Genomic DNA, 56911 nt, shown 5'->3' on the forward strand with positions numbered 1-56911 from the left:
GGGCGCCGGCGCTAGCGTGGACGACCTGCATCTGGCGGACGCAAAAGACGGTCTTGTCGGCGCTGGCGTGCAGCAGCCCGAGCTCGCGCCCGAGGGCTTAGAAGCCGGCGCCGGCGTTCGGCATCGCCTTCTGTTACACCAGCACGGACAGTAGCGCCCCGCGAGTGGGGTAATTCTCGCGCACCATCGGCTCGAGCAGGTGGCCGATGGCGGCGCGGTCGGTCGGGTTGTCGAACAGGAAGCCGCGCTCCCCTGTCCGCTCGACCAGTTCGTGGTTCAGGTCTGTGTACGTGGTGTCCAGGCCTGCGGCGGCCCGCTCGAGGAAGGTAATGGTCCGGCCGCGACGAGACGATCCCACTCGAGGTCGTCACGTCCGTACTTCACCGGTCGACCGTAGCGCGGTGGATCAGCCGACGGGGACGTTGTCGAGGCCCAGGCGGATGCGGACCTGCTGGGCGGCGCCGGAGCCGACAGGGACGGCGGTGATGGCCTGGATCGTCTCGTCGTCGGTGGCCGTGGCGGCGACGACCGACCACAGGCGTTGATTTGCGCGGCGATCTCACCGATGAGCGCGTCGATGGCCAGCTGCGCGTCGGCGGGCCAGTCGGTGGCCGTCCTGCCGCACCCGACCGGCACCGACCGGCGGCACGAGTGTCCGGAACAAGCCCACGACTTGCCGGCTTATACCCCCCGGGGTACCACTCCGGTCCGCCCGGCGTCCTGACGTGGAGTCGACCGGTACGCCAGCCAGCACCGTTCCTGCCGAGTAGGAGTCACGTGTCCACCGTCGACCTCACCGAGTCCGCCTTCGCCGACACCATCCGGAACCACGACATCGTCCTGGTCGACTTCTGGGCCGCCTGGTGCGGGCCGTGCCGACGCTTCGCGCCCATTTATCAGGCGGTGGCGGAGCAGTACCCCGACATCGTGTTCGGCAAGGTCGACACCGAAGCCGAGCAGGCGCTCTCGGCACAGGCGGGAATCACCTCCATCCCCACGTTGATGGCCTTCCGCGAGGGCGTGCTCGTGTTCGCGCAGCCTGGCGCCCTCCGAGCCAAGGGCCTGGAGCAGCTCATTGGCGCGGTGCGCGAGCTGGACATGGACGACGTGCGGGCGCAGCTCGCCGTCCGAGCTGGCCAGGTCGACCGCTGACCGCCCACCGCGCCTCAGGCTCTGACACCGACCACGAAGCACAGCGCTCGGGAATCAACGCCGTGACTGATGGCATGCGCACCACCGTTGACCAGCCATTCGAGGCGGCTCTTGCGTCCGTGCGCACCGCGCTCGGTCTTCAGGGCTTCGACATCCTGACGGAGAACGACCTGGCCGGCGGCCTGAAGAAGAAGCTCCGAGTGGACGTGGCCTCGCTGGTGATCCTGTGCGCGTGCAGCTCTGCACCGGCTGGCCGCGGCCAGCGGGCCGAGGAGGCCACCGGGGCGCTGCTGCCGTGCAGCGTGGTGGTTCGCGCGGCAGGTCAGGGCCGGACGGTGGTGGAGGCCCTCGACCCGCTGACCGGGCTGGAGGGGAACGACGACACCGCGCTGCAGGTGGTAGCTGGCGCCGCCGCAGGTCGGCTGCGATCAGTGCTGGTGTCCCTGCACGCAGCGGCCGCCGGGACGACTCCCGGCACCGAGGTACCCACGGGGGTATCGTCGGCTCGTCAAGAAGCAGAGGAAGGCGGAGGTCATGGAGCTCGACCGTGACGAGATGGGCCCGGTGATCAATCGGATCAAGCGCGCCCAGGGGCAGCTTACGGCTGTGGTCCGGATGCTGGAGGAGGGCCATGACTGCGAGGAGATCGTCACGCAGCTCGCCGCGGCCTCGAAGGCGCTGGATCGAGCAGGCTTCGTGATCATCTCCTCTGGGCTCAAGCAGTGCCTGACGGCGTCGGAGGGCAAGGACACCCTCGACGTGGAGAAGATGCAGAAGCTGTTCCTGTCCCTGGCCTGAGCCGCTGCCCGTCCACCACCAATGCCCGGTCTCGGCACCCCACTGCAGAGGCTGGGCGTTCGTGCGTCACGAGCAGACCAGCCCCGATGTTGCGCCGTGCCAGCGGACCCACTGAGGGGGACTTGGTGAGCTGAGACAGGCCCAAGTAGGCCCGGCTTCTCCATGGACGTTGACGAGCGATCGGGTAACCGATCGCCGGGAACACCGGCACGGCTGCCGGGCCGCGGTCGGTGCCGGTGAGGTCGCGGACATACCGGGGAGCGGCACACTCAAGCAAGACGCTTGCTCCATCGACTCACGTCAGCACCGCGTTGGCACACTGGCGGAGGCTGACGACCGTTCGGTGACACGGCCGACATTCAATCTGGTGGACCGCGACCGAGGGACCGGTCGGACGTCGATGCTGCCCATCCAGCGACCAAGTCGGCGGTCGTAGTGATCCTGGACCGCTCAGCGGGCGGAGGCCGCGCGGGCCGACGACCCTGAGGTCCTGTTCACCGCCGCACCAACGGACGGCTGCTCGTGGAGCGAGGGCCGGCCGGGTGCGGCTCGGCCATCCGCTCCGCGACGATCGCTCCGGATGCGGCCGTTAGGGCGGCGACCGTCCAGACCGCGGCGTGCACACCTAGGGCGTCTGCTACGAGGCCGGCGAGCAGGGCGCCGACGGCGAACCCGGTGTCGCGCCACAGTCGGTAGACCCCGACGGCCCGTGCCCGCCAGGACGGGTGTGCGACGTCGCCGACGGTGGCCAGGAGGGTGGGGTACACCATCGCGGTGCCCGCCCCGAGGAGCACCGCTGCCACCGCCCAGGCGGCGAAGGTGTCGCCGAGCGCGACCAGGCCGAGGGCCGCGGCCTGGGTGAGCATGCCGGCGACGATGAAGGGCTTGCGGCCCCAGCGGTCGGACAGCGTCCCGGCGACCAGCTGTCCCAGGCCCCATACCGCGGGGTAGAGCGCGACGAGCACTCCGATCCGGCCCGCGGTCAGGCCGGCGGTGGTGAACAGGACCGGGAACAGGCCCCAGGCGAGCCCGTCGTTGAGGTTGTTGACGAGCCCTGCCTGGCTGGCGGCGGACAACGTCGGGTCCCGCAGGCTGGTCCGCGCGAACACCTCCCGATCGGTCGGGATCCCGGGCGGAGCGGTCCCGGCAGCCCCGTGCTCGGCGTGCTGCTCCTCGGCCTCGAGCAGGGCGTGGCCGCGGGTCTCGCGGACGACCGCCGTCGAGAGCCCCAGTCCGACGGCGGCGAACGCCAGCCCGAGCAGGAACGGCGCTGGCCGCAGGCCCTGGGCCTGTGCGAGGTGTCCGGTGACCAGGGCGGTCACTGCGACGGCCAGGTATCCGGCGGCCTCGTTCAGCCCCATGGCGGTGCCGCGCCGGGCGGGTCCGGCGAGGTCGATCTTCATGATGACCGTGGTGGACCAGGTCAGCCCCTGGCTGACGCCGAGCAGGACGTTGGCCGCGACGACCCACCCCCAGCTCGGCGCGCCGATGATCAGGAGGGGGACGGGGACCGCCAGGAGCCAGCCGGCGACGAGTACCGGCTTGCGCCCATGCCGGTCGGACAGGCTCCCGGCCGCGAGGTTCGTCAGCGCCTTGGCGGCCCCGAATGCGACGATCGAGGTCAGGGCTGCGGTGTGGCTGGCCAGGCCGAACTCGCGTTCGGCCAGCAGCGGCAGGACCGTGCGCTCCTGCCCGAGCATCCCGCCCACGAGGGCGTTGACGACGACCAGCAGGGTGAACTGGGCGATGTTGGCCCGCAGGCCCAGGACGGGGCGCGCAGTGGTCACGAGGCCGCCGCCGGGTTGCCGGCCGGGCGGCGTGCGTGCCACCACGCGGCCACGGCCCACGCCCCGAGCAGCACCGCGACCAGGTACATGCCGCTGTCGGCGAGCGGCACGTGGGCGGTCCACCCGGTGAGGGTGCCCGTCAGGCCGAGGGTGTCGCCCAGCACCGAGGTCAGCTGCACGGTGCCGACGCCGAGGGCGACGACCACGGACACGCCGGTGACGACCGCGTTGTAGGTCAGCTTGCGCAGGGGCCGGGCGAACGCCCAGTCGTAGGCGACGTTCATGACCGCGCCGTCGAGGGTGTCGAACAGGCTCATGCCGGCTGCGAAGAGGACCGGCAGGACCAGGACGGCGTACCAGGGCAGGGTGACGGCGGCGGTGCCCGCCAGGACCAGCAGGGCGATCTCGGTGGCGGTGTCCAGGCCCAGACCCATGAGCAGGCCGACGGGGTACGCCTGGGCCGGGTGCTTGATGGATCGGGTCAACCCGCCGAGCACGCGCGCCAGGCCCGCGGGCCCGTGGTGCAGGGCGTGCTCGAGGTCGTGGTCGGGAAGCGTCCCGGCGACCAGGCGACGCCGCGCGCGCAGCACGCCGGCGAAGGCCACCAGGTTGACCAGTCCCACGACCCACAGGAACGCGCCGGCAGCGCCGGTGCCGAAGGTGGACAGCGCGTCGTGCAGTCCGGAGCCGTCCTGCACCAGGGACGTCGCGAAGCGGGCCCCGGTGGCCAGCAGCAGCGCCAGGACGAAGACGACGGTGGAGTGGCCCAGGGAGAACCAGAACCCCACCGACAGCGGCCGTCTGCCGTCGGCCGTGAGCTTGCGGGTGGCACCGTCGATGACGGCGATGTGGTCGACGTCGAAGGCGTGGCGGACCCCGAAGGCGTACGCGGTGACGCCGAGCCCCAGTCCCAGCACACCGCCGGCCACGCTGCTCCCGGGTGCGGCGAGCAGGAGCAGCGCACCCCATCCCACGACGTGCAGGGCGGCCACGACGGCGAGCAGGCGCGCGAGGCTGCGGGTGTCGGTGCGGGTCCACACCCGTCCGGGCCGGCCGGTGACGGGCGCCGCGGAGGTGAGGTGCGACATGCGGGCTCCAGGGACGAGAAGTGGATGATGAGAGAGCGTGAGTGAGGGGTGTCCGCGACGACCGGGACGGTGCCGCCCGAACCCCGGGGCGGACCCGCGGACGAACCGCAGCGTCCGCCCCGGGGCTTCAGCGGTTACTCCGAGGGCTGATGCCCGGCGGCGGCCGACGACCGGCGCCGCCGGGTCAGGGCGATCCCGCCCACGCCCAGGACGGCGACGACGAGCACCGCTGCTGCGGCGCCCAGCCACTCGCGCGGCAGCTCCTGGCCGACGATGACCGTCCCCATGACCAGGACGAACCAGCCGAACGCCTGGCGCAGGTGGTCCGGGGCGATGCGCCCGGCCAGACGCCCGCCGAGCAGCGCCCCGGCCACGGCGGCCGCGGTCACCGCCAGGGCCAGGCCCCAGTCGATGGACACGGTGGCCAGGTAGCCGGCCAGGCCGCCGAGGGACTTGATCGCGATGACGACCAGGGACGTGCCCACCGCCACCGGCATGGACAGCCCGCCGAGCAGGGCCAGCGCCGGGACGACGAGGAACCCGCCACCGGCGCCGATCAAGCCCGTGACCAGGCCGACCACGACACCGTCGAGCAGCACCCGGGCGACTGGGAGCTGGTCGTGGACCTTCGCCGCGTCGACCTCGCGTCGACCCCGCAGCATCGCCACGGAGGTGGCGATCATCATCGCGGCGAACGCGAGCAGCAGGACCTGGCCGGGGATGTAGTGAGCCAGTCGCCCGCCGGCGTAGGCGCCGACGATCCCCGCAGCGCCGAAGACCAGGCCGGTGCGCCATTGGACCCGTCCGGCGCGGGCGTGGGACACCGCGCCGACGGCGCTGGTGACGCCCACGACCAGCAGGGACGTGGCGATGGCGGCCTTCGCGTCCAGCCCGGCGACGTAGACCAGGAGCGGGACGGTCAGGATGGAGCCGCCGCCGCCGAGCATGCCCAGGGCGAGGCCGACCAGGACGGCCAGGGCGATCGCCAGGACGGTCATGAGCCGACCCCCACTACGCGGCGAACCGCTGCGCGGGCAGCTCGCCGAGCACCTCGTGGACCGTCCGGTCGGCCGGGCCCTTGTTGTAGGGCAGCAGGCCCAGGACCTTGCTCATCGCGCACGAGTCGGTCAGGGCGGCGAACGTCAGCCCGGCCCCGATGCCGCCGGCGGCGAAGCGGGCAGCGGGCACCTTCAGGCTCGCCAAGATGCTCGCCAGGACCAGGGAGCCCGCGGTGAGGCGGACCTGGCGGTCCATGGCCCACCGGGAGCGGCCGCGGATGACCTCGCCGCCGGCGGCCGCGTACGCGGGCACACCGCCCTCGAGGATGTGCAGATTCTGCGCGCCGACGCCGGCCAGGCGCTGGCGGGCCTGGGACGCCCGGGCGCCGGACTGGCAGACCAGGACGACCTTGCGGTCCAGGCGGGCCGCGAACTGGTCGGCGTGCTCACCGAGCAGGGTGACCGGGACGTTGTAGGAGCCCGGGATGTGCACGGTCTCGAACTCGGCCGGGGTGCGCACGTCGATGATCGTCACGTCGTCGGGGCGGCGGGCCCAGTCGATCACCGTGGTGGCGTCGACGGTCTCCGGTGCAGTGGACGTGGTGGTGCTCGTGGCGGTCGTCATGATTCCTCTGCTATCTGTCGTGAACGTGGGGGCGGCGCGCACGGGCGCGCCGAAGGAGGCCGGTGGCGGCGAAAGGGGGCCGCCGCCACCGGCCGACTTGGGGTTAGGGCGTCGCGCCGGCTCAGGCGCCGGCGCCCTCGGTGGGCTCCTCGTCCTGCAGGCCGGCCTCCTGCGCGCTGCCGTAGGAGTCGTTGACCAGGACGACGTCGCGGCCGGGGCGGTCCAGGACGGACGCGGCGATCGAGGCGCGGTAGCCCGAGCCGCAGTAGACCCAGACCTCTCCCTGGGGGACCTCCTCGAGCCGGTCGGCCAGCTGGTGCAGGGGGATGTGCGTGGCGCCGTGGACGTGGCCGCCGGCCCACTCGTCGTCGCGGCGGGCGTCGAGGACTTGCACCGGCCCGGCCGCCAGGGCCGCCTTCAGGCCGGCAAAGTCGCTGACCCGGTAGGAGCGCAACGGGGCGCCGTCGGCGAGGGTCTCGATGTCGCCGACGGCCATGCCGGCCAGGTCGTCGATGCCGATGCGGACCAGCTCGCGGCGGGCGTCGGCGACCTGCTCCTCGCTGTCCCCGATCAGGGTCAGCGGGGTGCCGTACTTGTACAGCCATCCCAGGTAGGTGATGAAGTTGTTCGACAGCTCGAAGCCGTAGGAGCCGGTCAGGTGCCCGGCGGCGAACGCGGTGCGCTCGCGCAGGTCCACCACCCACTCGCCGTCCTCGATCCGCCGGCGCAGCTCGGCGGGGTCGACGAGCTCGGGCAGGGTGAGGTCCACCGCGCCCGGGCCCTGGCGGTTCATCGGGCCCATGTGGGCGTAGTACGCCGGGTAGGCGCCCAGCCCGGCCAGGAGGGTCTCGACGTAGACCTGCTCGTCCTGGGTGAGGGCGGGGTTGACCTGCTGCTGCTCACCCACGGTGGACGCGGTGCCGCTGGTGGGGGTGGCCGAGCAGAAGCTGCCGAACCCGTGGGTCGGGAACACCTCGGCGTCGGCCGGCAGCTCGCGTGCCAGGCGGCGCACGGAGTGGAATTGCGCGTGCGTGAGCTCCTCGGTGTCGTCCGGGCTGACCAGGTCGGTGCGGCCGGTGGAGCCATAGAGCATCGAGCCGCCGGTGAACACCGCACGGACCTCACCGGTCACCGTCTGGAGCACGTAGGAGACGTGGTGGTGGGTGTGCCCGGGGGTGTGCAGGACGCGGATGCGCATGTCCCCGGCCTCGAACACCGCACCGTCGCCGGCCGAGACGTGGTCGTACTCCACGCCGCTGTCGGCCGGGACCAGGTAGTCCGCGCCGGCGCGCCGGGCGAGCTCGAGCCCGCCGGTGACGTAGTCGTTGTGCACGTGGGTCTCGACCACGTGCGTGACCTGCACGCCCAGGCGCGAGGTCAGGTCCAGGACGCGGTCGATGTCGCGCTGGGGGTCCACGACGACCGCCGTGGTGCCGTCGTGCGCCAGGTAGCTGCGGTCGCCGAGGCTGGTCGTCTCGATGGTGTGGATCTCGATCACGGTGGTCCTCACAAGGGGTGGTGGATGGTGCTCGGGGCGGGCAGGACGAGCGGACGCGGAGGGCTCAGAGGACCCGGCCGGGCCGGCCGTCGTCCGTGGTGACCGGGCGGCCCGCGGCGGCCCAGGCGCTCATGCCGCCCTCGACGTTGTGCGCAGTCAGACCTGCAGCCGTCAGAGCCGCGACGGCGCGGCTGCTGCGGTTCCCGCTGCGGCAGACCACGGCCAGCGCCTGGCGCGGGTCCAGCTCGCCCATACGAGCGCCTAGCTGGGTCAGGGGGATGTGCAGCGCACCGGGGGCGTGCCCGGCAGCCCACTCCTCGTCCTCACGCACGTCCAACAGCTGCAGGTCGCCCTGCGTCGTGACAGCGGCGATGTCCATGGGAACCTCCAAGACTGAGATCTCGGCATATACCCCCGGGGGTATCTGATGTAGAGGCTACAACACACCTCGGCGCCGAACATTCCCCGGCCTCGCTGCGCCGCGTCCCTGGAGCTGCTCGCGCTCGGGCTCGTGGTGCCGCTGATGGCGTGGTGGGACTGGGGGCGCGCCGAGCGTGCGACGCGCACAGGGGTCGCCGTTGACGGGCTCGCGGCTCACGCTGGCGCTGGGCGTGGCCGTGATGGCCGCGCTCGTGCTCGCGGGCCTCGGTCCAGGCGAATGACCATGGACGAGTCGCCTGGGCGCCGCGACCCCGGACTCGCCGCCGAGCGGAATCGGCTGGCATGGCAGCGCACCGCGCTGTCGCTCGTCGCGGTCGGCCTATTAGCCCTGCGGGTGCTGCCGCCCGTGCTCGGCGGCGCGGGCCTCGTGCTCGCCGCCGGTGGGACGACGGCGGCACTGCTCGCCGCGGCCTGGGCGTCGCGCCGATCTCGCGCCATGGCTCGCGCGGTCGCCGCCGGGATCACCGTGGAGTCCCATTTGCCTGGTTGCCTAGTCTTGGTGTGCCAAAAAATGCGAGCAGCGGGCTGTCATGGTTGCAGCCGGTCGAGAGATGCGGCGAGCGCCCGGTCTCGCTCCGTCGTCGCGTGCTGGTACAGGAGTGCGGCGCCCGGGGTGGCGTGTCCGGCACGCGCCTGCAGTTCTGCCACCGTCGCGCCGGCCTGTGCCGCCAAGGTGAGTCCAGTGTGCCGCAGCCAGTGGAAGCGGAAGGTACTGGGCAGCCCAGCGCGCCGCACCGCCGCCTTGACGTAGTAGTCGAAGGCTGTGTGACCCAGGTGCTCGGTGGCGCCGGGCGCCCGCGGAAAGAGCAGTGCGTCGTGGTCCCCGCCCACCCAGAACTTGAGGTGCTCCTCGAGCAGGGCCTGGGTGCGGAGGGGCAGGGCTATGGCGCGCACGCCCGCGTCCGTCTTTGGCGGGCCGATGACGGCGACGCCTCGGACGAACGTGACGCCGCGGGTGATCGACACCGCACCCATGGGGCCGAGATAGTCGCCGCGGCGCAGTTCGAGCACCTCGCCGCTGCGCAGTTGTCCCCATGCGCCGAGATGGATCGCCACCGCCAGCCGAGCAGGCATCGCGGCCGCCAGTGCGTACACCTGCTCGGGGCTGATGAGCTGCTTACGCGTCGCGGGCCGCGTCGCTCCAGCGCCGCGGATCCGGCAGGGGTTCACGGCAATGATGTCGTCGTCGACAGCCGAGTTCAGCACCGTGCGGACGAACGCATAGGTCCGCGCTCGCAGCGTCGGGCGCCCCACCGCGAGCGTGCGATACCAGGCGTTGACCATGTCGCGGGTGAGATCGGGCAGGACGATCCGCCCTATGGAGTCGGAGACATGGTTGTCCAGGTAGTACTCGTAGGTCCGACGCGTGGTGGGCCGCAACGGCTCGCCGAACTTCGAGCGGCGGTCCTCCAACCACTGCCGTGCGTAGGCCTCAAGCGTGATCTGCTGCGCCAGCGCCTGAGGCCGCACCACGCCGTCCACCAGCCGCATCCGCTGCCGCGTCAACCAGTCCTGTGCGTCCCGCTTACGCTCGAACGTCAGGGGGCCGTAGACGTACGCGCGCGGTACCGCGCCAGGCGCCGAGTACCGCGCCTGGAACCGGCCGGACCGGAGTTCGATCACCTGCCCGAAGGCCGCTCTGCGAGTCGCCACACCGTAGTGTGGGCGCCCCGGGCGTATCGCAGTCCACTCGCAACGACGCTCAGGGCGCCGCTCACCACGGTTCCGCTCGACGACACCTAGGCACCGCAGAGGCACAGGTCAGAGTCGCTTTCCGCCGGCTTCCGTTCCCCCCGGCGACACACCCTTCCGCTGCCGGCAACCGCTTCGAATCCCACTCGGGGCACTTCCGCACTGAGCTGATCAGCGCTTTCGCTCCCAGCGATGTCAGCGAGCCGACTCACTCCGCCCTCGAGTCGACGTTTAGTCGACGTTTTCGTCGCCACGATGGTCCGGCTCCGCGGGTAGTCCTCTGTCCTCCTGCCCGACGAAGCCGAGCCGCGCGCTCTCGGCCATCGCTCAGTAAACGTCGACCAGTAAGGCGCCCCGGTACGCGCTGCCTCCAGCGCTCCTCCACGGGCGCCCTTGAGCGGTGAGTATTCGTCGACCACGCGCGGTGCAACCAACTCGCCACCGGACGTAAACGTCGACTGGTCCGAGACGGCTCACGGGCGGTTCGCGACGACCGAGGCCCGCAGCCGGGGTTGCCGGTGCGGGCCTCTGATGCACTGCTCAGTCGAGTTGTGGTCGCGGAACCTTGCTCTCCAGCAGCGCGGCGTGGTCCGGTGCCACGGTGTTGCGCTGGATGTAGTGAGTGCGGGTCACAGCAGGTGAGCTGTGGCCGAGCTGGGCAGCGGCAGCGGCGGCGCCCACCTCCCGCTCGATCATCGTCGCGACCGTCTTGCGGAAGTGGTGCGGCGTCACTCACTCTAGGCCGGCATCCGCCCTGACTGCCCTCCACTGTCGGCGCACGTTGTGCGCCGACACCCAGGTGCCGTTCCGGGTGGCGAAGACGGCGTCGACCTCGTTCGCGGGCTCCTGCACCTGGCGACGGAGCAAGATGTTCACGGCGAAGGTCGGCAGGGCGAGGGTGCGAATCCCGGCTTGCGTCTTGGTTCGATCCTCTCGGACCAGACCCTTTCCTGTGACCTGCACGAGCGTGCCTCGGATCGTGATGGTGGCGGGGGTGGCGTTCAGGTCGACGTCTGACCAGCGGAGCGCGAGCAGGGAACTGCTGCAGGTTCGGTTGACACCCGGGGTGAGTGGTTCTCAGGCCGCTGAGGCGGACGCCTGGCATCGCCACAGCACGGGCGGCGGTTCCCGACGGCCAGGCCGATCCCGTGGACGGCGCGACCGCGGGCGGCGACGACGACTCATCCGCCGCGCTCGTCCAGCAGCTGGAAGACGCCGTCCCGACAGGCTTCAGCCTGGCCTCGACGCAACCGACGGCCGTGCCGGCAGCCGACGCCGGCCACGACGCGCCGGCGACGCTGCTGGCGTTCGAGGGCACGGCTCCACCCCCAGCGGTGGTGCGCTGCACGCGGACGTCGCGACGGTCGTGACGACCAGGCCCCTGCCGGACGACGGGCCACCCGCCGAGAAGATCTACCGCGTCGCACAAATCCCATCGCTGTTCGACGACGCGCCGCGCTGGACGCTGCCAGCCTGACGGGGCACCAGCGGGCGGACCGGACCGGCCACCCGGTGCCGCTCGGCGCGCCCGTCGCCGCGGCGTCCAGGCGCAGACGGACTCCGGTCAGCAGGGCGTCGAGGCCCTCGTCGTCGGAGAGCTGGACGAACCGGCCGTGCTCGTCCCCGCGCGCGCCGGCCCCGGCCCGGATCGTGTCCTGGTTCTCAACGTGCCAGCTCCACCGCGTCCGAGGAGCCTCGGTCGAGCCGACCGCGGCACCCCGGCACCGTCGACCTCGCGGCGTCCGGCCCGGCGTCAGTGCTCGCTCACGCCAGGTCCTGCCCTGCGGCGCGACCCCTGCAGGATCACCCCTGCGGTCGCGGTCGCCGCCACGACGAGCACGACGACCGCCGCGGCCCCCACCGCGCCGGCGGGCCTCACCACGCTCTGGCCGGACAGCGCCTGCCAGGTCAGGACCCCCGTCAGGGCGCCCCACGTGAGCGCCCCGACCAGGACGAGGCGGGTCCGCACCCGGACGTCGCGCAGGGCGGGCACCCGGTCCATCGACAGCTCGAGCGCCAGGAGCCCGAGCGGCACGGCCTGGAGCCCGTGCATCCCGACGAAGTGCGGGACGCGCAGGTCACCTGCCACGGTGCTCCAGCCGAGGAACGGCAGGCCCGGCCCGCCGTCCGGGACACCGACCGCGTGTGCGCCCACGATCCCCGCGACGTCCGCCTGCTGCTGCAGGGTCGGCATCGTCATCAGCACGGCGACCGCCATCCCCACGAGCCCCAGCACCACCGCGGCCAGCAGCGCGGTCCGGCGCGCGCGGTCCGTGCTCGGCGCCCGCAGCAGGGCCACCCCGACGACGGCCGTCATCATCCACACCACCGCGATGGAGGCCCCCATGGTCGACCACAGCGCGGTGGACAACGGTGTGGAGACGTTGAAGTGGCTCGTCGTCCCCGCGGCCGCCGCTCCGACGATGACGAGCATCTCGACGACGAGACCGACCACGGCGACCGTCGCCGCCCGGTCCGTCCAGCGCCGGGTCCGGGAGCCGAGAGGCACCTGGCCGACCAGCCAGGCGAGCGTCAGGGCGTAGAGGGCGATCGACAGGGCGAACTTCGTCGGCTTCGCCCATGCGGCCAGCCCGGTGATCTCGCGCGGGTCGGCGACCGTGAGCACCGCGGTGACGACCCCGAGCAGGGCCATCCCCCCGGCGAGCACCAGCGAGGGTCGGTGCCACCCCGCCGGTCGCAGGTCCCTCCCGACGGGGACACGGGCGGTGAAGGCCGTCCCAGCACCCTGCGCGCTCATCGGGCCGCCCCCGCTGCTGCCGACCGGGTGGAGGGCGCCGGGACGTGGTCGTCCGGCGGCCCTCCGCCGTACCGGCGCACGGACGCGTCCTCCTGGGCCATCCGTCGCAGGCCCGCCATGAGGGTGTCGCCGAGCACCGTCCCGACCACCACGGTCTCCGCCGCCCGGGACCGGTCGCCGTCCGACTGCACGATCGCCTCGACGGCGTCGAGGTCGGCCTCGGCGACCACGGCGGCGGCCTGGGCGTAACGCTCGAGGCCGGCGGCCAGGTCTCCCCGGCCCACGCGGGCCCAGCCGTCCAGGACGGCCGCCGCCGCCTCCAGCCCGGGGTTGTCGTCGTGGACGTGCCAGCCCCGGCCGGTCGTCACCGCGCGCACGCGGTCGAGGGACTCGGGCGTCGCCGGTGCCGCCGGGCGCGGCAGCGCGCCCTGCGCGACGCCGAGGACCTCGGCGAGGGGCAGGTCCGCGTCGTCGATCGCGTCGAGCACGCGCCGGGCGGCCGCGAGCGAGAGCCCCCCGACGTCGACGAGCGAGCGGATCAGCACCAGACGGGCGACGTGCTGCTCGTCGTACTCGGTGCGGTTGTGCCCGGTCCGCTCCGCAGCCGGCAGCAGCCCCTCCCTCACGTAGAACTTGATGAGCGGCGCACTGACGCCGGTCCTGCTCGACAGCTCAGAGATCCGCATACCGACAGCGTCGCTATCGATAGTGGCTCTGTCAATACTCGTCGCTCTTCTCGGGCCCCCTGCTCCGGTGGCGCTCGGCTCCGACGCCTCCGGCCGCCGTCGTGCCCGTGCTGCTCCTCGGACGAGGGCCGGTCGTCGTCGTGGACGCGGACGCTGCACCTCAACGGCGCCGGGAGGCACGGCCGGCCCTCGCCCCCGGCGCCCCACCCCTACGGCACCGACGTGATCGAGCTCGATGCCTGCTCCTGGCCGTCCAGGAAGGAGGTGATCGCGCCGGCCATGCGCTCGGGGGCCTCGAGGGCCACGTGGTGGCCGACGCCGTCGAGCACGACCGATCGGACAGGTCCCTGGACGACCTGGGCAAGGGTGTCGAAGGTGAAGGTCCCGCCGGAGCCGCCGATCGCCAGCGCAGGGACCGCGAGCGGGGTCGATGCCCGGTCGAGGAACTCCTCCCCCTCCGCCAGCATCGACCGGTAGAGACCGACGGCGCCGTTCCACCCGCCGTCCCGGGCGTAGGTCCGGGCGAACTCCTCGACGTCGGCGTCGGTCACCGATCCCGGCACAGCAGTCATCGCCGGGAACGCCCAGCTGCCCAGCAGCTCGCGCTCCCGACCGCTCAGCAGCATGGTGGCGATCCCCGGTGCGGCGAGCACCCCGATGTGCCAGGAGCCGCCACGGGTGATGTCGGCGAAGCCCTCCAGCCCGAACCCGGCCAGCCCCATCTCGGTGGCGATGATGCTGCGCACGTCCTCCGGGTGCTCGGCGGCGAGGCGGTACAGGGTGCCGCCGGCGATGTCCTGCCCGGCGACGTGCACCGGCCCGGCCCCGAGCCCCGCGACCAGGGCGTGCAGGTCGTCCGCGGCCACGGCGCTGGTGAAGGCGTCGTCGGCGGCGGCGGAGTCACCGAACCCGCGGAGGTCCACGGCGAACACGCGGTGCTGTGCGGCGAGCAGCGGGATGAGGCGGTGGAACGCCCACCAGGACTCGGGGAACCCGTGCACGAGCAGGATCGGCGAGCCGCTCGTCCCGGACGACACGTAGTGCAGCGTGGTGCCGTTGACGTCCGCGGTGTGGTGCTCGAGGCCGGGGACCGTGGCCCCGGCCGGTGCGACGGTGGTGCGCATGGGATGCCTCCGATAGATTGACAACCTGGTTGCCAACCTTTGAGGAAGGCAACCGGGTTGTCAACCCTCCGGAGGGCAGTAGCGTCGAGCCGTGGAACCTCTGGACGGCGCACAGTTCGCCCGCCTGCTGCTCGGCGCCTTCGATGCGATGGTCGACGAGGTGCGGACCGAGCTCGAGGCGGCGGGGCACCCGGGGCTCACGGTGGCCAACGAGATGGCCGTCCAGGCGATCGGCGACGGCGTGGACAACGCCGCCGCGCTGGCCCGCGCGGTCGGGGTCTCCCGCCAGGCCGCCGCCAAGACCATCACTCACCTCGAGGCGCTGGGGTACGTCGAGCGCCGAGCCGACTCAGCCGACGGTCGCCGCAAGAGGCTGACGGTCACCCGGCAGGGGATCGACGCGACCGCCGTCGGCGCCGCGGCCTTCCAGACCATCTACCGACGCTGGCAGGCCGACGTCGGAGCCGACCACGCCGCCTCGGTCGTGCGCGCACTCCACCGCCTGGCCGGCAAGAACCGGGCGGGCGGGTCGTCGGACCCGGGCTAGCGGTCCGCGACGGCCGTGCTCGCGGGCGAGACCGGCGGCGGCACCGACCCGCGGTGCACGGGGCGACGCATGACGGCGGCTGGACGGACGCGCGCAGCTGCCCTCCGCCAGCAACCGTCGCAGGTCGGCAGCGCGTCCCTCGTGGGAGGTCGCCCCCGCGCGCACCCGTCCGCATCCCGCGCGGGGCACGGTCCTCGTCGCTGCGATGCCTCGTCGACGCCCGTGGCCCCCGCTAGACCGGGACCCCGTCGTCGTCGCCGCCGCGCAGCCGCACCCAGGCCTCGACGACGACGAGCGCCGCTGCCGTGATCCCGACGGCCAGCACGACGGTCCCGGCCGTCATCCCGGCCCGTGTCGCGAGCGTGAGCACCCCGACCACGGCGACCACCACGGGCACCGCGAACCGCCGCGCCGCGCGCTGGTCGCGCCGTACGTACATGCCCCACAGGCCGAGCAGGAACAGGCCGTAGGGGGCGGTGACGGCGGCCGCGGCGGTGGTGGCGCTGACCTCGCCGTGGTGGGCGGACTCCTCGATGACGAGCGCCAGCCCGGCGCCCACGGCGGCGACGGAGGCGAACATGACCAGGTGGAGGTAGGACCAGGCGTACGGCCACCACCGCGAGGAGCCCAGGTGGTCGCCGGGCCTCTCGAAGTAGACCCACCAGATCGAGAAGAGGACCAGCAGGCCGCCGACGAACACGGGGGCGAGCGCGCCCGCAGCGCCCTCGTCGATCGCCGTCTGGACCGCGCGCGCCGTGGCGAGCACGGACTCTCCCAGGACGATGATCATGAAGAGCCCGTAGCGCTCGGCGATGTGGTCGGCGTGCCAGGGGATCGCCGTGGTGCGCTCGGCCCACAGCGGCAGGAGCACCTCGACGGCGGCCAGCGGCACGCACGCGACGAGCCACGCCTGCGTCGGAAGCGCGAGCAGCGTGAGCACCCAGGCGGTCTGCACGGCGGCCAGGCCGCCGGCGTAGCGCAGGGCCGTCGCCCGCCGGACGGCGTCGCCTCGCGCCACGCGCAGCCAGGTCAGGATCTGCGCGACGCGCATGAGCGTGTAGCCCGCGACGACCACCGAGAAGTCGCCGTCGACCATCACGCGCGGCACGCCGGCGGCGAAGACGAGCGCGCCGGTCATGGTGAGGAACGTCAGGGCGCGGAAGAGGACGTCGTCGGTGTCGTACGCCGAGGAGAGCCACGTGAAGTTGACCCACGCCCAGTAGATGGCGCAGAAGATCATCGCGAAGCGGACGAGCCCCTCGGTCGCGTGCGCCTCGGCGATGCTGTGGTGCAGGCCCTCGGCGGCGAGGGCGACGGCGACCACGAAGACCAGGTCGAAGAACAGCTCGAGGGGCGTCGCGCCGCGGTCGCGCTGGTCCGGGTCCCGGCCCGCGAGCGGCGCCGCCAGGCGCATGCGGCGGTGCCCGAGGAGAAGCTGCTGGCTCATGGCCGCCGACCCTAGGGCGAGACGGCACGCCGCAGAAAGGGAGGTGGCGGGGGCTGCGTCCGAAGGCGGGCCGGTACCACCAGGCCGGTCGCACCTCCTGGCTAAGAATGTTACCTTCGGGCTAATCGGAGTACCCGACCTCGGGTGCGGCCCGTCCGTCGACTCCCACAACTGGTTCCGACACATGAGGCTCTCGAAGGACGTGCACCCTGCCACAGGCGGGTGCGGGACGCGGGCTCGCCATGCCTAGAGCGGGCCTCGACGCAGGCACCATCACGCGCGCGGCAGCCGAGGTCGTCGACGAGGTCGGCTACGCCGGCCTCACGATGGGGCTGGTCGCGGACAGGCTCGGGGTGCGGGCGCCGTCCCTCTACAAGCACGTCACGGGGCAGGCGGACCTGGGTCGCCGTATCGCGGTGCTGGCGGTCACCGAGATCGGCGACGCCCTGCGCGACGCGTTGCAAGGGAGGTCGGGGCGTCAGGCGCTCGAGGCCGCCGCCTCCACCACTCGCCGGTACGCGCGGGACTTCCCGGGTCGCTTCGCGGCCACCCTGTACGTCACGGCGGCCGATCCGCAGGATCCCCTCCATCTCGCCTGGCTCCGCGTCGTCGAGTCCCACTCCGCGATCCTGAGGGGGTACGGGATCGACGAGGAGGACACGAGGCACGCCCTCCTCCTGCTCCGCGCCTTCCTGGACGGGTTCTCCCTGGTGGAGCCGGCGGGAGACATGCACACCGAGGACGAGATCGACCTGGGCCTGCGATGGTCGATCACCTTCATCGACCGCGGCCTGCGCGAGCTGTCCGACGTCCCGAGCAGCCCTTAGCCCGCGTGCACCGGTGCCGCGGGCGCTCGCCCGTCACCTGCGTGCGCAGAGGTCTCGTCGACGACGCCGCGCGGGCAGGCAGGACCCCGCGCGCCGCCTCCGGGCGAAGGCTTGACGCGTTCTGGCTACACCTCGTAGCCTGCGGTTACGGCTACTAGCCGAAGCCGTACTGCTCTCGCCCCAGCCTCCGCCACCGCGCCACGGTGCCTCAGCGCAGAATCGACGGACTCCCCATGAGCAAGCCGTACACCGACGCCGGCGACATCCCGGTCGACGAGCCGCAGCCGGTCCTCACCTACCACCCCCTCACGGTCGACGCCCCGGGCCGCCCCAGCCCCCTCGAGGTCAAGGTCTCCGTGCCGGCGTCGGGCACCGACCTCCCGGTCATCCTGCTGTCCCACGGTCACGGTGCGTCCAACCACCTGGCCTCCATGAAGGGCTATGCACCGGTGGCCGAGTTCTGGGCCGCCCACGGCTTCGCCGTCATCCAGCCCACGCACCTCGACGCGAACGAGCTCGGCCTGCGGGACACCGACCTCCCGGACGCGCCCCTCTTCTGGCGCGACCGGGCGACCGACATGCACCACGTCCTCGACCACCTCGAGGACATCCAGAACGGGGTCCCCGGCCTCGCCGCCCGCGGGCTCGACGCCGGACGGGTCGCCGCCGTCGGCCACTCCCTCGGCGGCATGACCGTCGCGTCCCTGCTCGGCATGCAGGTCCTGGACCCCGCCGACCACCGCGCGCCGGACCTCTCGGACCCCCGGATCACGGCCGGCGTCGTGATCGGTGCTCCCGGCTCGGGCCACGACCTCGCGGAGTGGGCACGCGAGAACTACCCCGTCCTGCAGCACCTCGACTTCAGCACCATGACCGGCACGGCCCTCGTCATCGCCGGCGACGAGGACCTCAACCCGTACTTCTCGGAGCGGCTCAGCTACCGGTCCGACGCGTACACCCTCAGCCCGGGGTCCAACAAGACGCTCCTGACCTTCCGCGGAGCAGAGCACATCTACGGGGGCGTCTCCGGCTGGGACGCGAAGGAGACGTCGGACGAGAACCCCGAGAGGGTCGCCACCCTCCGGGCCCTCGTGTGGGCCTACCTCCGCAGCCAGCTGTTCACCGACGACCCCGCCTGGCAGACCGCCGTCGACGCCCTCGCCGACGCCGAGCAGCCCCTGGCCGAGGTCGGCACGAAGGAGCACGCGCACCGGCCTGGCCTCACCCAGCCCTGACGGTAGCCCGACCGTGGACCCGTGGACCTCCCTCGTCGGTGCCCGGTGCCCGGAGGACTGCCGGAGGACCGGGCTCCGGCTCACGCGCTCGACGAGCGTGCCGGACGGCCCAGCGCCCGGATCGCGGCCAGCGCGGGGCTGTGCCACGTGGGCGGGCCGTACGCCATCGAGCACACGACGTCCGGGTCCTGCCGGGGGCACACCTCGCGGGCGCGGCGCGTGGCGTCCACGAGGCCCGGCACCCCGCAGCCGGAGGCGTGCTGCAGGGCCCGCGCCAGCTCGTCCGGCTCCGGGTAGAACGGCGACAGGCTGTGCCAGCGTGCCGGCGAGGCCCCCGCCCACGCCAGGCCCGCCGCGAGCGCGGCCAGGGACTCCTCGACCCCCGGGATGCGCTGCAGCCCGCAGGAGAACAGCAGCGCCAGGACGTTCGTGACGGCGGTGAGGTCCACCATGTCGGCCCCTCCCGTGCGGTGCCAGGTGGCGAAGACGCCCCGGCGCACCCACGGGGGACCCGGGTCGGGCGGGCAGCGCAGCCGGTGCGCACCCACGGTGCGGCAGGCCACCCGACGGGCCTCGTCGCGTGCCACGCGCCCGGCCAGGGCGAGCTCCAGGAGCATGACGGCGGTGTCGTCGCTGTCGGCGGGGAGGTCCGGGGCCCAGGCCGGCACCGCGGCACGGGGCCAGAAGCCGTAGGAGCCCTCGGGACGGCGGCAGCCCTCCAGCACGTCGAGCCACCCCCCCGGCACGGTGCGGCCGGCGAGGCGCTGCTCCCGCACCGCGAGGGCCGTGACGAAGCCGTTCTCGTCCGCCCGGCAGCGCCCGTCCGCCCACCGCACGACGCTGGCGACACCACCACGGCGGGGACCGGGGCCGACGACGGCACCTGCGCGCCCCGCACCGGCCGCACCCGTCCGCCGCGCCCCGCCCGCCGACGTCATGGGCCCGTCAGGTCGGGCGGAGCCCGGCCTGGAGCCAGCGGCCGCCGGCCAGGTCGACCCCGACGCCCACCATGCCGTGCCGCCAGCGGCCGTCGTCCGGCCCGGTCGACAGCGCCCGGTAGAGGTCGCAGGACGCCGCGGGGGCGTCGACCGAGCCGAGGGACCGCAGCACCGCCGCGCTCACCGCGGCGTCGTCCGGCCACACCCACTTGGCGATCGTGAACCAGGTGAGCGCGGCAGGGGCGCCGGACGGCGAGAGCACGAGGCTGAGGCCGGAGGGGCCGCTCAGGCCGAGCCGCGGGCGGCCAGGACCGTGGACGAGCCTCCCCACGAGGTCCTGCAGGGCCCCCCCGTCACCGACCAGACGCGCCGCGGCGCCGAGCCCGTCCCACGAGAGGTCGGCGACGCGGGCGTAGAGCTCGACGGACCCGTCGTCGTTCACGCCCGTCATGCGCCAGGTGACGTCCCCGACGTCGTGGGCCAGGTCGCCGCTCGCCCCGAGCCAGGGGCCGGGGGCGAGCCGGCCGGCGGGCAGCTCGAGGTAGACCTTGGACCGTCGGACGCCACCGGACCGACGCTCCCCGAGCCAGGCCCCGTACCGAAGGTGCCGCCCCCGCTGCACCTCCTCCCACGGCGCCACGTCGACGCCCGCGGCCCGGGCGGCGAGGGCGAGGCGGTCGGCCTCGGGGGTCTCGGGCCCGGCCACCTCGCACGTCCACCGGATCGCGGCGTCACGGGAGGCCCACGCGAGCTCGACGGGGTACCCGGTCGCCGTCAGGCGGCCCGACGTCCACGCGACCTCGGGCCAGCTCGAGCCCATGACGGGCCGCAGCACCTCGACCAGGGCGCCCAGAGCCGTCTCGGCGTCCTCGGCCGCCCCGGCCGCCCCGGTGGAGCGGATCCGCCCCAGGGCACGTGCCAGGGGCGCCAGCGGCTCGAGCACGGGCGTCACGCTCACCGGATCGGGATCACCGTCTCGGTCGTCCTCACGAACGCCCGCTGGTCGAACAGGCCGGGGCCGGTGAAGGTGAACCGCACGCTGAACTCCCGCTGCGCCGGGTCCCGCAGGGCGATGTGCAGGCGCAGGGGCTCCGTCGCGGCACCGGGCATCTCGTGGCGCAGCACCCGGTCGTACCGCACCGGCTGCTCGCTGTGGTACTCCAGGTCGACGATCACGAGGTCGACCCCGGCCGACGGGAACGACGGCACGAGCACGAGGTCCAGGGCGTCGCCGAAGAGGTCGTCGACCCGGAGGAGCGAGAGCTCCACCGGGACCGGGTCGGTCCGCTCCACCGTGCCGTCGGTCAAGGTCTGGCGGTAGCTCACCGACACCCCGCGTCCTGCCGGCGCCGGGAGGGCGCCGCGGAGCCGCCAGACCTCCGGCGGCGTGTCCTTCCGCAGCGTCACCAGGTGCCGCAGCTCGCGGTCCCCGTACCCGTGGGCGCCGAGCTGGACGTCGATGGAGTCGACCACGTCCCAGTCGACGTTCCCCCGCTCGATCGTGTACGTGCGCAGGTCCAGGTGCTCGTGCGGGTTGAGGACGACGTCGCGGTCGGTGGAGCCCGGCAGCGGGACGGAGTACCGCAACGCGTCACCGTCCCAGCCGGCGGTGGCGTCGAAGGTGAGGTCGAGGCGCGCGTCGTAGCTCATGGTCAACGCGTCGTCGAGGAACGTCGTGAACGTCTGCGGCTCCGTCCGCTGGGGGGTGAAGACGAGGTCGCCGTGGCGGACGTCCCCGGCCGGTCCGTAGTCGATCGACAGGTGGGCCTCGGTCAGTCCGAGCCCCGTGACGTCGCCCGGCATCCGGGCGGTGACCTGCAGCTCGCGGAAGAACCTGTGGTTGAGGTCGATGAGGGTCACGACCCTCTCGGCGGCGGAGAGGTCCCGCGCGAGGAGGCCGACGAAGCCCTGGGGCGCCAGCGTCTGACGGACGGCCTCGCTCCGCTTGTAGTGCAGGGTCAGCTCGCGGCGCTCCTCCTTCCGGACGAACCGCAGCTTCAGCGCGGCGAGCGTGGGGAGCTCGCCGGGCCTGGCTCCTCCCGGACCGGGGCCGGGTGCGGGTGCGGGACCCGGTGCCGGACCGGGTGCCGGACCCGGTGCCGGACCGGGTGCCGGACCCGGGGCCGGACCAGGACCCGGGGCCGGGCCAGGACCGGGTGCGGGACCAGGACCCGGGGCCGGACCAGGACCGGGGGCCGGACCAGGACCGGGGGCCGGACCAGGTCCGGGACCGGGACCCGGTGCCGGACCCGGATCGGCCGCGCGCTGGAGCACCCCGCTCCAGGAGGACCCGGTCCCCCCGCCACCGGGCAGCCTCACCTGGGCCACGCGGTTGTCCGGGTCCCCGCCGAACGGCCCGTGGCTGCCGGGACGGGCGGCGGCCGCGGTGTCGCCGAGCGCCTCCACCACCACCGGGTCTCCCCCGGCACGACGCACGAGCGCGACGGCGACGTCCAGCCGGCGCCGGGACAGCCGCAGGTTGTACGCGGCGCGGACGGGGTCGGGCTGGGGTGCCGCGTGCTCGTGGCTCGCGTAGCCGCGCACCTCGACCCGCTTCGGCGCCGGCAGCCCGGCGATCCAGCGGGCGAGGCGCTCGGCACCGATCTCGGGGCCGGTCCAGGCGCCGTCACCCTGCACCTGCTGGAGCCCGGTGGCGGACCGGAAGCGCGGATCTGCCGTGGTGTTCTCGACGTAGGCACGGAACTGCGCGCTGGGGGGCTGGGTCGACCAGCCGTTCTCCGCGGGCTTGTCCATGTCGAAGAACAGGCAGAAGACCTCGCCGCCCCCGGGCGCGGGCCAGGTGACGTCCACCGCGACCGACTCCCCCGGGGGGACGGCGCGGGTCACGCAGCCGTCCGCGGCGACGGGCACGTCCTGGCCGGCGAGCCGGACCCGTGCACCCGCACCGGTGATGCGGAGGGTCTCCGTCGTGCCCTGCGTCGCGGGCGTGTGGGTCACGGACTGCCCGGCCGGCAGGGGGGTCGGCGAGGTGGACAGCTGCTGGAGCACGGCCGCGGCGGGTGCCGCGGGCGGGATCGGCACGGTGACGCCACCCGTCGGGGCCGCGGCCGGGACCGTGCCGCGGACGCCGGGCGGAGGTGCGGCAGCGGGGCTCGGCGCGGGTCCGCCCGGCCCCGGCGGAGGAGCGGGCGCAGACCCACCCGGGCCCGGCGCAGGAGCCGGCGCAGGCCCACCCGGGCCCGGCGCAGGAGCCGGCGCAGACCCACCCGGGCCCGGCGCAGGAGCCGGCGCAGGCCCACCCGGTGTCGGGGCGGGCCCGCCCGGTGCCGGCGCAGGAGCCGGCGCAGGCCCACCCGGCCCCGGCGCAGGAGCCGGCGCAGGTCCACCCGGTGTCGGGGCGGGCCCGCCCGGTGCCGGCGCAGGCCCCCCCGGTGTCGGCGTCGCCCCCCCGGAGCCGGCGAGCGTGCCCGGCGCCAGGGTGGGCGTGAACCAGTCGTCGAGCAGGTGGTCGGTGAAGAGCTTGAGGGCCCAGGCCTCCTGGTCCTTCTCGTCCTGCTCGTCGGTGAAGTTGTGGACGGTGATGGTGATGGCACCCGTGGCCTTCAGCCACTCCAGGGCGGCCTCCAGCCCGACCTTGACGTACATGTACTGGCCCTCGAGTCCGACGGTGAGGGCGGTGTAGACCTGCTCGAGCCGCGCGGTGATGGTCACGTCCAGCGCGGGGCGCATCGCCAGGAACTGCAGGGAGTACACGACCCCGACCGGGGTCAGCCCCTCCCGCAGCGCCTGCTCCATGATGATCGCGCCCTCCTGGCTGAGGACGAGGTTGAACGCCGCGCGGTTCGCCGCGTCCATCGTCGGCACGGTGGCCCCGAGGATCCGCTCCGTGGCCCGGAACGCCCCCTCCTGCGCCGGCGTCGACGACGTCCCGCCCGAGCCCTGCAGGTCGAGCGCGATGCACTGCACGGCACCGTGCTCGAACGGCGGCGGGGCGACGGTGACGGGCAGCTCCGCCCCCGGCTCGGAGCTGACGCGCGACTCGATCCTGCGCAGCGTCGAGGCCGGCAGCTCGAGCGTGGCCTCGAACATCATGAAGCCGCCGCCCCGCTGCACGCCGCCGGCCTCCGCCGGCCGGTAGGTCAGGAGCGAGAGCGCGGGCGCGCCGTCCGTGCGGTGCGCCAGCGCCACCCGCCCGGGCAGGTACCAGAAGCGGCTCTTGTCGGCGTGGTCGCGGTAGACGGTGATGCCGTCGACGACCAGCGGCCTCTCGAGACTCAGCATGTCGGACCCCTCCGCTCAGGGAAGTCGCGGGACCAGGACCGGCGCGGCCGACGCGGTCCACCTGGTCTCGTGCTTCAGGCCGTTCCTGAACCGCACGGTGGAGCTCCACTCGTACGTGCTGCGGGTGACGTCCGCGTAGTCGAACTCGAACCGGGCCCGGCCGTCCGGGTCCTCGAGGTCGAACCGGGCGGCGTAGTTGAGGTTCTCGACGAAGTCCTCGAACCGCAGCAGCACCGTGACCTTCTCGACGGCGCGCTGCCGCCACTGGGCCGGTGGCCGCACCTCGACGACGCGGTGGCCCCGCTTCGCCGGGTCGACGACGATCCGCGGCTCGTAGGTGATGGACGGCGGGATCTGCTTCACACGGCCGTCCAGGTAGCTGAACGTCACCGTGTACTCGACGGCCGTCTGCGCCGGGTCGCGCAGGTCGACGACGAACGGCGGCGGCGTGCTCGTGGGCGTCAGGTGCAGCGTGTCCTCGACGAGGACGTCGTTGGGCTCGTCCACGTAGCGCACGTCCACGAAGACCTCGCGCATCTCGTCCCACGAGACGTGGGGCAGCACGGCGAGGGTGCGCGGCCGGAAGGGGTTGCGGACCTGGATGTGCTCCTCGTCGCTGATCGACCAGCCGCTGTCGACGTCGTTCCCGTCGGCGGCGCGCATGACGGTCCGGAGGTCGTACGACGTGTTCCCCCGGTCGACGACGAACATCGGCCAGGTGGCGTCGGGCTTCTTCTCCACCAGACGGAACAGCTCGCGCTGGTCGATCCTGTTGTCCTCGTCGCGGTAGCGGACGTGCACCTCGACGGAGTCGAACCGCGTCCACGGGATCCGCTCCGCCAGGACGGTCACGGGCCTGACGGTGAAGACGTCCTGCTCGGGCAGCAGCGACACCACGTCGGCGGTGGCCGTCTCCGTCGGGCTGCTCAGCTCCGCGGGCCGCTCGGAGGTGTCGGCGCCGATGAAGCGCACGTCGTAGGAGACGTCCACCTCCTGCTGCATGACGCCGCCGCGCACGTCGCTGAGCCACTCGAAGCCCGTGGACCACGACGGGGCCGTCAGCAGGGCGTTGCGCGCGACGCCGCCGTACTCGGCGCGCACGTCGATGCTGTCGATGTAGGGCGCGCCGGCGTTCGGCCGGTACAGCGCCTGCAGCTTCCGCTTCGTGAAGAAGTCACCGGCCTGGACCTCGCGGATCAGCCGGTCCTTCAGGTCCGGCGAGGCCGCGATGGCGGAGAACAGCGAGGCCAGGTGCCCCTGGGGGTAGATCGAGCGACGCACGGTGGTGCGCTCGGAGAAGTGGACGTCGAGGTGCTTGCGGTCGATGCGCGTGTAGTCGGTCTTCTTGTAGGAGAAGCTCACCGGCGGGTTCATCGCCGCCGGCCCCCCGGCGGCCATCGCGGCCTGCTGCGTCGCGAACGCGCCGACGGCCTGGAGGTCCTGCACCCAGCCGGAGGGGTCGTCGGGCGTCCACGGCGGCAGGCTGGGCTCGAAGAACGCCGCCGTGATCATGGCCTTCACCTGGGCGAGGGCGGCGTCGCGGCGGTCGATCACCCCCTCGGTGTCCTCGGGCACGAAGGTGTCCGCGCGCAGGTCGATCGCCTTGGACTCGTCGAGCTCGTCGACGACCTCCGAGATGTCCGACGAGAAGATCCACGCCTTCGTGCCGAAGGTCTCGTCGAGGTGCTTCTGCACGCGGTCCCAGTCGATGGACAGCGTCACCTGGTACGCCGGCCGCAGCGCCAGGTAGTCGAGCGAGTAGACCACGGCGATGGGGAGGATCGCGGCGTCCAGCGTCCCCTGCACGATCGCGTACGCGTCCTCGTCGAGCAGGACGGAGAACGAGGCGGCGTTGTCGTTGTACAACGACGGCTTCGCGTTGTGCACCGCCCGCACGACGAAGGGCGCGCCCTCCGTCGGCGAGCCGCTGTCCGTCCCCATGATGACCAGGCGGACGGAGCCGTCGACCGGCGGCACCGCCGCGAGCCGGGGCGTGCCGTCGAGGTCGTACCGGCGCTCGATCTCCCCCTCGAGCGCGTCGATCTGCGGCTGCTCGAGCCCGATGTTGCAGTCGAACGAGAGCAGCCCTCCGGTCCGGCTCCCGCGGAAGCCGACGAGCTGGAACATCGGCGTGCCGTCGACGACGGTCAGGTGCGGACGTGCCGGCGCGTAGTACCACTGCAGCGGGTCCGCGTGGTCGGGGAACACCGAGACGCCGTCGAGCACGGCGCAGCGGGAGTCGAGCAGGAGCATGGGAACACCTCGGTCCGTGGTCGGGACGGCGCTCAGGCCGGGATCTCGAGGAACAGCGACTCCGCCGTGACCTTCTCCTTGACGTCGGACTTCCGCGTCCCGTCGGTCAGGAAGTAGGTGATCGTGTGCTTGTACTCGGCCGGCTCGTCCTTCGGCAGGAAGACGGTCCAGGACTGGGACTCGCCGTCGCCGGGCCGGAACCGGAAGTCGTCCGTCTTCTTCGGCACGCTGTGGCTGTACTCCAGCGACACGTTGACCAGCTTGAGGGCGGTCCAGTCGAGCAGGTCGGGCACGATCGACACGTCCAGCCGGTCGGCGAACTCGCGGCCCAGCCGGAAGCGCGTGCCCTTGGCGTCGGCCACCTCGATCTCCTTGCTGGTGCCGTCGCGGTGGGTGATGGTGGCCGTGTACGACAGCCTGCCCTTGGTCTCGTCGACGGTCGGGAAGGTCCAGACGTCGAACGTCTTGCCCTCCCCGCTGAGCGTGACCGTGAAGTCCTGGCGGTAGCTGTTGCCGGACTCCTCGTAGGTGGCCTGCACGCTGATGTCGTCCACGTCGTTCTCCAGGTCGCCGACGGCCTGGAAGGTGACCGTGCGCAGGGACCGGAACGGGTCGTCGACGGAGATCACATCGGCGTCCGTGCTCTGCTCCGGACCCGTGATCTCGCGGCCGTCGCCCTTCATCGTGTAGACGGTCTGGTAGAACACGTCGCCCGTGCGCGGCGTCCCGATCACCTCGAGCAGCTTGTGCTTGTCGTCGTCCGCGGTGAGGTTGAAGAAGCGCTCGACCGGCTCGTCGCCGCCGGTGTACCGCACCCGGACCCGTGCGCGGCTCACCTGCTCGAAGTTGATGTCCCCGTTGACGACGTCGAGCTTCAGCACCGGCAGGTTGCTCACCTTGACGTTGAGGTCCGTGCCGTCGTCCTCGACCTCCTTCGAGGTCCACGGCGGGACGTCGCCCTTGAAGTGCACGGTGTAGGACCAGAAGAACTTCCGGATCTTGTCCGCGACGATGAACTCGGCCTTCTGCGGCTTCCCGGCGTCGTCCTTCGTGAAGGTGGCCTCCACGGTCTTCGCGTTCTCCCCGTGGGGGTAGCGGACCTTGACCTCGACGAGCGTGATGCCGTACTCCTCGAAGTCGGCGTCCACCCGGATCGCGAGCAGCAGCGACCGCAGGAACTCGTCGACGCTGATCTTGGAGTAGTAGTCCTCCCACTTCAGCGCCGCGCCGTCGACGTTCTTCAGGCTCGTCACCGTGGGGATCATGCCCCCGGGGTGGATCGTCCGGACGACGGCCACGGCCTCGGTCCAGCCCACCTGCACGTCGGAGATCTGGGTGTTGGAGACCTCGCGACGGACGTCCTCGATGTCCTGGCCCTCGGTCCAGTCCTTGACGTTCGGGTCCACCGCCTGGACGGCCTCGAGCAGGTTGCGCTTCACGCCCTCCTCGAGCTGGGTCATGATCGCCTGGCGCATCGCGGCGTCCAGCTTGGCCTGCTCCTCGGGCGGGAGGTTGGGGTTCGCGACGAAGCGGAAGTCGGTCGTGGTGACCTCGTTCTTGTACCGCTCGGTGCGGGTGATCTCGGTGTAGCTGTCCTCGCTCCAGAAGTTGTCCTCCGTGTCGACGTCCTGGAAGAACGAGTAGAACGAGTCCGCGCGCCAGTGCCCCTTGGCCTCGGCCTTGGGCAGGCGGACGTAGTGGTCGAGGTCGTACACCACCTGGATCGCCGAGCCGGTGCCCTTGCTCAGGGTCTCCTTGAACACGGCCGTGCCCAGGACGGTGAGCTCGAGGAAGAAGCAGGCGGTGTTGTCGCCGGTCAGCGACGGCACGGTGGAGCCGCTGATCCGCTCCACCATCTTGCCGTCCTGCTGCAGGACGAGGCGCACCGCTCCGCGCAGCCACGGCACGGTCTGGACCTGCGGCTTGGGGCCGTTGGCGCCGAAACGCTGGGTGAGCTCGGCCTCGAGGCCGGCCCGGATCGCCTGCAGGGTCTCCGGCAGGATGCTGAGGTCGGTGTCGAAGGCGACGAAGCCGCCGAACTGGCTGTCCCCCACCCGACGGATGGCGTCGTACTCCACGAAGCGGAGCGCCAGGCCGCCGTTCTCCAGCCGGGCGATCCGGGAGAAGCGTGGCATGACGTAGAAGACGTCGGGCCGGTTGTCGTCGTCGTCCCCGTGGACGTCGTGCCCGGCGAGCACCCGCAGGTTCTCGAACTTGATCATGGAGGTCTCCTTGTGCTGGATCGGTCTCAGGCGCGCCAGGTGGCGGCGTCGGTGACGACGGCGACGGGGCCGGGTCCCCCGGAGGGGGACTCGGCGAGCGGTCCGGTCGCGGCGACCCGCAGCAGGTACCGGACGGTGAGGAGGCCGGGCTCGCCGGCCAGCGCGCGGTGGACGACGGACAGGTCGTCCGCGGTCAGGGTGACGCTGAAGGAGGCGTCCTGGCTGACGGTCCCCGAGGGTGCCGACGCGGCCAGCGACCGCTCCTGGCCGTCCCGCACGAGCAGTAGCTCGGCGGAGCCCTCGACCTCGAAAGGAGCGGGTTGCAGCCGGACGTCGTCGGCGGCCCCCGCGGCGACCGCCGCCTCGCGGACCGCAGTCTGCGCCGCGTCCGAGACCTCGAGCGCGGTGGTGACCATGAGCATGGCGAGGCCGCCCGCCTCGATCAGGTTGAGCTGCGGGGCGCCCGACTCGGTCCGCACGGGGCCGGCCTGGAGCGGCAGGAAGCGCCACTCGGACCCGCCCTTCGGGCCGACCGCCCGCAGCCCCCCGGCCTCGACGACGAGCACGTCTTCCTCCTCCTCTGCCGCCCACGGCGGGTCGGTGAACGAGAACGGGTCGAGCCAGACCGCGGCGTCCGGCAGCGGCTGCGCGACCGTGCGCGGGTGGGCGCCGCGGGTCGTCGCGACGGCCTGCACCGTCACCTCGGCGGCGTCACGCGGGACGGCGAGCCAGGCGTCGCCGTCGCCCGACACGCCGAGGGCGGCGACGCTGACGAAGACCGCCGGGTCGCGGACCCAGCGCGAGGCCCGGGCGGTGACGGTGACGTCCGCCCGGTCGAGCAGACCGCGGGTGGCGTGGACGGCGACGAGCCGCAGACCGAGGTCCGCCGGGACGACGACGGGCGTCGGGTCGCCGACGACGTGCCGCGCGGGCCCGCGGATCGTGCGGGGGCCCCGGTCGGTGTCCATGACGGCGGCCCCCGTGAGGTCGTAGACGAGCGGCTCCCCGGGGGCCAGGCGCAAGGTCGCCCCCGCGGGCGCCGGGGGCCGGAGCTGGGCGACGACCTCGGCCCGGAACGGCCGGGCGGGCGGGGCCGGCGGGGCCGTCAGCGTCGCGGTCGCGACGAGGACCCCGGCCGGGAGCACCGGCATCGTGGCGTGGACGACGAGGGGCTCGCGGCCGTCGGTGAGCGGGGGGACGCCGTGCTCCCGGACGACCGCGTCCGGGCCGGACCCGCCGCGCACCGGGTCGCACGCCAGCCGCACCAGCCGCACCGCCGCCACCGGTTCGGCGAGGTCCCACGTGAGCGTCGTGCGCGGTTCGGGGGTGAAGAGCCACCCGCCCTGGGTGCCGTCGACGTGACCCGTCGGACCCTCGCCCGCGCGGGGCGTCGTCGTGGCGTCGTCGAGGAAGGCAGGAACGGCCAGGCGCGTGACGAGGCGGTCGACCACCGCAGCAGCGCTCCCCCGCGCGTCCGCGGGTCCTCCGGTCACGCTCACGCCCGGCAGGCCGTCGGCGACGCGGTCGAGCAGGTCGTCGGGGCGCACCGGCGCCGTCCCGACGTCCTGGAGCAGGGCGTCGACGTCGACCGTCAGCGTGCCGGGGCACCGCGGCGCCACCCCCCGGACGGTCACCAGCACCACCGCGCCCAGCGTCTGCAACCCGCCCCGCAGCGCCCCGACCAGCAGGTCCCCCGCCACCCCGTCGAGCCGGACGAGCGTCGGCAGGACCGCACCCGTCGCCGCGTCGAACGGCTGCGGCGCCAGCAGGTCGGGCGGCAGCCCGACCGCGGCGGGCGCCACGAGCCGCACCCGGCCGGACCGGAGCGGCGCCGGACGGACCCGCGGCGGCCGGCCCGCGTCGTCCTCGATCGTGAACGCCGCGCTGAGGACCGTGAACCGTGCGACCTCGCCGTCGCGCTCCTGGAGGTACTGGTCGACCTCCAGCGGCTCGGCGCGCAGCGAGGTCGGGACGGCGCACACCTCACCGGGGCGCTCGTGCACCGCGAAGCCCGCCGTGGCGCCGACGACCTCGGGCCGGCCGAGGTCGGGAAGTCCCATGAGCACGGGGGTCTCCTAGGGGTGTGGGAGGGCGAGCAGGTTGCTGTCCGTGGAGCGCCACTCCGTGTCGGTCCGGCTCGTGCCCGAGACGTGCACGAGGGTCTGACGGAAGCGGAACTCGCCCTGGCCGCGCTCGAGCAGCCAGTCGCGCAGCGGCACCGGCACGGCCACGTCGACCTCGAGCGTCGTCCGGGTCAGGACCACGGGGCTGGCGACCCCCTCGAACTGGACCCCGATGGCCGTCAGGTCCTGCTCCGGGTCGCCGGACTGGCCCAGCCCGCCCGGGGTGGTGAGCAGCTTGACCACGCGCGGCAGGCGCTCGACCCGGCGGTCCAGGGTCTGCTCGACCGCCTGGGCGGGCACGACGACCGCGCGCACGCCGGAGACGTCGAGCGTGACGTCCAGCGGCGCGGGGGCGCCGGGGGCGCCGGGCACGTCCTGACGGGGCGCCACCGACAGCTCGAGCGTCGCCCCCGGCGCCAGCCGCGCGGGCAGCGCGCCGGTCACCGTCGCCTCCACCGGGGGGCCGCCGGCGTCCAGCCAGGCGGGCAACGGGGGCACGGCGAGGTCGACCTCACCCTCGTTCCGCAGGGTGACGAGGCAGGTGCCGTCGGGGCCGGGCCTCTCGGTCCAGCTCAGCGGCGGGCGCGCGAGCCGGTCGAGGCGGAGCTCCACGGGCACCTGGGCGGTGTGGTCGCCCACCTGGACGTCCACCCGCCCCCGGAGCAGCGCACTCGCGGCGCCGCTGGTGAGCACCGCGTAGACGTCGCGGAGGGCGTCGAACGCGAAGCTCTCCGACACCCACCAGCCGCGCACGAGGTCCGGCGGGGCGGAGGTGGTGACCGCCCCTGCGGGCAGCTCCAGCCGGCACGTCGCGGGGTGGACGGCCGGGCGCAGCTCCACGGCACCCCCGCCCGCGGGCACGTGCACGGCCAGCGCCTCCCGCGCCGCGTGCAGCCGGGCGAGCGAGGTCTGCGGGACCAGGTGGACGCTCACCAGGGCCAGCGCCTCCTCCCCGCCGCCGGCGTCGGTGGTCCGGCCGACGGTGAAGGACAGCTCCGGGCCGTAGGGCGCCTCGTCCCGCAGGCCGACGAGGAAGGCGTCGGGGAGGCAGTAGAAGACGTTGCCGGCGTCCCGGTCCTGGAAGTAGACGTGGTCGCGCGACGCCGGGCCCTCGGCGGGGAACGGCACGGCGTGCGTGGCGAACCCCCGCGACGCGGGCGGCTCGCCGGACGGGAACAGGTAGGGGTGGAGGGCGGCCTCGAAGTGCAGCGGGACGGTCGCGTCCTGGCCCGACCGCGTCACGACGTACCGGGGCTCGTCGTCGCCGGCGACGACCGGGTCCGGGTCCGGCGACGGCTCCGGCAGCGGCTCCGGCAGGGGAAGGGGAAGGGGCAGGGGCAGGGGCAGGTCGATGTGCGGCCGCGGCCGCCGGTGGTCGCGCACGACGGGTCCGTCGCCGACCGGTCCGTCGTCGTCGACCGGCCGCCGCATGAGGTGGTCGCGCACGACGGAGCCGGACGCCCGGAGCCCGGTCGCCCGGAGCTCGGTCGCCGCCAGGCGCCGGAGCAGGGGCGGCGCCTCCACCGCCGGCGGGACGACCAGCGCCGCGAAGACCGCGTCGACCCCCAGCTGCGGCCGGACGTCGAGCGGCACGCCCTGCTCCGGCTGCGTCAGGACCTGCCCCGCGTCCGCACGGAGCGCGAAGCGGACGTCGTCCGGCACCGGCAGCGGCTCGACGAACCGGATGGGCTCCGGCACCGGGGTCGGGCCGCGGCGGAGGACGAGGTCCGGGAGGATGACGTGCGTGTCGAGCAGGTCGGGTCGCAGCATGACGACGACGTCCGGACGCGGTCCCGGCGCGTGGCTCGGCACGGCCACCGAGATGTCGCGGTGCACCGTGAGGAGCGCCCGCTCCTCCTCGCGGAGGAAGGCCCGCAGGAGGGCGTCCCGCTCCGGGAGGGTCAGCAGCAGGACGACCTCGGGCCGGTTCCCGGTCTCGCCGCGGCCCTCGTCGAGCTCGGCGACGGCGTAGTCGCGCGCGAGCTCTCCCGCCGACGACACGCTGACCGAGAGCCCGTGCGGCAGGATCGCGGCGTCCGTCCGCCCGATCTCCGGTGCCGGATGGCTCTCCAGCCCGAAGGTCATGCGCCAGAGGCCGTCCACGAGCGTCGTGGTGATCTCGTACCTGCCGGTCGCGGGCGTGACCCGCAGCCGGTACCGGGGCAGGTAGTACACCCTCGCCGGGTCGGCGGGGTCCTGGAAGAGCACGGTGTCGTCGACGCGACCGTCCGGGCTGATCGGCACGGTGACCTCGTGGCGCGGGACGCCCGGCTGCGACGGTCCCATGCGGCGCAGGGCCTCGAGGTCGATCCCCAGGTCCGCCGTCCTCAGCCGGTGCGAGAACAGCTCAGCCCCAGGCATCGCCGGAGCCCCGTTCCCGCTCGTGCGCCGGGTTCGGCTCGGGCGGACCGTCGGTGACCGCCCTCTTGCCGGCGAGCCGGTACGGGGCGCCGCCCTTGCGCCGTGGCACGTAGCCGGGCGGGCACAGCCCCTCCCGGGGCTCCCCGGGGTCGGGGGCGGCAGCCGCCCCCGGGTCGACGCGCACGCACTCGTAGTCGTCGTCCGGCGCCGACGGCAGGACCTCGGGCAGCTCCTCCCCCGACGGCATCAGATCGACCCCGGTCCGCCCCAGTAGAAGTACGAGCCCCACCCGCCGCCGCCGCTGAAGTCGGCCGCGATGTCGTACTGCGAGGCGTCGGTGACCTGCGGCGTGCCCTGGAGGTCGGCCATCGTGCCCGCCTCGTCGCTCTGGTACCGCAGGTTGCGCATGTACGCGGCGTGCGACCACCCGGCACCCGAGAAGGCACCGCTGCCCATGTCCGTCTGGGAGGACTCGGGGTGGTGGGTGGTGTCGTCGACGATCTCGCCGCCCCAGTCGGCACGGTCCGCCATGGAGCGCAGCCCGCCGTCGTTGTACAGGCTCGCGGGGTAGTACCCCATCCACTCGGCGCCGATCCGCACCCACCAGTTGCCCTGGTAGAGCTGGACCTTGACGTAGAGGTCGTACTGGTCGCCGCCGGCGACGCTCTCGGCCACGCGCATGCCCGGGAAGGACGACGTGCCGACCTGCACCCAGCCCCGGACGTCGGTGTTGTAGCCGCCCAGGTGGTCGCCGCTGCTGGTGTAGCCGTTGGTCGTGTAGTAGATGAACAGGTGCGGCGACCAGTCCCCGTAGATGTCCTTGTACGTCTGCGCCCCGACCTCGAGGGTCTGCAGGCCGGTGCCGCTCCCCCGGACGGTCCAGTGCTGCCCGAGCGAGAACTCGTTCGACCACTGCACGTAGGGCTTCCAGGTGTTGATGTAGCCGTCGGTGCCGTAGTTCGTGACGAACTGCCAGGCGTGGGCGTACTCGTGGGCGGCGCCGGTCGCGGGGGGCGTCGGGTTGTCCGGCGGCGTGACCACGCGCGGGTGCAGCCCCTTGGCCAGGTAGTCCTGGAGCGTGCCGACGGGCCGCATCCGGTCGACGTCCTTGTGGAGCACCGGCACGGTACCGGCCGGCCCCTGCTCGGCGGAGGGCTCCAGCAGCGTGCGGGCGGCGGCCCGGGTGGGGTGGTCGGCGCCCGCGGCGGTGCCGTCGAGGTCGGGCGGCTCGGGGAGCGCGCCGTCGGTCTGCGTCTCGACGGGCACCCAGTCGACGCGGTCGCCGGCAGGCGTCGTGGTCCGCAGGACCACGTCCCGCTTCGCGTACAGGTCGACGTGGTGCTGCCGGATCTCCTCCAGCCGCTCGGCCGCGACCTTCACCCGGACGTCCACGTCCGTGCCGGGCAGCTGCGGCATCGCGAAGGCCGCCTTCGCCGCCACCGCCCGAGGGTTGCGCTCGATGATGCCGACGTCCATGGCCGCCTCCGGGTGCTCGGGGAGTCTCACCCCACTGAGAGGCGTCGGCGTCGCGAGAAATACGCCGGGGGCCGATGTCACCGGGCACCCGGCCGGCGGGGGCCCGCGGGGTGCCCCGCCCGGGTCGGGCGGGGCACGCCCACCGGTCAGCCCTCGTCGAGGACGAGCGCTCCGCCGCCGACCGTGCGGCCCGCGAGGGGCTGCACCGGGCGGGCGTTGTCGCCGTGCGCCTCCGACAGGGCCGCGACCTGGGCCGGCGACATCTCGACCGCGTCGGCCAGCACGACCCACTGCACGGTCTCGCTGCACGGCGGCGTGGTGAGGCTGCCCTCGTACAGGTACGCCCGGCCCGTGCTCGGCAGCAGGTCGGCGACGTCCAGCGTCAGCGCGTCGCCGCCCTCCGCCGCGGCGAGGAACTCCACCCACACCGCGTTCTCGGCCCCGGCCCGCACGGGCACGCCGAGCACGAGCAGGCCCTCGTCGTCGGCGTGGACGAGGTGGACCTCCGCGTCCACGCGCTCGCCGGCGATGCTGTGCTCGGCCGGCGTGTGCGCGTGGAACTGCACGAGGGACAGGTCGCGGTCGCCGAGGAGGACGTGCTCGTCGCCGCTGTCCGTCGTGTCGAACTGCAGCACGTGGCCCGTGTCGGAGACCCGGCCCTCGACCGTCCCGTCGTCGAGCACCACGTCGACGGTGGGCTCGGGCAGCTCGGACGGCAGGTCGACCGGCGACTGCCGGGCCCCCGTGCCGCAGGCGCTGTAGTCCTCGGACAGCTCGGCCCAGCGGTCGGCCCCCTCCTCGCCGGTGTAGGCCCAGTGCGCGACGGTCGTGGTGCCCCCGTGCTCGGACGGGCTCGCGGACGGGTCGTCGGTGGACGTCGGCGTGGCGGCCGGGCCCGCGCAGGCGGCGACGAGCAGCAGGGTGGCGGCGGTCGGCAGGAGCAGGGCGGTGGGCCGGGGCCGGCGCATGGCCGGGGTCGTGCGGGACATCAGGATCTCTCCCCCTCGGAGACGGACGGTGTGCGGCGACGCCTCCGGCCACCCCGGGCGGACCGGGGCGGCCGCGCACGTCGCCGTCACCCACCGTGCCCGCGGGCACCCCGCCCCGACGTCAGGGAGGACCCCCTACGCCCACCCCGACGTCGGGCCCGCCCCCGCGCCCGGACCGGCGGGACGGGGGCGGCCCGGTGGTGCGAGGTCGTCGCGCACCGGGCCGCTGCGCCGGTCCCCCTCAGTCCTCGCCGTTGGCCTCGAGGATCGCCTGGATCTCGTCCGCCGTCCCGGCGGTGAGGACCTTGTCCACCTCGGCCGGGTCGGTGAAGACGGACGCGATGGACGAGAGGATCTCGAGGTGCTCGTCCTCGGCGCCGGCGATGCCGACGACGATGCGGACGGGCCCCCGGCCCCAGTCGATCGCCTCGGCGTACCGCACGAGGCACACCGCGGACCTCCGGATGTCCTTCTTCGCCTCGTTGGTCCCGTGCGGGATCGCGAGGAGGCTGCCCATGTAGGTGGAGATGGACCGCTCCCGCTCCGCCATGGCCTCCACGTAGGCCGGGCCGACGGCGCCCGCGTCGAGCAGCAGCTGCCCCGCCTCGCGGATGGCCTCGTCCTTCGTCGTCGCCCGCCCGTCCAGCCGGACGAGCTCGCGCGTCAGCGTGACGCTCACAGCCCCGCCCCCTCCTGCGCCGACGCCGTCCGCACCATCTGCACGACGTCGTCGTAGACGGGGCTGTTCATGAAGTTGTCGACGGACAGGTGCACCGCGTGCGGCGCCTGGTGCCGTGCGCGGTCGGTGAGCTCGCGCTGGCTGATGACGAGCTCCGCCTCGCCGTCGGTGAGTGTCGCGACGGCCCTGTTGACCACCGTGACGCCCTCGACGCCCGCGGTGCGGAGCTTCTTGCGCAGGACGCTCGCGCCCATCGCGCTCGAGCCCATGCCGGCGTCGCACGCGAAGATGATCTGCTGGACGGGGCGGTCGAGGCCGGCCGTCGTCGTGGTCCCGGCGGGCTCGGCCGGGGCGGCGCCCGCCCGGGCCGCCATGGCGCCCAGCGCCGAGCTGCTCCTGCCCTTGTTCGCCTCGGTCCGCGCGATGGCGCCGGCGAGGTCACCGCCCCCGCCGGCGGCGAGGTCGCGCCGCCGCGAGGCGCGCAGGATGACGGCGGAGACGAGGAACGACACCGTCGCGGACAGCAGGACCGCGAGCGCGACGCCGACGAAGCTGTCCCGCGCGGTCTGCGCGAAGATCGCGAAGATGCTGCCGGGGGCCGCGGGCCCGACGAGGCCGCTGCCGAAGACCGCGTTGGTCGCGATCCCGGTCGCACCGCCGGCGATGGCCGCGACGATGAGCGCCGGCTTCATGAGGACGAACGGGAAGTAGACCTCGTGGATACCCCCGAAGAAGTGGATGATCAGCGCGCCCGGGGCCGAGGCCTTCGCGGCGCCCAGGCCGAAGACCGTGTAGGCCAGGAGGATCCCGAGGCCGGGCCCGGGGTTGGACTCCACCATGAGGAGCAGGGACTTGCCCTGCTCCGTGACCTGCTGGGCGCCGAGCGGGACCAGGACGCCGTTGCCGATCGCGTTGTTGAGGAACAGCACCTTGGCCGGCTCGACGATGAGGCTCATGAGCGGGAGCAGGCTGTTGTCGGCGAGCCAGGCGACCGCGTCGCCGAGCACGCGGCTCAGGGCGGTCACCACGGGGGCGATCCCGAAGAACGCCGCGATGGCCAGCAGCATCCCGACGATGCCCGCCGAGTACATGTTGACGAGCATCTCGAAGCCGGGGCGGATCTTCCCGTCCCAGAGCGCGTCGACCTTCTTCATGACCCACCCGCCGAGCGGGCCGACGATCATGGCGCCGAGGAACATCGGCACCGTCGAGCCGACGATCATGCCGACGACCGCGATCGTGCCGACGACGCCGCCGCGCTCGCCGTGCACGAGCCGCCCGCCCGAGTTGGCGATGAGGATGGGCAGCAGGTAGGTGATCATCGGGCCCACGAGGCCCAGGTACTGGCGGAAGGTCGTGCCGTCGTCCGCCTGGACGAGCTGGGTCGCCGCGCCGCTCCACGACGAGTTGTCGGCGTTGGCGAAGCCGCCCAGGATGCCGTTGGGGGCCCAGCCCACCGAGATGAACAGGGACGTGATGAGCCCCCAGGCCACGAAGGCCGGGAGGTTGGGCATGATCATGCCGGTCAGGAACGCGCCGAAGCGCTGCACGCGCACCTGCGCGGCCTTCCCCGCCCGGTTGCCCGGGGCGGCGACTGCTGTGGTCATCGTCGACTCTCTTCCGCTAGATCTTCGTCGATCCGGAGGTGGTGGGGTGGTGCGGGACCGCTAGGGCTCGACGGTGACCTTGATGCCGGAGCCCTCGGAGACGATGGCGATCCCGTCGAGCACGCGCTCGAGCGGGATCCGGTGCGTGATCAGGTCGGCGACGGGCACCCGGCCGTCGGCGATCATGGCCAGCGCCTCCCGGTTGTGCGCCGGGCTCGACCCGTTGGCGCCCTTGATCGTGAGCTCCTTGTAGTGGACGACGTTCGAGTCGAGCGTGATCGTGGGGCGGTCCTTGGGCAGCCCCCCGAAGAAGCTGATCCGTCCGCGCGGCGCCACCATCTGCAGCGCCTGCTCCTGGGCGACGCCCGAGGCGGCCGCGGTGATGACGACGTCGGCGCCGCGCCCCCCCGTCGCCTCGAGCACCGCCGCGACCGGGTCGACCTCGCCGGCGCAGATCGCGGCGTCCGGCGCGACCACGCCGGCCGCGAGGTCCAGCCGCTCGCGGCTGAGCTCGACGAGGAGGACCCGGGACGCCCCGCGGGCCCGGGCCAGCCGGACGTGCAGGCAGCCGATGGGCCCGGAGCCGATGACGACGACGACGTCGCCGTCGTGCACGTCGATGAACTCCTGGGCGTTGATCGCGCAGGCGAAGGGCTCGGCGACGGAGGCCTCCGCGAACGACACGCCGTCGGGGATGCGGTTGAGCCCGTCCACCGCGAGCACCTGCGACGGCACGACGACGTACTCCGCGAACCCGCCGTCGAAGTCGTAGCCCATCGACAGCTGGTTCGGGCAGATCGTCTCGAGGTCCGCGCGGCAGAAGTCGCACGTGCCGCAGGGGATGGCCGCGATGACCTGGACGCGGTCGCCCGCCGCCCACCCCGTCACGCCGTCGCCCACCTCGACGACCTCGCCGGCGATCTCGTGGCCCATGACGCGCGGGGGCCGGATGCGCTGGTGGCCGGCCTTGGTGATCTTCACGTCCGTGCCGCAGGTGGAGCAGGCCCGCACGCGCAGCTTGACCTCGCCGGCGCCGGCGGAGGGCTCGGGCGCGTCCTCGACCCGCACGTCGCCGGGGGCGTAGAACCGAAGGACCTTCATGACTCTCCTCTGCTGGCGGCTCTCGCCGCGGGGCGGGGACGGCGGTCGCCGCCCCGTGGACCGGCGCCGGCTGCGCCCGCGAGGGGCGCGACCGGGTCGGACGGGCAGGGTCCCGACGAGGGGCGTCCGGGCGGCGGGCGACGGCGGCACGCGCTCATGCGCGTCTCACCGCCGGTCCCGCCGCCTCCACGTCCGCGGCGAGGTCGTCCGCGAGGCCGGAGTCGCTGATGACGAGGTCGACGTCCGCGAGGTCGCACACGTGCACCGCGTCGCGCCGGCCGAACTTCGTGCGGTCCGCGAGCACGACCGTGCGGCGGGACCTCTCGAGCAGGGCGCGCTTCACCGTCGCCTCCGCGGGGTCCGTGGTCGTCAGCCCGTACCGGCGCGCGAGGCCGTTCGCCCCGAGGAACGCGACGTCGGCGTAGACCCCCCGCAGCGCCTCGAGGGCCCGCTCCCCCACGGCCGCCAGCGTGCGGGGCCGGACGACCCCGCCGAGCACGTGGAGGGTGATGTTCGGGCGGGTGGCCAGCAGGGCGGCGACGGGCAGCGCGTGCGTCACGACGGTGAGCTCGCGGTCCGGGGGCAGCAGCATCGCCAGTCGGACCGTCGTGGTGCCGGCGTCGAGGAGGACGGACCCCCCGTGCGGCAGCTCCTGCACCGCGAGCGTCGCGATGCGCTCCTTCTCGTCGGACATCCGGGTCTCGCGCTCCGCGACCTCGGGCTCGCCGTCCGGCCCCGGGGTCGGGATCGCGCCGCCGTGGACGCGGCGCAGCAGCCCCGCCTGCGCGAGCACGAGGAGGTCCCGCCGGACGGTCTCCTGCGCGACGTCGAAGCTCTCCGCCAGGCCCCGGACGCCCACGCGCCCTGCGGCACGGGCGCGCGAGACGATCTCCCGCTGCCGCTCCGGTGCGTACACGCCTCGCTCCTGCCACCTCGCCGTTGTGGTGCTTTCTTTGTCTACGCCCGTTTGCCTGTGCCGTCAAGCACCCGGGCGCGGTCTTCGGAAGCAAACGGGCGGCGCGCCGTGTGCTCTTCCCAGAGGACGGCCCGGGCGACGCCGGAGGCCGGCCGCCGCCGCCGCGTCCCGCGGCAGCGCCGCCGGTCGAGGGCGGTGGCAGGGCGTGCCGTCGGCGGCGGAAGACCGCGCACACGTCCGCGGTTGCAGGAGGCGACGCGCCGACGCCACCGGGAGGACCTCGTGAGCACGGATGGAACCCTGACCGACGCCGACCTCGAGCTCCTGCGGCGGCCGCTGCACGGGTTCCTCACCGTCGCCGCCGGCCCCCTGCCGCCGCAGCCGCGACCCGTGTGGTTCGAGGCCGCGGACGACGGCACCGTCCAGCTCTTCACCGGCCCGGGCACCCTCAAGGTGCGCCGGCTGCGCGAGGACCCGCGGGCCTCGCTGGTCGTCGCGTCCCCGGTCGGCGAACGGGAGCACTGGGTGTCCGTCTCCGGCCCCGTCACCGTGCACGAGGACGGTGCCCACGCGCTGGCGGCGCGCCTCGCCGCCCGCTACTGGGACCTGCGCGACCCGGTGCGCGCCCGCGAGCTCGGGGCGATCCTCGCCGACGAGCAGGTGCGGCTCGTCCTCCGGCCCGAGCAGGTCCGCCGCTACGCCTCCTGACGCGGTGGGTACGCTCGTCCGTCGTGCCCGCCTCCCCTCCTGCGTCCGCTCCTGGGTCCGCTCCCGGGTCCGCTCCCGGGTCCGCTCCCGCGTCGACGCACCGGCCCCCGTTCTCGCCCGGGGCCGCGCGTCGCCGGGCGGCCATCCTCACCGTGATGCTCGTCGTCGGGGTCGGGATGGCGTCGTGGATCGTGCGGACGCCGGCGGTGCGCGACCTGCTGCAGGCCTCCACCGCGCAGATGGGCCTGGTCCTCCTCGGGCTCTCCGTCGGCTCGATGACCGGCGTGCTCTCCTCGGCGGGCGTCGTCCGGCGCCACGGGGCCCGCAGGACCGTCGCCCTCGGGAGCACGGCCTTCGTGCTCGGCGTCGCCGGCGTCGGGGTCAGCGCCGAGCTGTCGGCACCGGTGGGCGCGGCCGCCGGGCTCGCGCTCGTCGGGCTCGGCATCGGGCTGAGCGAGATCGCGCTGAACGTCGAGGGCGCGGCGCTGGAGCAGGAGTCCGGGCGCGTCGTGCTGCCCGCGCTGCACGGGTGCTACAGCCTCGGGACCGTGCTCGGCGCGCTCGGCGGCATCGGGCTGACGGCGGTGGCCTTCCCCGTGGTGTGGCACCTCCTCGGGGTCGCCGTCGCGGCGGCGGCCGCGATGGCGTGGGCCGTCCCCGCGATCCCTGCCGCCACCGGGCGGGTCGCCGAGGGGGGCGCCCGCGGCGGCGCCGGCGCCGACCCCGGGTGGCGCGCCCAGCTCGTGCAGTTCCGCGACCGCCGGATCGCCGCCCTGGGGGCCGTGGTCCTCGCGCTCGCGCTGGCGGAGGGGTCGGCGAGCGACTGGCTGCCGCTCCTCATGGTCGACGGGCACGGCGTCTCCGCGACGGCGGGCTCCGTGGTGTTCACGGGCTTCGCGGCGGCCATGACGGTCGGCCGCTTCGCGGGCGAGCCGCTGCTCGCGCGCTTCGGCAACGCCGCGGTCCTCCGCGTGAGCGCGCTGGTGTCGGCCACCGGCATCGCCGTGGTCGTCCTGTCCGACAGCGTCGTCCTGGCCGGCTGCGCCGTGGTGCTCTGGGGGCTGGGGGCGGCGCTCGGGTTCCCCGTCACCCTCTCGGCCGCGGGCGACAGCGACGACCCCACCACCTCCGTCGCGGCGGTCGCCGTCGCCGGCTACGTCGCGTTCCTCGTCGGACCTCCCCTCCTGGGCCTCGTCGGCGAGCAGGTGGGGCTGCGCGGGGCGATGGTCCTCGTGCTGGTCGTCGTCGCGCTCGCGAGCACCCTCACGTCGGCCGCGCGGCCCCGCACGCCCGCCCCGGGGCGCGCAGAGGGCTAGTGCGGGTGGGCCGGTGAGCCCCCGAGGTGTCACCCCTGCCCACCCGGGTCTGCGAGCATCGGCACGCCGCGCGCCCGTGCGGCGTGCCGCGCCGCGACCCAGGATGGGCGCGCACCTCCGCCGGGGGCCGGCCCGGGGGGGAGCAGCCGCAGAGGGAGGTGGCCGGATGAGCGGGACGTCGACCGGGACGCCGGCGCAGGAGGGAGCGGCCCGACGCCGGGTCGCGCCGGAGCAGCTGCCCCTGCCCGACTTCCGCACGGTGTTCGACGAGGCGCCGGCGCCGATGCTGCTGCTGACGACCGACTTCGTCGTCGTGCACGCCAACCGCGCGCGCCTGGAGGCGACCGCCACGACGCTGGAGGGCACGGTCGGGCTCGACCTGTTCGAGGCGTTCCCGAGCAACCCCGACGACCCCGCGGCCGACGGCGCCCGGAAGATGCGGTCGTCCCTGGAGCAGGTGCGGGACGCCCGACGCCCCCACACGATGGCGATCCAGAAGCACGACATCCGGCTCCCCGACGGCCGCTACGAGGAGCGGTACTGGAGCCCCCGGAACGTGCCGATCCTCGACGAGCGCGGCGAGGTCGTGCTCCTGCTGCACCGCTCGGACGACATCACCGCGTACATCCGACGGCAGGGGGACGACCCTGGCGCCGGTGCGGGTGCCACACGGTGGCGCGCCCGCGCGGAGGAGATCGAGGCGGACCTGCTCTCGCGCATGCAGGAGCTGGAGGACCTCAACGAGCAGCTCGTGGCCGCGCGGGACGCGCTGAGCCGCATGGCCCTGCACGACCCCCTGACCGGCCTCCTCGTGGCGCCGGCGATGATGGAGCAGCTGGCGCGCAGCCTCGCACGCCTCGAGCGGCACCCGGGCGCGGTGGCCGTCCTGTTCCTCGACCTGGACAACCTCAAGCAGGTCAACGACCGGTACGGGCACGCGGCGGGCGACGAGCTCCTCCGCTGCGCGGCGGGACGCCTGGCGACCGTGGTCCGCCCGGCCGACACGGTGGCCCGCGTCGGCGGCGACGAGTTCGTCGTCGTGCTCGACGACCTCGACGCCGAGCACGGGACCGCGTACGCCGAGTGCGTCGCCGAACGGCTGCTGCTCACGCTCGACGAGCCCTGCGAGGTGACCCCGCGCGGCACCGCGTCACCGTCCGCCAGCATCGGCGTGGCGGTCGCGCGGAGCGGGGCGCCCGACGAGGTGCGCTCACCGGAGCACGCCGTGGGGGGCACGCCGCGGGTGCGGACGGCGGCGGACCTGCTGCTGTCGCAGGCCGACACGGCGATGTACCGCGCCAAGCGCAGCGGCCGGGGCCGCTCCCTCACCTACGACGCCGCCGTCGACGCGGCCGTCAGCACCGAGCGGGCCCTCGAGCTCGAGCTCGCCACCGCCGTCGCCGAGCACAGGCTGCTCCTGCACTACCAGCCGATCGTGGAGGTCGAGGGGCGCGCGCTGTACGGGGTGGAGGCGCTGCTGCGCTGGCAGCACCCCGACGGCACGCTGCGACCGGCCGGGCAGTTCATCGACGCGGCGGAGCGGAGCGGGCTGCTCCCGACGATCGGCCGGTGGGCCGTCGGGGAGGCCTGCCGGCAGCTGCGGGCCTGGGACGACGACCTCGGAGCCGCCGGCCCCGGGCACGTGTTCGTCAACCTCTCCCCCGGCGAGCTCGCCCGTCCCGGGCTGCTCGAGCACGTCCGCGCCTGCCTGCGCGAGCACGGGCTGGAGCCGCAGCGCCTCGTCCTGGAGGTCACGGAGTCCGGAGTCGTCGACGAGCAGAAGGGTCGCCGCACCCTCCAGGGACTGCAGGAGCTGGGGTGCCACCTGGCCATCGACGACTTCGGCACCGGGCACTCCTCCCTCAGCCGCGTGGTGCAGCTCCCGGTCGACCACCTGAAGATCGACCGCAGCCTCACGCGGGACCTGACGGGCAACCCCCAGTCGCGCGCCGTCACCGAGGCGGTGCTCGCCCTGGCCCGCACGCTCCAGCAGACCGTCGTGGCCGAGGGCGTCGAGCAGCCCGAGGACCTGGACGAGCTCCGGCGGCTGGGCTGCCGGCTCGCGCAGGGGTACCACCTCGGTCGCCCCCAGGCCCCGGAGCAGGTCACGGCCGCCCTCTCCGCCGGCCCGCGCCCGCCGTCCTGAGCCACCGTCGGCCACCCCGACGGAGGACGGCCGGACGGGCTCGTCGTGCGGGGTGGACCCGCGGCGCCCGCCCGGGGCGAGCCGCCGGTCATGCGCCGACGACGCGGGGGTCGACCCAGACGGCCCAGTCCTGCCCCGAGGACGGGCCGGCGTCCACCCGCAGCTCGAGGCCGACCGCACGACCCGCGAGGTGGGACAGGTCGGCCGCGACCGGCTGCAGCGAGCCGGTGTACGCCTTGTGGACGTCGACCACCGGGTTCCTCTCGCGAGCGCCGTCGTCACGGGTGTGGTGCTCGATCACCAGGAAGCGGACGCCGTCGGTGTGGACGGCCCCGAGGCGGAACCCGACCTCCGCCTCGAACCGCGCCCCCGGGGGCAGCACCGTGTCCGGGTGCCAGCCCTTGACCGTGCCCTCCGGCACCCACTTCGGGTGCGTCCACAGCGCCGTCGTCGTCCGCCCGTCCTCCAGGGCCAGCGGCTCCAGCCGGGCGAACCCGTTCTCGTCGCCGTCGCCACCGCCGAACACGAGGTCGACCTCGTCCTGCACGTTCCCGCCGGCATCGGTGAGCTGCGCCCCCGCCCAGCGGGCCGCCGGCGACATCTCGGTCAGCGCGAGCACGGTCCCTCCTGGCGGGTTGGCGCCCAGCCCGACGTCGACCCGGGTCGGCGCGGGCAGCTCGAGCGGCAGGGCCAGGCGCTCCCCGCCGCGCACCCACCGGTCGACGTCGGCCCGGTACGCCGTGCCCGCCCGGACGGTGGGCCCGCGGGTGAAGGCGAACACCTCCGCGCGCGCGAGCTTCCAGTCCGCTGCGACCGCCCGTCCCAACGTCGTGGTGAACCGCTCCCGCTCCTCGGCCGTGCGCACCGAGACCCCGGTCGCGAACTCCTCCAGCGCGCGGTCCCGGTCGGCGCGCGACTCGTCGTCGCTCTCGAGGACCTGGACCGGCAGGGTCAGGTACCCGTAGCCGTCCGGGACGCGCACCGGGGGGAAGGTGTGGCCGATCGCACGGGACTCGCCGGTGTCCACGTCGTCGAAGGAACCGGTGCGCACCCGCTCCACCTGCCCGGGCGCCTGGTTGACCAGCAGCGCGAGCACGAACGGCTCGTCGGAGTCGGACGCGCGGTCCCACTCGGACTCCTTCTCGCAGACGAGGGTGAGGACCCGGACCTCGTACCCGCTCCAGGACAGCGCGCCCTCGCTGCTGCGTCCTGTGCGGCGGATGTCCCCGTCGATGCGGTAGCGGCCCTCGGCGCGTCCGTCGACCCGGACCGACCACGGCGCGGGCGCGTCGTCGGGAAGGGCGGCCAGGTCCGTCGGGCTCCACACCTGCTTCCCGTTCCCGACGAGGTCCGCAGGGCCGCCGACGAGCTCGGACAGGAACGCGGCGACGGCGTCGACGGCCCGCTGCACCGTCGCCACGAACGCCGCCCCCAGGGCCAGGAGGACCTCCCCCGCGCTCGCCGACCGGTTCTCCAGCACCAGCTCGGCCGGCAGGTGGGGGTAGGGGCCGAGGTAGTACACGTGGTCGTCGCCGGCCTCGAAGTCGTCGTAGGCGAGGAGCGGGTTGTCCCGCGGCATGTGGTCGAGGACGTCGGAGCGGCCGGCGGCGTGGGCGACGACGTCGGCGTCGGTCCCGGCACCGCTCTCCCCCGCGGTGACGAGCCGGACCCGCAGGTACCACTCCTCCGGGTCCTCCTGCACCGGCGGCGGGTAGGTGCCCACGGCCGCGAACCCGTACGGGAACCGGGAGAAGTCCTCGTACTGGCGCTCGCGCTCCCCGGCCTCGATCGCGCCGGTCCGCACCTGGTCCCAGAACGCCCCGGCACCCAGGGCGCCCATCCGCTCCTCGAGCAGGTCCAACCACTGCACGGACGTCCCGAACGCCAGGTCCCGGGCGACGGTGAACAGCTCGGCACCGGTGATGTCCGTGAGGCCGCGCACCCGCACCCCGATCTCGGCCTGCCAGGTGCTGTCCAGCGCGACCCCCGCCGGCGCCAGGTAGTAGACGCCGGCCGGCACCGGGACGCCGGCGATCGTCTCCGGGCGGGCCTCGGCGGCGTCCCGGCAGGCTCGGTAGGCCGTGCACAGCGGCCCGTCGGACAGCGGGGAGGCCGGGTGGCAGACGACGTCCATGACCGCGCTCACGCCGCCCAGCACGCCGCACCACGGCGCCGGCTTGCCGTGGGGCCGGATGCCCAGGTGGTCGGGCAGCTCGTAGGAGGCCGTCCACAGCGGCACGCCCTGCCGTTGCGCCGGGGTCATCTCCAGGTAGGTGACCGCGCGCCGGGCGGGGTCGTCGACCCAGTTGGAGTGGGAGTAGAAGTCCTGCAGCGCGTGCAGGCCCACACCCACGACGTTGCGCGCGGCGGCCACGTCCTGCGCCTGCCACGCCCAGACGAGGCCGGCCACGGTGCCGCTCGTGTACCGCCGCCACATCGTGTGCACCTGGCCCGGGGAGAAGAGGTCGTCGAAGTGCACGTTCTTCAGCAGCGGCCCCCCGGACAGCGCCGCCTTGAGGCGGGACAGCCCGCCCGGCGCCCACCACAGCGGGTTGTACAGGTAGGAGTCGACGTAGTCGGCGTGCCAGGCGACGGTCGACGCGGCCTCGGGGCTGAACCCGCACGCCGCGGCCGCCTCGACGCTGATCCTCTCGTGGTGCCACGGCCCGCCGGTGACGGGGTCCTCCCCGCCGAAGTGCAGGCCTCCGCGCACGAGGGACGAGAGCACGCGGAACATGGCCGCCTCCGCAGCACGTCGTCGGGCGGGTGCGTCGGGGGACGCCGCGGCGCACGGGCCCTCCTGGCCGGGGCGTCGACCGGTCGGACGCTGCGGCTCCGGTGCCGCTCGCGGACCTGGTCGGGACCAGCGTGCTCCCCGCCGCGCGGGCGGTCAAGGCCCGGGCGGACGGCGCGAGCGCCGGCAGACCCTCCGTGACCGGCAGGTCGGGGAACGGCGTCGGCTCCTGGTCGGTCACCGCGATGCCGGAGGCTTCCTAGCCGACCGGGCCGGACCGGAACGCCCGGCCGCCCCTCACCGCGAGGGCGAGCACGACGGCTCCCCCACCCGCCGCCACCAGCGGGACCGTCCCGAGCAGGTCCGCGCCGTGCAGGGCGGCCCCGAGTGCGGACCCCGACACGATCCCGACCTGGAAGACGATGCCGTGCACCGCGAACGCGGTCTCCGCCTGGGCCGCGCCGGCGCGCCGCAGCACCGCGAGGGCGGTGGAGACGACGAGCAGGGAGAAGGCGCCGCCCCAGACCACGAGCGCGGGGACGCCGACCGCGGTCGCGTGCAGCCGTCCCGCCAGCCAGACGACGACGAGCGCCGCCGTGAGGACCAGCGCCCCGGCGCGCAGGCCGCGCACGGGGTGCCGGTCGGCCAGGCGCCCCGCCCAGGTGCTCCCCAGCACCGCCGCCGTCCCGTAGACCAGGAGGAGGACCGAGAAGGCACGGCCGGTCACGCCCAGCCCGTCGTCGGCGAAGAGCGCGATGTAGGTGAACAGCGAGAAGTGCGCGGTGACCAGCACCGCCGTGACCACCATGACCACGCGGAGGGCGCGCGGGCGCAAGGTCGCGACGACGCCGCCCCGCGCGGCCGACGCCGCGCCGGCCGCCGGGGGCATGGGGGGCAGCAGGCGGGCGACGACGACGGCCAGGGCGAGCGCGAGCAGGCCGACCCCCGCCATCGCCACCCGCCACCCGGCGCTCTGCCCGACGAGGGTGCCCAGCGGGGTCCCGAGCACGAGGGCGAGCGAGCCGCCGACCGCGACCCGGCTGCCCGCGCGGCCCTGGACCTCCGGGCGCGCCAGCCGCACCACGGCGGGGGTCGCCACGGCGAAGTAGACCCCGTGGGTCAGGGCCGCCACGGCGCGCGCGACCAGGAACACGGCGAGCCCGGGGGCGGCGGCCGCCACGAGCTGCGTGACCCCGAAGACGACGGCGCAGACGACGAGGACGGCCCGGCGGTCGAAGCGCGCGGCCAGCCGGGTCATGGGCACCCCCGAGGCGGCCGCCACCAGCGCGTACAGGCTCACGCTCAGGCCCACGTGCCCCACCGTGGCGTCGAGACCGCCGGCGACGTCGCGGATGAGCCCCACGGGCAGCGTCTCCCCCGTCACGACGAGGAAGGCGATCGCGGACACCGCGAGCGACGCCGCGGTCTCCCGGGCGCGGGTCAGGGGCGCGAGGGTGGTGGTCACGGTCCCATGGTCCCCCGGACCGGGGCGCCCCCGTGCCCTTGCGCTGGAGCGCACTCCACCTCCTAGCGTCGCAGGCGCACCGGGCGGGCGCCCGGACGGCGAGGAGGACGACGTGCGCGACGTGACCGGATGGGCCCTGACCGAGGTCGGCGGCCGGCTGCACCCCTGGCGCGTGCCCCGCCGGGACCCCCGGCCGGACGACGTCGTCGTGCGCGTCACCCACTGCGGCGTCTGCCACACCGACGTCCACGCCGTGCAGGGCGCGGGGGCGGCCGACCTGCCGCTGGTGCCCGGGCACGAGTTCGTCGGGGTGGTCGAGGCCGTCGGTCCCGCCGTCACCCGGTTCGCGGTGGGGGACGCCGTGGCGGTGGGCAACATCGTCGACTCCTGCGGCACGTGCGCGGCCTGCCGGGAGGGCGAGGAGAGCTACTGCCGGGAGTACCCCACGCTCACCTACGGCGGCACCGACCGGGTCGACGGCTCGCGCACCCACGGCGCGTACGCCTCCCACGTCGTCGTGCGGGACGCCTTCACCTACGCCCTGCCTCCCGGCCTCGACCCGGCGGCCGCAGCGCCGCTCATGTGTGCCGGCATCACCGTGTGGCAGCCGCTGCGCCGGTACGGCGCGGGGCCGGGCGTGCGCGTGGGCGTCGTCGGGGTCGGCGGGCTCGGCCACCTGGCCGTGAAGCTCGCGCACGCTCTGGGGGCCCGCGTCACCGCGTTCACCACGTGGGGTCGTCCCGGGAGCTCCCGCCTGCGACGCTGGCGGTCCCGCCGGCGCCCCGACGCGCCGGCCGTCGCCCGGAGGTCCGCATGACCGTCACCGACGAGCTCGTCGCCGCCAACGCCCGCTACGCGGAGACGTTCTCGGGGCCGCTGCCGCTGCCGCCGGCCCGGGGGCTCGCGGTGGTCGCCTGCATGGACGCGCGCCTCGACGTGCACCGCCTCCTGGGCCTCGCCGAGGGCGACGCCCACGTGATCCGCAACGCGGGCGGCGTGGTGACCGACGACGTGCTGCGCTCGCTCGCCATCTCCCAGCGGCTCCTCGGCACCCGGGCCGTCGTCCTCGTGCACCACACGGACTGCGGGATGCTCACGTTCGACGACGAGACCTTCCGCTCGTCGATCGAGGCCGAGACCGGCGTGCGCCCCACGTGGGCGTCGGAGGCGTTCTCCGACCTCGACGAGGACGTGCGCGCGGGCGTGGAGCGGATCCGGCAGGACCCGTCGGTGCCGCGGACGGACGACGTCCGCGGCTTCGTCCTCGACGTCGCCACCGGCCTGCTGCGCGAGGTCGTGCCGGCAGCCTGACGACGTGCCACCGCCACCGCCGGGTCAGGCCGTGCGGCCCGGCCCCTCCGCCGCGACGGCCTGCGTCCCGAGGACCGCCAGCAGCTGCAGCTTGTCGTAGCTCTCCGTGCCGGGCACCGCGGTGTAGACGAGCAGCAGGTGCTGCTGCTGCGGGTCCAGCAACGTCTGGCAGTGCAGCTCGAGGGCCCCGACCTCGGGGTGGACGAAGTGCTTCACGTCCTCCGGCCGGAGCCCGACCTCGTGGGTCTCCCACAGCTGCCGCAGCTCCGCGCTGCGCGCGAGCGCGAGCTCCGCCAGCTGCGCCGCCCGCGACCCGGGGCCGCGCCGCGTGACGACCTCCCGCAGGTGCGAGGCGTAGAGCCGCGACATCGCCGCGTGGTCCTCGGGGCGGTAGAGGTGCCGGCTGGCGGGGTCGGCGAACCAGCGGTAGCCCAGGCTGCGGGCCGGGCCGGTGTACCGGGTGGCGTCGCCGGTCAGGGCCACGCCCAGCGGGCTCTGCCGCAGCGTCTCCCCGAGCTCCGTGACGATCTCGGCCGGGGTGTCGACGAGCCGGTCCAGGACGCGGAGCAGGCCAGGACCGACGTGCTGGCCCTGCGGCCCGCGCGGCGGCGGCTCGTGCCCGGCGAGCCGGAACAGGTGGTCCCGCTCGTCCAGCGTCAGGTGCAGGCCCTGGGCGATGGAGGCGATCATCTGCTCCGACGGGTGCGGCCCGCGCTCCCGCTCGAGCCGGGCGTAGTAGTCGGTGGACATGTGGCACAGGGCCGCCACCTCCTCGCGGCGCAGCCCCGCGGTCCGGCGGCGCGATCCCCGCGGCAGGCCCACGTCCTGCGGCTGCACCGCCTGCCGCCTCCCCCGCAGGAACTCGGCCAGCCCCGCCCTGTCGATGGTCGCCACACGATCCCCCTCGCCCGGGTGGTGCCCGTCCGGCCACCACCGGTGCCGTTCCTACACGGGACCGCGCGGCCGAGCCACGGCCCGGCGATCCCCCCCTCGCGGCGGCGGCACCCGGAGGCGCTCCGGCGCAGGGACGGATCGGCAGGCCCTGGTTCCGTCCGGCGACCGCCCCGAGGCTGGCGGCACACCCCGCACCCACCAGGAGGACGCGATGGACACCACCGACCCGCCGACCGCCGGCCGAGCCCCCGACGGGACGGCGCGCAGCCCCAGCAGCAGGGCGCGCGAGGCCCTCGGCCTGCCCGAGCCCACCGGGGGGTCGACCGCCCGGGCCGCCGGCCGGCGCGCCCTGGAGCGCGTCGGCGGGCCCGTGGGCCTGGCGGCGGCCGCCGCGCCGACGGTCGCCTTCGTCGTCGCCGACGCCGCCGCCGGCCTCGGGCCGGCGCTGCTCGCCCTCGGCGCGACCGCCGTCGCCGCCTGCACGGTCCGCCTGGCTCGGCGGGAGCCCCCCGGGGCAGCGGTCGCGGGCCTCCTCGTGGCGGCCGTGTGCGCCGCCGTCGCGGCGCTGGTCGGCGAGGCCCGGGCGTTCTTCCTGCCGACCATGGTGCTGCCGGTCGTCTTCGTCGCCGCCTACGCCGTCTCGTTCGCGGTGCGCCGCCCCCTGGCCGGCCTCATGGTCCACCCGTTCTCGGGCGGGCCCCGCGACTGGGGGGAGCACCGGGAGCTGCGCCGCCTCTACACGGCGAGCTCCGTGGTCGGCCTCGCCCTGGCGGCGACCAACCTCGTCGTCCGGGTGGCCGCCTACCGCGCCGACGAGCCGGCCGTGCTCGCCGCCGTCCAGGTGGGCGCCACGACGCTGTTCGCCCTGCACTACGCCGTGACCCTCGTGCTCGCCCGACGGGCCGCCGGCGCGTCCCCGGCCGCGCCCGCCCGGCTCACGGCACCCCACCCGCTGCCCGCCCCGGTCACCACCCCCGTCCGCTGACGTCCCCCCACCAGGAGCCCCCCATGCCTCGCACCCCCAGCATGACCCTGCCCGACCTGACCGGACGACGCGCCCTCGTGACCGGAGGCAGCGACGGGATCGGCCTCGGCATCGCCCGCCGGCTCGCCGGCGCGGGCGCCGAGGTCGTCCTCCCCGTGCGCAACCGCACCAAGGGCGCCGCCGCCGCGGCCGCCATCCGCGAGGCGCACCCGGGCGCCCTCGTGCGCCTCGAGGACCTCGACCTCGCGTCCCTGGCGTCGGTCGCCGCCCTCGGCGCCCGCCTGCGGGCGGAGGGCCGCCCGATCCACCTGCTCGTCAACAACGCCGGCGTCATGACACCGCCGGAGCGCCAGACCACCGTCGACGGGTTCGAGCTGCAGCTCGGCACGAACCACCTCGGGCACGTGGCACTCGTCGCCCACCTCCTCCCGCTCCTGCGCGCCGGGCGGGCCCGTGTCACCTCCCAGGTGAGCGTCGCCGCCCGCGGCGGGTCCCTGCACTGGGAGGACCTGAACTGGGAGGCCTCCTACGAGGGCCGGCGCGCCTACGGGCAGTCCAAGGTCGCCCTCGGCCTGTTCGGGCTCGAGCTCGACCGGCGCAGCCGCGCCGGCGGATGGGGCATCACGAGCAACCTCTCCCACCCCGGCGTCGCCCCCACGAGCCTGCTGACGGCGCGTCCGGAGCTGGGGCGGCCGCAGGACACGCCGCAGATCGCCGTCATCCGCCGGCTGTCGCGCGCCGGGCTCCTCGTCGGCACGGTCGACAGCGCCCAGCTGCCGGCGCTGTACGCCGCGACCTCGTCGGACGCCCGCGGGGGTCGCCTCTACGGACCCGACGGGCTCGGCAACCTGCGCGGGAACCCCGCCGAGCACGCGCTCTACCGCCCCCTGCGCAGCGCCGAGGACGCCGGCCGCGTCTGGACCGTCTCCGAGCGGCTGGCCTCGGTGTCCTTCGAGCGCGAGGCGGCGGCGGCGTAGCCCCCCGGCACGGCGTCCGGACGCGGTCCCGTCGGCCTCCTGCCGCCGGGACCGCGCCGTCGCGCCGTCGCCCCGCGCGCACGCCCGGGCGGGCCGTCGTAGGTTCGGGCCAGGGTCCAGAACGGGGGCCGCGGACGACAGGAGGCCCCTGTGCGGACCATCGGCGAGCAGACCACCGACGAGCTGGGCGGCCGCCTCAGCGTGCTCGTGAAGAGCGGCAGGACCACGTGCGGCTCGACCGGCTGCTGCACGAGCTGGGGACGACGGACGGCCGCGCGCAGGAGGACGTCCTGCGGCGCCTGCACCGGCTCGTCTTCCCGCACGCCTTCGCCGAGGAGTCCGTGCTCTGGCCCGTGCTGCGCCGTGCCCTGCCGGACGGGGAGGCGCTGACCCTCGAGGTGGAGCGCGAGCACCAGGAGGTCGACGAGCTCGTCACCCGCCTCGAGGCCGCGCCCCCGGGCGACCCGGCGCGCGGTCCGCTGCTCGACCGTCTCGTCGACGTGCTGCGCGAGGACGTGCGCGACGAGGAGGACGAGCTGTTCCCGCGCCTGCAGGAGGTGACCGACGCCCGGACGCTGCGCCGGCTGGGCGTCGCGTGGGAGGTCGTTCGCCGGTTGGCGCCGACGCGGGCGCACCCCGTGGTGGCACGGCGGCCGCCGGGTAACGTCCTGGCCGCGCTGCCGCTGTCCGTCGTCGACCGGGCGCGCGACGTCGTGGACCTCCTCGTCCAGCGGGGTCCGCAGCGGCTGGTGCCGGCGCTCGGGGCGGCGGGGACGGCCCTGGCGCGGGCCTCGCACGCCGTCGAGCGGCTCCCGTTCCTCCGCACGGGCGAGCACCCCGCCACGCACCGGGACCGACGGCCGGGGGCGGCCGGGAGGCGGCGTCCTGGAGGTCGGCGAGGGGCGGCGTCACGGATGGTCGACGGGCCGCGGCAGCGTCCCGCGCGCGATGAGCGCCTCGTAGACGCCCTCGAACGCCTCCGCGAGCGCCTCGACCTGCACCGGCGTCAGCGCGTCGAAGAACACGGCCCGCACGAGGTCCACGTGCCCAGGGGTGGCCGCCGCGAGCGCGTCCCTGCCGGCGTCCGTCAGGGCCACCGCCGTCGCGCGCCGGTCGGCGTCGCTCGGCCGCAGGGCGACGAGGCCCCGCCGCTCGAGCCGGCGCGCCTCGTGGGAGACACGGCTGCGCTCGGCACCGATGCGGACGGCGACGTCCGACACCGTCATGGGCTCCGGGTCCTGGCTGACGAGCGCCACCAGCACGTCGTAGTCCGCCAGGGACAGCCCCGAACCGGCACGCAGCTGGCGGTTCATCTCGTACCGCAGGCGCAGGTGCACCTTCATGTAGGCGTACCAGGCCCGCGTCTCGGCAGTGCTCAGCAGCGCGAACGGCGACCCGGGGGCGAGGTCGTCGCCTCCCGGCGGCGGCTCGCCCACGTCAGCGGAGCAGGACGGTCCACACGGCGGCGAGCAGGCCGTCCCGGACGAGGCCCATGTCGACGCCCCGCACGACCGGCGCACCGCCCTCGGGTCCCAGCTCCCACGCGAGGTAGCCCAGGTCCTGCACGGTGTACGGCTCGCCGCTGGCGCGGAACTCCAGCCCCTGCGCGCCGTCGAGGATCTCCTGCACCTTGGCGCTCAGCGCCTCGTGCCCGCGCACGCGCCCCTCGGCGTCGGAGAAGACGACGTCCTCCGTGTAGGTGCGGCGGATCGCCGCCATCCGCCGCTCGGGGTCCCCCTCGGAGAAGACCTCCAGCAGGGTCGCGCGCATGAGCTCGTCCGTGGTCGTCGTGGTCACGCCTCCTCCACCTCCGGTTCTTCGCGTGAAAATTCACGCACCGTAGCAGCCGATCCCCCGAGGAGGTCTACGACGGGGGCAGCGTCACCACCTCGCCGGCGACCGCGACCGCCTGCGCCCGGCTGCTCACCCCGAGCCGGGCGTAGAGCTGCTGCAGGTGCGTGCGCGCCGTCTGCGGGCTGATGCCCAGGCGGCGGGCGATCTCCGTGTTCGAGCACCCGGCGACGAGCAGGGCGAGCACCTGACGCTGCCGCACGGTCGGCGGCCGGGCGCCGTGCAGCGCGAGCTCGACCGCCTGCAGGTGGGCCACGAGGAACGGGCGCAGGACGGTGGCGAGAGCGCGGTCGGTGTCCGTGAAGTCGCCGCCGTGGAGGCGGACGAACCGCACCCGGCGCGAGCGGCCCTCGGTCCCGCCGAGCGGCAGCAGCAGCTGGCGCTCGATGTCGGTGTCGTCACGGAGCAGCGCGTGCATCGGGCTGCTCCGCCACTGCCGGAGCGGGACGACGTCGCCGAGGAGGCGGACGGAGACGAGGTCGCCGCCGGCGTCGGGGTGCGAGGCGCCGGGCGTCGACCAGAACGCGTCGGAGAACGCCTCCGTGAACGCGTCGGGGAGGGGCTCGGCCCGGACGTCGAGCCCGAGGGGGTCCGCGACCACGCCGACCCGCCGGCGCCGCGGCGCGAGGTCGTCGTAGACGACGAGGTCGCTCGGGACGAGGGCGCCCAGCGCGCGGAGCAGGTCGGGCGCCAGCGTCGGCGGTCCCGGTCCCTGGACGGCGGGCACCGGTCCCGAGAGCAGGTGCAGGACCTCGGGGAGGACGGCCGAGCCGGTGCGACGAGCCATGGCTGCTCCCGAGCACGTCCTGGCCCCGTCCTGGGCAGTACGGGCACGTCATGGGCACGGCCCTGCGCGACGGTCGCCGTCTCGAGCGTACGCCGAACGTCGTATCGCGGGCAGGGGCCGACGAGGGCCAGCGTGAGGTGTCACCGGCCGTCCCGGCCCCGGGCCGGCCGACCGCCCGGACGTCAGAGGAGACGACCATGCCCGGCGCCGCTCACCCCGCCCCATCCGCCCCCCCGCCGCGGGGCGCGCCCGCCGACCGGGCACCCTCACCTCCGGCGGCCCCTGCGCCGGACGAGCGCCGCGGCCGTCGCGCTCGCGCTGCTGGCCCTCCCGGCGGCGGGACCGGCGGGCGCGCACCGCCCCGGGCCCACCGCCCCCGACACCTACGTCAGCGACTGGGACCGCACCGCGACGGCGGCCACCGTGGCCGCCGGCCTCAGCCCCGCCGAGGGCCACCTCGTGCTGGCCTACGCGGCGATCGCCGTCTACGACGCCGCCGTGGCCGTCGAGGGCGGGCACGAGCCCTTCGCGGTGGCGGCGGACGCGCCCGAGGGCGCCTCGGCGGAGGCCGCCGTGTCCGCCGCCGCGCACCGGGTGCTGCTGCACCTCCTGCCGCTGCAGGCCCCCGCCCTCGCCGACGCCCGTGCGCTCGCGCTCTCGACCATCCCGGACGGGCCCGCCGAGACCGCCGGCGTCGCGGTGGGCGAGCACGTGGCCGCCACCCTCCTCGCGCTCCGCCGGGACGACGGCTTCCGCGCGCCGGTCGAGCCGTACGTGGTACCGGAGCCGCCCGTGCCGGGACGCTGGGTCCCCACCGCTGCCACGCCGCCCATCGGCGCCTGGCTCGGTCGCATGACGCCCTTCGCGGTGCGCTCGGCCGAGGCGCTCCGGCCGGAGGGGCCGCCGTCGCTGACGAGCCGGCGCTGGGCCCGCGACTACGCCGAGGTGGCGCGCCTGGGGTCGGCGACGAGCACCGCCCGCACCCCCGAGCAGACCGCTGTCGCGCGCTTCTGGGGCGAGCCCCCCGTGCCGCAGGCGCACGGGGCGTTCCGGGCGTTCGTCGCCGAGCACCGCCTGGGGCTCGCGGACGCGGCCCGGTTCCTGGCCATGGTGTCGGTGACCTACGCCGACGCCTTCATCGCCTGCTTCGGCAGCAAGTACGACGAGCTGTTCTGGCGCCCCGTGACCGCCATCCGCGCGGGCGGGAGCGACGGCAACGCCCGCACCGCGCCCGACCCGGCGTGGACGCCCCTGCTGCCCACGCCCAACCATCCCGAGTACCCCAGCGCGCACTCGTGCATCACGCCCGCCGCGGGGCTCGTCGTCGCCCGGTTCCTCGGCACGCACCGGATCGACTTCACGATGCCCAGCGTCACGGGGCTCGGGGACCGGCGCTTCGCGACGCCGACGGCTCTGACCCGGGACGTCGCGGACGGCCGCGTCTGGGCCGGCCTGCACTTCCGCAGCTCCGTCGACGACGGCGCGCGTCTCGCCCAGCGCACGGCGCGCGAGGTCCTGCGTTCCCACTTCCGCTGGTGAGGGCCCGGCGCCCGCCCGGGCCGGTCGTCGGACCGGCCGGGCGGGCGCCGCCCGGCCGCCGGCCGGGGCGTCAGGCCGTCGGCGGCGGCCGGAAGGTCAGCAGGGTGTGGCCGTTGCCGAACGTCCGGACCCCTGTCCTCTCGCGGGACCGGGGTCCGGACGCCCTCGAGGAAGCGCAGCGCCGCGCCGAGCACGGTCGGCTGCACGACCACGCGCAGCTCGTCGAGGACGACCGTCGGGAGCAGCGAGGCCACGAGCGACGACGAGCCGAACACCGCGACGTCCTCGCCCGGCTCGCCCTTCAGCGCCCGCAGCCGCCCGGGGACGTCGTCCGCGACGAACTCCGTCGGCCCCCAGGGGTGCGACGTCATCGTGCGGGAGGCGACGATCGTGGCAGGTCGTTCATAGAGCCGGCGACGACCGGGTCCTGCTCCCGCGCCTGGGGCGTGGGCCAGAAGGACGCCATGAGCTCGAAGGTGCGCCGACCCAGGACGATCGTGTCGATGGCGTCTCCCTGCGCCCCGGAGTACCGCTCGAACCCCTCGTCGACGGCGAGCCAGTCGGTGCTGCCGTCGGGCCGGGCGTGGA

49 protein-coding genes and 3 pseudogenes (1 of these 52 cut by a window edge) are annotated in these 56911 nt (G+C 74.6%); 17 read left to right on the top strand and 35 right to left on the bottom strand.

Going from position 1 to position 56911, the window contains the following annotated elements; translation table 11 throughout:
- Positions 1–133: 133 nt before the first annotated feature.
- Entirely contained in the window at positions 134–358 is a 225-nt protein-coding gene (locus EJA20_RS04845; RefSeq protein ID WP_129337042.1) for a hypothetical protein, read from the bottom strand.
- A 419-nt stretch (positions 359–777) separates the two neighbouring features.
- Between EJA20_RS04845 and trxA the strand changes: the two genes are divergently transcribed.
- From trxA to EJA20_RS04860, 3 genes are all read left to right on the top strand, one after another.
- Positions 778–1152: a thioredoxin gene (gene trxA, locus EJA20_RS04850; protein ID WP_129337043.1), complete on the top strand. Its 375-nt coding sequence runs from the start codon at positions 778–780 to the stop codon at positions 1150–1152.
- A 74-nt stretch (positions 1153–1226) separates the two neighbouring features.
- Entirely contained in the window at positions 1227–1703 is a 477-nt protein-coding gene (locus tag EJA20_RS04855; protein ID WP_240675051.1) for a DUF302 domain-containing protein, read from the top strand.
- Positions 1687–1950: a metal-sensitive transcriptional regulator gene (locus EJA20_RS04860; RefSeq protein ID WP_129337045.1), complete on the top strand. Its 264-nt coding sequence runs from the start codon at positions 1687–1689 to the stop codon at positions 1948–1950. Before EJA20_RS04855 ends, EJA20_RS04860 begins: the two co-directional genes overlap by 17 nt.
- Before the next feature lie 494 nt (positions 1951–2444).
- Here the strand turns inward: EJA20_RS04860 and EJA20_RS04865 are convergent, their stop codons facing one another.
- The 6 genes from EJA20_RS04865 to EJA20_RS04890 form a co-directional block, all read right to left on the bottom strand.
- Entirely contained in the window at positions 2445–3737 is a 1293-nt protein-coding gene (locus tag EJA20_RS04865) for an MFS transporter (RefSeq protein WP_240675052.1), read from the bottom strand.
- Positions 3734–4825 carry a HoxN/HupN/NixA family nickel/cobalt transporter gene (locus EJA20_RS04870; protein WP_129337046.1) on the bottom strand — a complete coding sequence of 364 codons (1092 nt, stop codon included), beginning with the start codon at positions 4823–4825 and terminating at the stop codon, positions 3734–3736. The genes EJA20_RS04865 and EJA20_RS04870 overlap by 4 nt, the downstream gene beginning before the upstream one ends.
- Before the next feature lie 134 nt (positions 4826–4959).
- Positions 4960–5823, bottom strand: a complete 864-nt coding sequence (locus EJA20_RS04875) for a sulfite exporter TauE/SafE family protein (RefSeq protein WP_129337047.1) — start codon at positions 5821–5823, stop codon at positions 4960–4962.
- 13 nt (positions 5824–5836) lie between these two features.
- Positions 5837–6490, bottom strand: a complete 654-nt coding sequence (locus EJA20_RS04880; protein WP_240675054.1) for a rhodanese-like domain-containing protein — start codon at positions 6488–6490, stop codon at positions 5837–5839.
- Positions 6491–6569: 79 nt separating this feature from the next.
- Positions 6570–7946 carry an MBL fold metallo-hydrolase gene (locus tag EJA20_RS04885; protein ID WP_338068799.1) on the bottom strand — a complete coding sequence of 459 codons (1377 nt, stop codon included), beginning with the start codon at positions 7944–7946 and terminating at the stop codon, positions 6570–6572.
- Between the two features lie 64 nt (positions 7947–8010).
- Positions 8011–8325, bottom strand: a complete 315-nt coding sequence (locus tag EJA20_RS04890; protein WP_129337048.1) for a rhodanese-like domain-containing protein — start codon at positions 8323–8325, stop codon at positions 8011–8013.
- 285 nt (positions 8326–8610) lie between these two features.
- Between EJA20_RS04890 and EJA20_RS04895 the strand changes: the two are divergent.
- A pseudogene (locus tag EJA20_RS04895) lies at positions 8611–8823 on the top strand (DUF202 domain-containing protein); the annotation flags it as partial.
- A 92-nt stretch (positions 8824–8915) separates the two neighbouring features.
- On the opposite strand, the gene EJA20_RS04900 reads toward EJA20_RS04895, so the two are convergent.
- Both EJA20_RS04900 and EJA20_RS18600 read right to left on the bottom strand, forming a co-directional pair.
- Positions 8916–10010: a tyrosine-type recombinase/integrase gene (locus EJA20_RS04900; protein WP_205687367.1), complete on the bottom strand. Its 1095-nt coding sequence runs from the start codon at positions 10008–10010 to the stop codon at positions 8916–8918.
- Between the two features lie 609 nt (positions 10011–10619).
- A complete protein-coding gene (locus EJA20_RS18600; RefSeq protein ID WP_164983828.1) occupies positions 10620–10811 on the bottom strand; it encodes a site-specific integrase in 192 nt (63 codons plus the stop codon).
- Between the two features lie 416 nt (positions 10812–11227).
- On the opposite strand from EJA20_RS18600, the gene EJA20_RS04910 reads away from it, so the two are divergent.
- Positions 11228–11449, top strand: a complete 222-nt coding sequence (locus tag EJA20_RS04910; protein ID WP_129337050.1) for a hypothetical protein — start codon at positions 11228–11230, stop codon at positions 11447–11449.
- A 383-nt stretch (positions 11450–11832) separates the two neighbouring features.
- On the opposite strand, the gene EJA20_RS04915 is transcribed toward EJA20_RS04910, so the two are convergent.
- The 3 genes from EJA20_RS04915 to EJA20_RS04925 all read right to left on the bottom strand — a co-directional run bounded on the left by EJA20_RS04915 (position 11833) and on the right by EJA20_RS04925 (position 14647).
- Complete coding sequence (locus tag EJA20_RS04915; RefSeq protein ID WP_205687368.1) at positions 11833–12747, bottom strand: hypothetical protein; 915 nt, start codon at positions 12745–12747, stop codon at positions 11833–11835.
- 86 nt (positions 12748–12833) lie between these two features.
- Positions 12834–13523 carry a MerR family transcriptional regulator gene (locus EJA20_RS04920; RefSeq protein ID WP_129337051.1) on the bottom strand — a complete coding sequence of 230 codons (690 nt, stop codon included), beginning with the start codon at positions 13521–13523 and terminating at the stop codon, positions 12834–12836.
- A 209-nt stretch (positions 13524–13732) separates the two neighbouring features.
- On the bottom strand, positions 13733–14647 hold the full coding sequence (locus tag EJA20_RS04925) for an alpha/beta fold hydrolase (protein ID WP_129337052.1): 915 nt from the start codon (positions 14645–14647) through the stop codon (positions 13733–13735).
- A 91-nt stretch (positions 14648–14738) separates the two neighbouring features.
- On the opposite strand from EJA20_RS04925, the gene EJA20_RS04930 reads away from it, so the two are divergent.
- On the top strand, positions 14739–15194 hold the full coding sequence (locus EJA20_RS04930) for a MarR family winged helix-turn-helix transcriptional regulator (protein ID WP_129337053.1): 456 nt from the start codon (positions 14739–14741) through the stop codon (positions 15192–15194).
- A 232-nt stretch (positions 15195–15426) separates the two neighbouring features.
- Here EJA20_RS04930 and EJA20_RS04935 read toward each other — a convergent pair whose 3' ends face one another.
- A complete protein-coding gene (locus tag EJA20_RS04935) occupies positions 15427–16641 on the bottom strand; it encodes a low temperature requirement protein A (RefSeq protein WP_164983829.1) in 1215 nt (404 codons plus the stop codon).
- A gap of 242 nt (positions 16642–16883) precedes the next feature.
- Here EJA20_RS04935 and EJA20_RS04940 point away from each other — a divergent pair, with 242 nt between their 5' ends.
- Together EJA20_RS04940 and EJA20_RS04945 are read left to right on the top strand one after the other, a co-directional pair.
- Positions 16884–17468, top strand: a complete 585-nt coding sequence (locus EJA20_RS04940) for a TetR/AcrR family transcriptional regulator (RefSeq protein ID WP_129337055.1) — start codon at positions 16884–16886, stop codon at positions 17466–17468.
- Between the two features lie 233 nt (positions 17469–17701).
- Positions 17702–18703: an alpha/beta hydrolase family protein gene (locus tag EJA20_RS04945; protein ID WP_129337056.1), complete on the top strand. Its 1002-nt coding sequence runs from the start codon at positions 17702–17704 to the stop codon at positions 18701–18703.
- Between the two features lie 80 nt (positions 18704–18783).
- On the opposite strand, the gene EJA20_RS04950 is transcribed toward EJA20_RS04945, so the two are convergent.
- The 14 genes from EJA20_RS04950 to EJA20_RS05015 form a co-directional block, all read right to left on the bottom strand.
- Positions 18784–19641, bottom strand: coding sequence for a hypothetical protein (locus EJA20_RS04950; RefSeq protein ID WP_129337057.1), 858 nt, complete (start codon positions 19639–19641; stop codon positions 18784–18786).
- Between the two features lie 7 nt (positions 19642–19648).
- Positions 19649–20599 carry a hypothetical protein gene (locus EJA20_RS04955; RefSeq protein WP_129337058.1) on the bottom strand — a complete coding sequence of 317 codons (951 nt, stop codon included), beginning with the start codon at positions 20597–20599 and terminating at the stop codon, positions 19649–19651.
- The gene (locus EJA20_RS19705; RefSeq protein WP_129337059.1) at positions 20596–23883 is read right to left on the bottom strand and encodes an OmpA family protein; all 3288 of its coding nucleotides are present in this window, start codon (positions 23881–23883) and stop codon (positions 20596–20598) included. Before EJA20_RS19705 ends, EJA20_RS04955 begins: the two co-directional genes overlap by 4 nt.
- A 15-nt stretch (positions 23884–23898) precedes the next feature.
- Positions 23899–26136, bottom strand: a complete 2238-nt coding sequence (locus EJA20_RS04965; RefSeq protein ID WP_129337060.1) for a hypothetical protein — start codon at positions 26134–26136, stop codon at positions 23899–23901.
- A gap of 32 nt (positions 26137–26168) precedes the next feature.
- Positions 26169–28358: a hypothetical protein gene (locus EJA20_RS04970; protein ID WP_129337061.1), complete on the bottom strand. Its 2190-nt coding sequence runs from the start codon at positions 28356–28358 to the stop codon at positions 26169–26171.
- 26 nt (positions 28359–28384) lie between these two features.
- A complete protein-coding gene (locus tag EJA20_RS04975) occupies positions 28385–30424 on the bottom strand; it encodes a hypothetical protein (protein ID WP_129337062.1) in 2040 nt (679 codons plus the stop codon).
- Positions 30425–30433: 9 nt separating this feature from the next.
- The gene (locus EJA20_RS04980; RefSeq protein WP_129337063.1) at positions 30434–32842 is read right to left on the bottom strand and encodes a hypothetical protein; all 2409 of its coding nucleotides are present in this window, start codon (positions 32840–32842) and stop codon (positions 30434–30436) included.
- Positions 32829–33089, bottom strand: coding sequence for a hypothetical protein (locus EJA20_RS04985; RefSeq protein WP_129337064.1), 261 nt, complete (start codon positions 33087–33089; stop codon positions 32829–32831). Before EJA20_RS04985 ends, EJA20_RS04980 begins: the two co-directional genes overlap by 14 nt.
- Positions 33089–34348 carry a neprosin family prolyl endopeptidase gene (locus EJA20_RS04990; RefSeq protein ID WP_164983831.1) on the bottom strand — a complete coding sequence of 420 codons (1260 nt, stop codon included), beginning with the start codon at positions 34346–34348 and terminating at the stop codon, positions 33089–33091. Before EJA20_RS04990 ends, EJA20_RS04985 begins: the two co-directional genes overlap by 1 nt.
- Positions 34349–34464: 116 nt before the next feature.
- Entirely contained in the window at positions 34465–35307 is an 843-nt protein-coding gene (locus tag EJA20_RS04995; RefSeq protein ID WP_129337066.1) for a carbonic anhydrase, read from the bottom strand.
- A 241-nt stretch (positions 35308–35548) separates the two neighbouring features.
- Complete coding sequence (locus EJA20_RS05000) at positions 35549–35986, bottom strand: PTS mannitol transporter subunit IIA (protein WP_129337067.1); 438 nt, start codon at positions 35984–35986, stop codon at positions 35549–35551.
- Positions 35983–37593, bottom strand: coding sequence for a PTS mannitol transporter subunit IIBC (locus EJA20_RS05005; protein ID WP_129337068.1), 1611 nt, complete (start codon positions 37591–37593; stop codon positions 35983–35985). Before EJA20_RS05005 ends, EJA20_RS05000 begins: the two co-directional genes overlap by 4 nt.
- 60 nt (positions 37594–37653) lie before the next feature.
- A complete protein-coding gene (locus EJA20_RS05010) occupies positions 37654–38694 on the bottom strand; it encodes a zinc-dependent dehydrogenase (protein WP_129337069.1) in 1041 nt (346 codons plus the stop codon).
- Positions 38695–38848: 154 nt separating this feature from the next.
- Entirely contained in the window at positions 38849–39610 is a 762-nt protein-coding gene (locus EJA20_RS05015) for a DeoR/GlpR family DNA-binding transcription regulator (protein WP_129337070.1), read from the bottom strand.
- A 282-nt stretch (positions 39611–39892) separates the two neighbouring features.
- Between EJA20_RS05015 and EJA20_RS05020 the strand changes: the two genes are divergently transcribed.
- The 3 genes from EJA20_RS05020 to EJA20_RS05030 all read left to right on the top strand — a co-directional run bounded on the left by EJA20_RS05020 (position 39893) and on the right by EJA20_RS05030 (position 43780).
- Positions 39893–40318: a pyridoxamine 5'-phosphate oxidase family protein gene (locus tag EJA20_RS05020; protein WP_129337071.1), complete on the top strand. Its 426-nt coding sequence runs from the start codon at positions 39893–39895 to the stop codon at positions 40316–40318.
- A 155-nt stretch (positions 40319–40473) separates the two neighbouring features.
- Complete coding sequence (locus EJA20_RS05025) at positions 40474–41634, top strand: MFS transporter (RefSeq protein WP_129337072.1); 1161 nt, start codon at positions 40474–40476, stop codon at positions 41632–41634.
- A gap of 166 nt (positions 41635–41800) precedes the next feature.
- A complete protein-coding gene (locus EJA20_RS05030) occupies positions 41801–43780 on the top strand; it encodes a putative bifunctional diguanylate cyclase/phosphodiesterase (protein WP_164983832.1) in 1980 nt (659 codons plus the stop codon).
- A gap of 88 nt (positions 43781–43868) precedes the next feature.
- Here EJA20_RS05030 and EJA20_RS05035 read toward each other — a convergent pair whose 3' ends face one another.
- Together EJA20_RS05035 and EJA20_RS05040 are read right to left on the bottom strand one after the other, a co-directional pair.
- Complete coding sequence (locus EJA20_RS05035; RefSeq protein WP_129337074.1) at positions 43869–46517, bottom strand: hypothetical protein; 2649 nt, start codon at positions 46515–46517, stop codon at positions 43869–43871.
- Between the two features lie 256 nt (positions 46518–46773).
- The gene (locus EJA20_RS05040) at positions 46774–47979 is read right to left on the bottom strand and encodes an MFS transporter (protein WP_240675055.1); all 1206 of its coding nucleotides are present in this window, start codon (positions 47977–47979) and stop codon (positions 46774–46776) included.
- A 112-nt stretch (positions 47980–48091) separates the two neighbouring features.
- Between EJA20_RS05040 and EJA20_RS05045 the strand changes: the two genes are divergently transcribed.
- A complete protein-coding gene (locus EJA20_RS05045) occupies positions 48092–48796 on the top strand; it encodes an alcohol dehydrogenase catalytic domain-containing protein (RefSeq protein ID WP_240675056.1) in 705 nt (234 codons plus the stop codon).
- Positions 48793–49290, top strand: coding sequence for a beta-class carbonic anhydrase (locus EJA20_RS05050; RefSeq protein WP_129337077.1), 498 nt, complete (start codon positions 48793–48795; stop codon positions 49288–49290). The genes EJA20_RS05045 and EJA20_RS05050 overlap by 4 nt, the downstream gene beginning before the upstream one ends.
- A gap of 24 nt (positions 49291–49314) precedes the next feature.
- Here EJA20_RS05050 and EJA20_RS05055 read toward each other — a convergent pair whose 3' ends face one another.
- Positions 49315–50184 carry a helix-turn-helix transcriptional regulator gene (locus EJA20_RS05055; RefSeq protein WP_205687369.1) on the bottom strand — a complete coding sequence of 290 codons (870 nt, stop codon included), beginning with the start codon at positions 50182–50184 and terminating at the stop codon, positions 49315–49317.
- Between the two features lie 211 nt (positions 50185–50395).
- Between EJA20_RS05055 and EJA20_RS05060 the strand changes: the two genes are divergently transcribed.
- From EJA20_RS05060 to EJA20_RS19895, 3 genes and pseudogenes are all read left to right on the top strand, one after another.
- Positions 50396–51169: a DUF3159 domain-containing protein gene (locus EJA20_RS05060; RefSeq protein WP_164983834.1), complete on the top strand. Its 774-nt coding sequence runs from the start codon at positions 50396–50398 to the stop codon at positions 51167–51169.
- Between the two features lie 23 nt (positions 51170–51192).
- Positions 51193–52146, top strand: coding sequence for an SDR family oxidoreductase (locus EJA20_RS05065; RefSeq protein ID WP_129337079.1), 954 nt, complete (start codon positions 51193–51195; stop codon positions 52144–52146).
- 227 nt (positions 52147–52373) lie between these two features.
- Positions 52374–52685: pseudogene (locus tag EJA20_RS19895) on the top strand (hemerythrin domain-containing protein); the annotation flags it as partial.
- 369 nt (positions 52686–53054) lie between these two features.
- On the opposite strand, the gene EJA20_RS05075 reads toward EJA20_RS19895, so the two are convergent.
- The 3 genes from EJA20_RS05075 to EJA20_RS19060 form a co-directional block, all read right to left on the bottom strand.
- A complete protein-coding gene (locus EJA20_RS05075; protein WP_240675061.1) occupies positions 53055–53582 on the bottom strand; it encodes a MarR family winged helix-turn-helix transcriptional regulator in 528 nt (175 codons plus the stop codon).
- A gap of 1 nt (position 53583) precedes the next feature.
- Positions 53584–53943: a nuclear transport factor 2 family protein gene (locus EJA20_RS05080; protein ID WP_240675062.1), complete on the bottom strand. Its 360-nt coding sequence runs from the start codon at positions 53941–53943 to the stop codon at positions 53584–53586.
- A 67-nt stretch (positions 53944–54010) separates the two neighbouring features.
- Positions 54011–54784, bottom strand: a complete 774-nt coding sequence (locus EJA20_RS19060; protein ID WP_205687370.1) for a helix-turn-helix transcriptional regulator — start codon at positions 54782–54784, stop codon at positions 54011–54013.
- A gap of 423 nt (positions 54785–55207) precedes the next feature.
- Here EJA20_RS19060 and EJA20_RS19375 point away from each other — a divergent pair, with 423 nt between their 5' ends.
- A complete protein-coding gene (locus EJA20_RS19375) occupies positions 55208–56323 on the top strand; it encodes a vanadium-dependent haloperoxidase (protein ID WP_240675063.1) in 1116 nt (371 codons plus the stop codon).
- Positions 56324–56496: 173 nt separating this feature from the next.
- Here the strand turns inward: EJA20_RS19375 and EJA20_RS19900 are convergent.
- Both EJA20_RS19900 and EJA20_RS19710 read right to left on the bottom strand, forming a co-directional pair.
- Positions 56497–56694 (bottom strand): annotated as a pseudogene (locus EJA20_RS19900) (dihydrofolate reductase family protein); the annotation flags it as partial.
- Positions 56691–56911 carry the 3' portion of a dihydrofolate reductase family protein gene (locus tag EJA20_RS19710; RefSeq protein WP_129337080.1) on the bottom strand. It continues 43 nt past the right edge of the window, so the window shows 221 of its 264 coding nt (coding positions 44–264); the start codon falls outside the window, past its right edge — the gene reads right to left on this strand; the stop codon is at positions 56691–56693. The pseudogene EJA20_RS19900 and the gene EJA20_RS19710, both read right to left, overlap by 4 nt.

The sequence above is a fragment of the Cellulomonas endophytica genome (genome assembly GCF_004123805.1).
Taxonomy (GTDB): Bacteria; Actinomycetota; Actinomycetes; order Actinomycetales; family Cellulomonadaceae; genus Cellulomonas; species Cellulomonas endophytica.

Coding starts and splice junctions, on each gene's coding strand:
- EJA20_RS04855 (WP_240675051.1), top strand. CDS start 1,227: ATGCGCACCACCGTTGACCAGCCATTCGAGGCGGCTCTTGCGTCCGTG.
- EJA20_RS04860 (WP_129337045.1), top strand. CDS start 1,687: ATGGAGCTCGACCGTGACGAGATGGGCCCGGTGATCAATCGGATCAAG.
- EJA20_RS04870 (WP_129337046.1), bottom strand. CDS start 4,825: ATGTCGCACCTCACCTCCGCGGCGCCCGTCACCGGCCGGCCCGGACGG.
- EJA20_RS04875 (WP_129337047.1), bottom strand. CDS start 5,823: ATGACCGTCCTGGCGATCGCCCTGGCCGTCCTGGTCGGCCTCGCCCTG.
- EJA20_RS04890 (WP_129337048.1), bottom strand. CDS start 8,325: ATGGACATCGCCGCTGTCACGACGCAGGGCGACCTGCAGCTGTTGGAC.
- EJA20_RS04920 (WP_129337051.1), bottom strand. CDS start 13,523: ATGCGGATCTCTGAGCTGTCGAGCAGGACCGGCGTCAGTGCGCCGCTC.
- EJA20_RS04925 (WP_129337052.1), bottom strand. CDS start 14,647: ATGCGCACCACCGTCGCACCGGCCGGGGCCACGGTCCCCGGCCTCGAG.
- EJA20_RS04935 (WP_164983829.1), bottom strand. CDS start 16,641: ATGAGCCAGCAGCTTCTCCTCGGGCACCGCCGCATGCGCCTGGCGGCG.
- EJA20_RS04940 (WP_129337055.1), top strand. CDS start 16,884: ATGCCTAGAGCGGGCCTCGACGCAGGCACCATCACGCGCGCGGCAGCC.
- EJA20_RS04945 (WP_129337056.1), top strand. CDS start 17,702: ATGAGCAAGCCGTACACCGACGCCGGCGACATCCCGGTCGACGAGCCG.
- EJA20_RS04950 (WP_129337057.1), bottom strand. CDS start 19,641: ATGACGTCGGCGGGCGGGGCGCGGCGGACGGGTGCGGCCGGTGCGGGG.
- EJA20_RS19705 (WP_129337059.1), bottom strand. CDS start 23,883: ATGCTGAGTCTCGAGAGGCCGCTGGTCGTCGACGGCATCACCGTCTAC.
- EJA20_RS04965 (WP_129337060.1), bottom strand. CDS start 26,136: ATGCTCCTGCTCGACTCCCGCTGCGCCGTGCTCGACGGCGTCTCGGTG.
- EJA20_RS04970 (WP_129337061.1), bottom strand. CDS start 28,358: ATGATCAAGTTCGAGAACCTGCGGGTGCTCGCCGGGCACGACGTCCAC.
- EJA20_RS04980 (WP_129337063.1), bottom strand. CDS start 32,842: ATGCCTGGGGCTGAGCTGTTCTCGCACCGGCTGAGGACGGCGGACCTG.
- EJA20_RS04985 (WP_129337064.1), bottom strand. CDS start 33,089: ATGCCGTCGGGGGAGGAGCTGCCCGAGGTCCTGCCGTCGGCGCCGGAC.
- EJA20_RS04995 (WP_129337066.1), bottom strand. CDS start 35,307: ATGTCCCGCACGACCCCGGCCATGCGCCGGCCCCGGCCCACCGCCCTG.
- EJA20_RS05005 (WP_129337068.1), bottom strand. CDS start 37,593: ATGACCACAGCAGTCGCCGCCCCGGGCAACCGGGCGGGGAAGGCCGCG.
- EJA20_RS05010 (WP_129337069.1), bottom strand. CDS start 38,694: ATGAAGGTCCTTCGGTTCTACGCCCCCGGCGACGTGCGGGTCGAGGAC.
- EJA20_RS05025 (WP_129337072.1), top strand. CDS start 40,474: ATGCTCGTCGTCGGGGTCGGGATGGCGTCGTGGATCGTGCGGACGCCG.
- EJA20_RS05030 (WP_164983832.1), top strand. CDS start 41,801: ATGAGCGGGACGTCGACCGGGACGCCGGCGCAGGAGGGAGCGGCCCGA.
- EJA20_RS05035 (WP_129337074.1), bottom strand. CDS start 46,517: ATGTTCCGCGTGCTCTCGTCCCTCGTGCGCGGAGGCCTGCACTTCGGC.
- EJA20_RS05050 (WP_129337077.1), top strand. CDS start 48,793: ATGACCGTCACCGACGAGCTCGTCGCCGCCAACGCCCGCTACGCGGAG.
- EJA20_RS05060 (WP_164983834.1), top strand. CDS start 50,396: ATGGACACCACCGACCCGCCGACCGCCGGCCGAGCCCCCGACGGGACG.
- EJA20_RS05065 (WP_129337079.1), top strand. CDS start 51,193: ATGCCTCGCACCCCCAGCATGACCCTGCCCGACCTGACCGGACGACGC.
- EJA20_RS19060 (WP_205687370.1), bottom strand. CDS start 54,784: ATGGCTCGTCGCACCGGCTCGGCCGTCCTCCCCGAGGTCCTGCACCTG.